Annotated in this window: 55 protein-coding genes, 1 tRNA gene and 2 pseudogenes (1 of these 58 running past the window's edge); 22 read left to right on the top strand and 36 right to left on the bottom strand. The window is 42.6% G+C overall.

Translation table 11 applies throughout. The features are described from left to right. The 11 genes from tatB to JMX83_RS10745 all read right to left on the bottom strand — a co-directional run. Positions 1 to 81 carry the 5' end (the start) of a Sec-independent protein translocase protein TatB gene (gene tatB, locus JMX83_RS10795; protein ID WP_011959993.1) on the bottom strand. 306 nt of this gene lie to the left of the window's left edge, so 81 of the gene's 387 nt are visible here — the first part of the coding sequence; the start codon lies at positions 79 to 81; the stop codon falls past the left edge of the window. 55 nt (positions 82 to 136) lie between these two features. Beyond that, positions 137 to 421 carry a Sec-independent protein translocase subunit TatA gene (tatA, locus tag JMX83_RS10790; protein WP_011959992.1) on the bottom strand — a complete coding sequence of 95 codons (285 nt, stop codon included), beginning with the start codon at positions 419 to 421 and terminating at the stop codon, positions 137 to 139. An 80-nt stretch (positions 422 to 501) separates the two neighbouring features. After that, complete coding sequence (locus JMX83_RS10785) at positions 502 to 3120, bottom strand: copper-transporting P-type ATPase (protein WP_062844968.1); 2619 nt, start codon at positions 3118 to 3120, stop codon at positions 502 to 504. 115 nt (positions 3121 to 3235) lie between these two features. Further along, the gene (locus tag JMX83_RS10780) at positions 3236 to 3391 is read right to left on the bottom strand and encodes a hypothetical protein (protein WP_201555241.1); all 156 of its coding nucleotides are present in this window, start codon (positions 3389 to 3391) and stop codon (positions 3236 to 3238) included. A 150-nt stretch (positions 3392 to 3541) separates the two neighbouring features. Continuing rightward, on the bottom strand, positions 3542 to 4018 hold the full coding sequence (locus JMX83_RS10775; protein WP_037059145.1) for a DUF305 domain-containing protein: 477 nt from the start codon (positions 4016 to 4018) through the stop codon (positions 3542 to 3544). Positions 4019 to 4113: 95 nt separating this feature from the next. Continuing rightward, entirely contained in the window at positions 4114 to 5298 is a 1185-nt protein-coding gene (locus tag JMX83_RS10770) for a copper resistance protein B (protein WP_201601579.1), read from the bottom strand. A 25-nt stretch (positions 5299 to 5323) separates the two neighbouring features. After that, the gene (locus JMX83_RS10765; protein WP_011959988.1) at positions 5324 to 7030 is read right to left on the bottom strand and encodes a copper resistance system multicopper oxidase; all 1707 of its coding nucleotides are present in this window, start codon (positions 7028 to 7030) and stop codon (positions 5324 to 5326) included. 94 nt (positions 7031 to 7124) lie between these two features. Then, complete coding sequence (locus tag JMX83_RS10760; protein ID WP_011959987.1) at positions 7125 to 7763, bottom strand: DUF411 domain-containing protein; 639 nt, start codon at positions 7761 to 7763, stop codon at positions 7125 to 7127. 165 nt (positions 7764 to 7928) lie between these two features. After that, positions 7929 to 8522: a c-type cytochrome gene (locus JMX83_RS10755; protein ID WP_201601577.1), complete on the bottom strand. Its 594-nt coding sequence runs from the start codon at positions 8520 to 8522 to the stop codon at positions 7929 to 7931. A gap of 61 nt (positions 8523 to 8583) precedes the next feature. Then, positions 8584 to 8856: a hypothetical protein gene (locus tag JMX83_RS10750; protein WP_011959985.1), complete on the bottom strand. Its 273-nt coding sequence runs from the start codon at positions 8854 to 8856 to the stop codon at positions 8584 to 8586. Positions 8857 to 8989: 133 nt separating this feature from the next. Further along, positions 8990 to 9316 (bottom strand): hypothetical protein, encoded by a 327-nt coding sequence (locus tag JMX83_RS10745; protein WP_201601575.1) that lies wholly within the window; start codon positions 9314 to 9316, stop codon positions 8990 to 8992. A 325-nt stretch (positions 9317 to 9641) separates the two neighbouring features. On the opposite strand from JMX83_RS10745, the gene JMX83_RS10740 reads away from it, so the two are divergent. From JMX83_RS10740 to JMX83_RS10720, 5 genes and pseudogenes are all read left to right on the top strand, one after another. Next, on the top strand, positions 9642 to 10388 hold the full coding sequence (locus JMX83_RS10740; RefSeq protein WP_201555269.1) for a heavy metal response regulator transcription factor: 747 nt from the start codon (positions 9642 to 9644) through the stop codon (positions 10386 to 10388). Beyond that, the gene (locus JMX83_RS10735; protein ID WP_201601573.1) at positions 10378 to 11850 is read left to right on the top strand and encodes an ATP-binding protein; all 1473 of its coding nucleotides are present in this window, start codon (positions 10378 to 10380) and stop codon (positions 11848 to 11850) included. Before JMX83_RS10740 ends, JMX83_RS10735 begins: the two co-directional genes overlap by 11 nt. Before the next feature lie 119 nt (positions 11851 to 11969). Beyond that, positions 11970 to 12149 (top strand): annotated as a pseudogene (locus JMX83_RS10730) (restriction endonuclease subunit S); the annotation flags it as partial. A 206-nt stretch (positions 12150 to 12355) separates the two neighbouring features. Continuing rightward, a pseudogene (gene thyA / locus JMX83_RS10725) lies at positions 12356 to 12643 on the top strand (thymidylate synthase); the annotation flags it as partial. A 79-nt stretch (positions 12644 to 12722) separates the two neighbouring features. Further along, a complete protein-coding gene (locus tag JMX83_RS10720; RefSeq protein WP_201601568.1) occupies positions 12723 to 13313 on the top strand; it encodes a dihydrofolate reductase in 591 nt (196 codons plus the stop codon). A gap of 95 nt (positions 13314 to 13408) precedes the next feature. Here JMX83_RS10720 and uvrC read toward each other — a convergent pair whose 3' ends face one another. Both uvrC and JMX83_RS10710 read right to left on the bottom strand, forming a co-directional pair. Then, entirely contained in the window at positions 13409 to 15253 is a 1845-nt protein-coding gene (gene uvrC / locus JMX83_RS10715; protein WP_201601566.1) for an excinuclease ABC subunit UvrC, read from the bottom strand. 152 nt (positions 15254 to 15405) lie between these two features. Then, positions 15406 to 16932 carry a DUF3360 family protein gene (locus JMX83_RS10710; RefSeq protein WP_227675822.1) on the bottom strand — a complete coding sequence of 509 codons (1527 nt, stop codon included), beginning with the start codon at positions 16930 to 16932 and terminating at the stop codon, positions 15406 to 15408. A gap of 511 nt (positions 16933 to 17443) precedes the next feature. Between JMX83_RS10710 and JMX83_RS10705 the strand changes: the two genes are divergently transcribed. After that, on the top strand, positions 17444 to 18001 hold the full coding sequence (locus tag JMX83_RS10705) for a DUF4442 domain-containing protein (RefSeq protein ID WP_201601563.1): 558 nt from the start codon (positions 17444 to 17446) through the stop codon (positions 17999 to 18001). 254 nt (positions 18002 to 18255) lie between these two features. On the opposite strand, the gene rplS is transcribed toward JMX83_RS10705, so the two are convergent. The 4 genes from rplS to rpsP all read right to left on the bottom strand — a co-directional run bounded on the left by rplS (position 18256) and on the right by rpsP (position 20690). Then, on the bottom strand, positions 18256 to 18675 hold the full coding sequence (gene rplS, locus JMX83_RS10700) for a 50S ribosomal protein L19 (protein ID WP_102093129.1): 420 nt from the start codon (positions 18673 to 18675) through the stop codon (positions 18256 to 18258). 205 nt (positions 18676 to 18880) lie between these two features. After that, positions 18881 to 19645, bottom strand: a complete 765-nt coding sequence (trmD, locus tag JMX83_RS10695; RefSeq protein WP_201601560.1) for a tRNA (guanosine(37)-N1)-methyltransferase TrmD — start codon at positions 19643 to 19645, stop codon at positions 18881 to 18883. A gap of 76 nt (positions 19646 to 19721) precedes the next feature. Further along, positions 19722 to 20255, bottom strand: coding sequence for a ribosome maturation factor RimM (gene rimM / locus JMX83_RS10690; RefSeq protein ID WP_201601557.1), 534 nt, complete (start codon positions 20253 to 20255; stop codon positions 19722 to 19724). 165 nt (positions 20256 to 20420) lie between these two features. Beyond that, positions 20421 to 20690 carry a 30S ribosomal protein S16 gene (gene rpsP / locus JMX83_RS10685; RefSeq protein ID WP_021812802.1) on the bottom strand — a complete coding sequence of 90 codons (270 nt, stop codon included), beginning with the start codon at positions 20688 to 20690 and terminating at the stop codon, positions 20421 to 20423. Between the two features lie 442 nt (positions 20691 to 21132). Between rpsP and JMX83_RS10680 the strand changes: the two genes are divergently transcribed. Beyond that, positions 21133 to 22617, top strand: coding sequence for an ATP-binding protein (locus JMX83_RS10680; protein ID WP_201601554.1), 1485 nt, complete (start codon positions 21133 to 21135; stop codon positions 22615 to 22617). Between the two features lie 33 nt (positions 22618 to 22650). Here JMX83_RS10680 and JMX83_RS10675 read toward each other — a convergent pair whose 3' ends face one another. The 13 genes from JMX83_RS10675 to JMX83_RS10615 all read right to left on the bottom strand — a co-directional run bounded on the left by JMX83_RS10675 (position 22651) and on the right by JMX83_RS10615 (position 35666). Beyond that, complete coding sequence (locus tag JMX83_RS10675; protein ID WP_201601551.1) at positions 22651 to 22830, bottom strand: hypothetical protein; 180 nt, start codon at positions 22828 to 22830, stop codon at positions 22651 to 22653. Between the two features lie 139 nt (positions 22831 to 22969). Beyond that, positions 22970 to 24658 (bottom strand): ATP-binding protein, encoded by a 1689-nt coding sequence (locus JMX83_RS10670; protein ID WP_201601548.1) that lies wholly within the window; start codon positions 24656 to 24658, stop codon positions 22970 to 22972. Between the two features lie 315 nt (positions 24659 to 24973). Then, a complete protein-coding gene (locus JMX83_RS10665) occupies positions 24974 to 25690 on the bottom strand; it encodes a response regulator (protein WP_058023509.1) in 717 nt (238 codons plus the stop codon). A gap of 621 nt (positions 25691 to 26311) precedes the next feature. Then, positions 26312 to 26728 carry a F0F1 ATP synthase subunit epsilon gene (locus JMX83_RS10660; protein ID WP_201601543.1) on the bottom strand — a complete coding sequence of 139 codons (417 nt, stop codon included), beginning with the start codon at positions 26726 to 26728 and terminating at the stop codon, positions 26312 to 26314. A gap of 114 nt (positions 26729 to 26842) precedes the next feature. Next, on the bottom strand, positions 26843 to 28276 hold the full coding sequence (gene atpD, locus JMX83_RS10655; RefSeq protein ID WP_201601540.1) for a F0F1 ATP synthase subunit beta: 1434 nt from the start codon (positions 28274 to 28276) through the stop codon (positions 26843 to 26845). 38 nt (positions 28277 to 28314) lie between these two features. After that, the gene (gene atpG / locus JMX83_RS10650) at positions 28315 to 29196 is read right to left on the bottom strand and encodes a F0F1 ATP synthase subunit gamma (RefSeq protein WP_201601537.1); all 882 of its coding nucleotides are present in this window, start codon (positions 29194 to 29196) and stop codon (positions 28315 to 28317) included. 208 nt (positions 29197 to 29404) lie between these two features. Beyond that, positions 29405 to 30949: a F0F1 ATP synthase subunit alpha gene (atpA, locus tag JMX83_RS10645; RefSeq protein ID WP_201601534.1), complete on the bottom strand. Its 1545-nt coding sequence runs from the start codon at positions 30947 to 30949 to the stop codon at positions 29405 to 29407. 93 nt (positions 30950 to 31042) lie between these two features. Further along, positions 31043 to 31666: a F0F1 ATP synthase subunit delta gene (locus JMX83_RS10640; RefSeq protein WP_201601531.1), complete on the bottom strand. Its 624-nt coding sequence runs from the start codon at positions 31664 to 31666 to the stop codon at positions 31043 to 31045. A gap of 13 nt (positions 31667 to 31679) precedes the next feature. Then, positions 31680 to 32150 (bottom strand): F0F1 ATP synthase subunit B, encoded by a 471-nt coding sequence (locus JMX83_RS10635; protein WP_058023503.1) that lies wholly within the window; start codon positions 32148 to 32150, stop codon positions 31680 to 31682. A 117-nt stretch (positions 32151 to 32267) separates the two neighbouring features. Continuing rightward, entirely contained in the window at positions 32268 to 32516 is a 249-nt protein-coding gene (gene atpE, locus JMX83_RS10630; RefSeq protein ID WP_010197960.1) for a F0F1 ATP synthase subunit C, read from the bottom strand. 33 nt (positions 32517 to 32549) lie between these two features. Beyond that, the gene (gene atpB, locus JMX83_RS10625) at positions 32550 to 33416 is read right to left on the bottom strand and encodes a F0F1 ATP synthase subunit A (RefSeq protein ID WP_075106457.1); all 867 of its coding nucleotides are present in this window, start codon (positions 33414 to 33416) and stop codon (positions 32550 to 32552) included. Between the two features lie 682 nt (positions 33417 to 34098). Then, positions 34099 to 34497, bottom strand: coding sequence for an ATP synthase subunit I (locus tag JMX83_RS10620; RefSeq protein ID WP_201601528.1), 399 nt, complete (start codon positions 34495 to 34497; stop codon positions 34099 to 34101). A 287-nt stretch (positions 34498 to 34784) separates the two neighbouring features. Then, positions 34785 to 35666, bottom strand: a complete 882-nt coding sequence (locus JMX83_RS10615) for a metal ABC transporter solute-binding protein, Zn/Mn family (RefSeq protein WP_201601525.1) — start codon at positions 35664 to 35666, stop codon at positions 34785 to 34787. 200 nt (positions 35667 to 35866) lie between these two features. Here JMX83_RS10615 and JMX83_RS10610 point away from each other — a divergent pair, with 200 nt between their 5' ends. From JMX83_RS10610 to gluQRS, 6 genes are all read left to right on the top strand, one after another. Beyond that, positions 35867 to 36445: a Fur family transcriptional regulator gene (locus JMX83_RS10610; protein ID WP_201601523.1), complete on the top strand. Its 579-nt coding sequence runs from the start codon at positions 35867 to 35869 to the stop codon at positions 36443 to 36445. 91 nt (positions 36446 to 36536) lie between these two features. Then, positions 36537 to 37334 carry a metal ABC transporter ATP-binding protein gene (locus tag JMX83_RS10605; protein WP_201601587.1) on the top strand — a complete coding sequence of 266 codons (798 nt, stop codon included), beginning with the start codon at positions 36537 to 36539 and terminating at the stop codon, positions 37332 to 37334. A 125-nt stretch (positions 37335 to 37459) separates the two neighbouring features. Next, positions 37460 to 38275, top strand: a complete 816-nt coding sequence (locus JMX83_RS10600; RefSeq protein ID WP_201601521.1) for a metal ABC transporter permease — start codon at positions 37460 to 37462, stop codon at positions 38273 to 38275. Between the two features lie 248 nt (positions 38276 to 38523). Next, on the top strand, positions 38524 to 39366 hold the full coding sequence (locus JMX83_RS10595) for a metallophosphoesterase (RefSeq protein ID WP_201601519.1): 843 nt from the start codon (positions 38524 to 38526) through the stop codon (positions 39364 to 39366). A 473-nt stretch (positions 39367 to 39839) separates the two neighbouring features. Further along, positions 39840 to 40277: an RNA polymerase-binding protein DksA gene (gene dksA, locus JMX83_RS10590; RefSeq protein WP_201601517.1), complete on the top strand. Its 438-nt coding sequence runs from the start codon at positions 39840 to 39842 to the stop codon at positions 40275 to 40277. A 248-nt stretch (positions 40278 to 40525) separates the two neighbouring features. After that, entirely contained in the window at positions 40526 to 41506 is a 981-nt protein-coding gene (gene gluQRS / locus JMX83_RS10585) for a tRNA glutamyl-Q(34) synthetase GluQRS (RefSeq protein WP_406947631.1), read from the top strand. 105 nt (positions 41507 to 41611) lie between these two features. Here the strand turns inward: gluQRS and JMX83_RS10580 are convergent, their stop codons facing one another. Both JMX83_RS10580 and murD read right to left on the bottom strand, forming a co-directional pair. After that, on the bottom strand, positions 41612 to 42808 hold the full coding sequence (locus tag JMX83_RS10580; RefSeq protein ID WP_201601515.1) for an FtsW/RodA/SpoVE family cell cycle protein: 1197 nt from the start codon (positions 42806 to 42808) through the stop codon (positions 41612 to 41614). A gap of 288 nt (positions 42809 to 43096) precedes the next feature. Next, positions 43097 to 44533, bottom strand: coding sequence for a UDP-N-acetylmuramoyl-L-alanine--D-glutamate ligase (gene murD / locus JMX83_RS10575; RefSeq protein WP_201601513.1), 1437 nt, complete (start codon positions 44531 to 44533; stop codon positions 43097 to 43099). A 671-nt stretch (positions 44534 to 45204) separates the two neighbouring features. Here murD and JMX83_RS10570 point away from each other — a divergent pair. From JMX83_RS10570 to JMX83_RS10555, 4 genes are all read left to right on the top strand, one after another. Further along, positions 45205 to 46704 carry a SulP family inorganic anion transporter gene (locus JMX83_RS10570; protein ID WP_201601511.1) on the top strand — a complete coding sequence of 500 codons (1500 nt, stop codon included), beginning with the start codon at positions 45205 to 45207 and terminating at the stop codon, positions 46702 to 46704. 157 nt (positions 46705 to 46861) lie between these two features. Next, positions 46862 to 47716, top strand: a complete 855-nt coding sequence (locus tag JMX83_RS10565; protein ID WP_201601508.1) for a universal stress protein — start codon at positions 46862 to 46864, stop codon at positions 47714 to 47716. A 464-nt stretch (positions 47717 to 48180) separates the two neighbouring features. Continuing rightward, positions 48181 to 48519: a P-II family nitrogen regulator gene (locus JMX83_RS10560; RefSeq protein WP_010197981.1), complete on the top strand. Its 339-nt coding sequence runs from the start codon at positions 48181 to 48183 to the stop codon at positions 48517 to 48519. 106 nt (positions 48520 to 48625) lie between these two features. Next, positions 48626 to 49888, top strand: a complete 1263-nt coding sequence (locus JMX83_RS10555; RefSeq protein WP_201601505.1) for an ammonium transporter — start codon at positions 48626 to 48628, stop codon at positions 49886 to 49888. 210 nt (positions 49889 to 50098) lie between these two features. Here the strand turns inward: JMX83_RS10555 and JMX83_RS10550 are convergent, their stop codons facing one another. The 3 genes from JMX83_RS10550 to JMX83_RS10540 all read right to left on the bottom strand — a co-directional run bounded on the left by JMX83_RS10550 (position 50099) and on the right by JMX83_RS10540 (position 51895). Then, positions 50099 to 50482 (bottom strand): DUF2147 domain-containing protein, encoded by a 384-nt coding sequence (locus tag JMX83_RS10550; protein ID WP_201601502.1) that lies wholly within the window; start codon positions 50480 to 50482, stop codon positions 50099 to 50101. A gap of 260 nt (positions 50483 to 50742) precedes the next feature. After that, the gene (locus JMX83_RS10545) at positions 50743 to 51006 is read right to left on the bottom strand and encodes a hypothetical protein (protein WP_201601500.1); all 264 of its coding nucleotides are present in this window, start codon (positions 51004 to 51006) and stop codon (positions 50743 to 50745) included. Positions 51007 to 51058: 52 nt separating this feature from the next. Further along, on the bottom strand, positions 51059 to 51895 hold the full coding sequence (locus JMX83_RS10540; protein WP_227675820.1) for a DNA/RNA non-specific endonuclease: 837 nt from the start codon (positions 51893 to 51895) through the stop codon (positions 51059 to 51061). A 186-nt stretch (positions 51896 to 52081) separates the two neighbouring features. Here JMX83_RS10540 and JMX83_RS10535 point away from each other — a divergent pair. Further along, positions 52082 to 52172 (top strand) — tRNA-Ser (locus tag JMX83_RS10535). A 283-nt stretch (positions 52173 to 52455) separates the two neighbouring features. Further along, positions 52456 to 53817: a tyrosine-type recombinase/integrase gene (locus JMX83_RS10530; protein ID WP_201601498.1), complete on the top strand. Its 1362-nt coding sequence runs from the start codon at positions 52456 to 52458 to the stop codon at positions 53815 to 53817. A 41-nt stretch (positions 53818 to 53858) separates the two neighbouring features. On the opposite strand, the gene JMX83_RS10525 is transcribed toward JMX83_RS10530, so the two are convergent. Beyond that, positions 53859 to 54959, bottom strand: a complete 1101-nt coding sequence (locus tag JMX83_RS10525; RefSeq protein WP_201601496.1) for a hypothetical protein — start codon at positions 54957 to 54959, stop codon at positions 53859 to 53861. A 518-nt stretch (positions 54960 to 55477) separates the two neighbouring features. Here JMX83_RS10525 and JMX83_RS10520 point away from each other — a divergent pair. From JMX83_RS10520 to JMX83_RS10510, 3 genes are all read left to right on the top strand, one after another. Then, the gene (locus JMX83_RS10520) at positions 55478 to 56443 is read left to right on the top strand and encodes a YagK/YfjJ domain-containing protein (RefSeq protein ID WP_201601494.1); all 966 of its coding nucleotides are present in this window, start codon (positions 55478 to 55480) and stop codon (positions 56441 to 56443) included. A 130-nt stretch (positions 56444 to 56573) separates the two neighbouring features. Further along, entirely contained in the window at positions 56574 to 56855 is a 282-nt protein-coding gene (locus JMX83_RS10515; protein WP_201601492.1) for a hypothetical protein, read from the top strand. A gap of 56 nt (positions 56856 to 56911) precedes the next feature. After that, the coding region (locus JMX83_RS10510; protein ID WP_201601491.1) for a DUF932 domain-containing protein at positions 56912 to 57671 on the top strand (760 nt) is incomplete at its 3' end.

The raw sequence follows: 57671 nt of genomic DNA, 5'->3' as shown, positions 1-57671 counted from the left end.
TTGCGGCAGTTTTTCTGGCCCCAATACGATTAAAGCAATGACGCCAAACAAGAGTAATTCGGAAAACCCAATATCAAACATAACAGTCACATATATTAATAGACTACTTAGTGCCGCTATTTATAAGCGGCGCGCTTCATACTTTAGGCTGGTCATCAGTGGAAATAGGGCTGATTTCCATATCATCAGCCTGATTACCTACACGCGTATTTAAATCATTACTTGCAGCTGGCGTACTATTTTCATGGCTAAGCACATGATTTTTGCGAGCATTCTCGGGTTCTTCATCTTTGACCGCTTCTTTAAAACCCTTCACCGCACCGCCTAAATCTTTACCTGCATTTTTAAGCTTGGCAGTACCAAATACGACCACCACTACGACCAATAAAATCAGCCAATGTGTAATAGAAAAGCTGCCCATAACGGTATCCTTATATTTTGTGATCTTGTTTAGACCAGTATGTGTCAGTGTGCTTTAGAACACTTTTTACCGTACCAGAATTATAGTTTCAAACGGCGCAATCGCAGCGCGTTAGCAATCACCGAGAATGACGACAAGCTCATCGCTGCCGCTGCTATCATCGGACTGAGCAGAAGCCCAAATATGGGATAGAGCACACCTGCGGCAATAGGAACACCAAGTGCATTGTAGATAAAGGCAAAAAACAGATTCTGTCTGATATTGCGCATGGTGGCGTGGCTAAGCTTATAAGCTTTGGCAATGCCCATTAAATCACCTTTTAGCAGGGTAATGCCCGCACTCTCCATCGCCACATCGGTACCGGTTCCCATAGCGATACCAACATTAGCTTGCGCTAGCGCTGGTGCGTCGTTGATACCATCACCCGCCATAGCGACCAATTTACCGCTGTCTTGCATTTCTTTGACGATACGGTTTTTATCCTCTGGTGAGACATCCGCATGAACTTCATCAATACCTAGTTTATTGGCGACTGCCTGCGCGGTTTTTTCGTTGTCACCGGTTAGCATCACAACTTTTAAACCTGCGTCATGAAGCAGTGAAATAGCCTCTTTAGTGCTTGGTTTAATAGGGTCAGCAACTGAAATAATACCAGCAGCTTTACCGTCTATAGCCACAAACATTACCGTTTCTCCGTCTTTTCTACGGACATCAGCTTTAGTGGACAGCTCATTATCAAAACTATTTAGGCTTTCCATAAGCTTAGAGTTACCAATAGCGACTTTCTTACCATCGACCACGGCTTGTACGCCTTCGCCAGTAGTCGAATTAAAGTCAGTAGCTTTAGGAATAATGAGTGATCTTTCTTGAGCTGCTCTAACGATAGCTTCTGCTAAAGGATGCTCGCTAGCGCTTTCTACTGAGGCTACCAATGCGAGGAACTCGTCTTCATCTTGACCTACCTGCGCATCAATTGCGGTAAGCTCGGGCTTACCAGCGGTCAGTGTTCCGGTCTTGTCGACGACAATGGTATCGACTTTTTCCATACTCTCTAACGCTTCAGCATTTTTGATGAGGACGCCGTTTTGCGCGCCTTTGCCGGTACCAACCATAATGGACATCGGCGTCGCTAGACCAAGGGCACAAGGACAAGCAATAATCAGTACCGCAATCGCGTTAACCAAAGCATAGGTCATAGCGGGCTCAGGGCCGAATATCGCCCAGACAATAAAGGTAATGACGGAGCAAATAAGCACGATCGGTACGAACCACCCAGCTACCTTATCTACCAATTTCTGTATAGGTGCGCGGCTACGCTGGGCTTCAGCAACCATTTGTACAATTTTAGATAATACTGAATCTGCTCCAACATTGACCGCTTCGACTAATAGCGTTCCGGTGCCATTTACCGTACCACCAGTCACTGTATCTCCTGCTACTTTTGATACAGGGATTGGCTCACCCGTCACCATTGATTCATCAACATTACTATTACCATCGATCACTGTACCATCTACGGGTAGTTTCTCACCTGGTTTAACCCGTAGCTTATCGCCAGTGACGACCTCATCAAGCGAGACTTCGACTTCTTTACCGTTTTCATCGACACGTCTTGCGGTTGGTGGTGCGAGCTCAAGCAAAGCTCTAATCGCACCTGAAGTTTGACTTCTAGCTTTGAGCTCTAATACTTGACCCAGTAGCACCAAGGTCACAATGACCGCTGCCGCTTCATAGTAGACTCCGACTTGACCAGAGGCATCTCTGAAACTGTCTGGGAAAATATCGGGAAAAAAGGTCGCGACAATACTAAAAATATAAGCAGCGCCTACGCCTATCGCAATCAAGGTAAACATATTTAGATTGCGGCTTTTTATAGACTGCCAGCCACGGACGAAAAACGGGGCGGCGCCCCAAAGCACTACAGGGGTCGCGAGCACTAACTCAGCCCATTGTAAGATCTTTGAAGAGATACCATACTGACTAAAATTAACTACGTTTAAGTCAAACATACCGCTCATCACATATATTAATAGCGGTACAGTCAACACGGTACATATCCAAAAACGACGAGTCATATCGTCAAGCTCTGAGGTGTCCTCTTCACCGATAGTAAGCGTTTCGGGCTCAAGCGCCATACCACATATCGGACAACCGCTATTTCTAACGTCTCTCACTTCAGGATGCATAGGACAGGTATATACCGTGCCATCGTAATCAGCAGGTACTTTATCGTATTTACCGCCTTTAACAGATTTTACTCCGCTACTATCAGTATCCTTTCCATGACAACTGGCGTGACTATCATCTTTAGCAACTTCGTCTTCAGGTTTAAGAAACATGCCACATATTGGGCAGTCACTTTTTTCAACATCTCTTACTTCTGGATGCATAGGACAAATATAAATCGTGCCGTTATAATTTTCTGGTATCTTGTCGTACTTATTGCCTTCGACAGACTTTAACTCAGTACTATTATTAGCATCCGCTTTATGACAATGCGCATGACTGCCCTCATTATTGTTGGATTCAGCAACCTCGTCTTCAGGTTTGAGAAACATGCCGCATATCGGACAATCGCTCTTCTCAGTATCTCTAACCTCAGGATGCATCGGGCAGATATAAACCGTACCACTATAGTTTTCTGGCACTTTATCGTACTGACCACCTTTGATAGATTTTTCATCGGCAATATGTTTCATAAAATCACTCCTTGAAGACAATAAATAAAGCTTTTAAAGCACAATCATCAACCTTTAATTGCTATTCATCTAATTACTAATCTAGATATCTCGAAAATTAAGTTTCAATTGGAACTTAATCTTTATTACGCAAATATTTGAGTAAGGCCATAATAGTCAATATCAGTACCGCAAAAACCAGTACTGTAAACAATAAGGAGACAATAGATTCTCCCCAACCCATACCGTGCATCGATCCATTCATCATGCCGTGCATAGTCCCGTTCATCATACCGTGCATCATAATAACCATTACAAGGACTCCTTATTTGTTATTTCCTTAGTATAAGTAATGATATAGTGCTAGTGTGTGAACGTACACCTCTCAATAGTCTGCTTACTTAATAACACCTAATACAAAGTGCTCAAAATTTGTGACTGCCTATTCCAACTCATCAATAAGTGCTTGCATCTCACCGATTTCACGCTTTTGTGCTTCGATAATGTCATCAGCAAGCTGACGTACACGTGGATCTTCGATATCAGCACGCGAACTGGTCAAAATAGCAATCGAGTGATGCGGTATCATCGCCTGCATCCAATCCACTTGATCGACCGTTTGTTGTGATCTAACGCCCCATAAACCAAAGGCAAATAGCACGACACTAATCCCATAAACCATTAGATTGACCTTAGTCTTTTTATACATATTGGTCATAAAGGCGAGCATAATAATAGCCATCATAGCGCCCATATATAACGCCATATAAGCTCTGGTTTCGCTAAAATAAACGTGATCCCATTGATAAGTATTAAAATACATCATGATAAACATCACGACTGTCGATGTTAAAATCATGATTGTGAACTTTACATAAGGGTTCATTTGCTTCTGTTTATTATCCATATGGTTATTCATATTCTTGTCCTTAATTTAGTAAAAAGGCACCTAAATAAAGAGGTGCCTTTTTTTAGAGCTAGTGTTATAAACTGTTGTTACTTACATGGTTAACACTAGAACCAAAATTTCACACCAGCTGTAACGCTACTAGAATCAACAGCTTCGTCTTCTTGACGTCGCAAATCTCTTGCGTTGCCTAAAGCGGTCTCATAGCTGATACCCACATAAGGCGCGAGCTGACGACTTAACATCTCGTAAGTAAGCCTAACGTCAGCCCCAAACTCATTAAAGCCTTTAGTAATATGGTTATCTGTATCATCTTTGCTAAATGCCGTCAGCTCTACTTCTGGAATCACTACCCAATGTTGATCTAAGCGCCACTCATACTCCGCACCTAGATCTAGACGAACTTGCCCATCAGTATATAAATAAGCTCTAGCATCGGTTTCGATGAAGTAAGGTGCAGTGCCTGCAATACCAGCCATCACGGCAGATTTATCATTTTCGGTATCATAAGCAACACCGGCTTCCCCATTCCAAAAAATACTAAGTGGCTTCCAGTAAGATAGTGAGGTTAAGCTATCAATTTCTTTATCATCTTTAGTTTGGATACTACCTTCGCTACGTAGCGTTACGCGGTTGCTGTCTGTACCGTACCACGTATCAAACTCATAATTGATTTGATCATCGTCAAATTGATAGCCCAAATCGTCTACTGATACGCCCCATAACGGTAAGCTACCCATCATCACAGGCTTACCAAAGCGACCATAGGGAACACCGTTCGAGTAGTCAGGGCTTCGAGCATCGGCTGGTGCTTCGCCACCTTGCATTCCTGACATGTCCATACTGCCATGATCCATGCCCGACATATCCATGCCCGACATATCCATGCCACTATGATCCATACCTGACATATCGCCCGACATATCCATGCCACTATGATCCATATCTGACATGTCACCTGACATATCCATACCACTGTGATCCATATCCGACATATCGCCTGACATATCCATACCACTATGATCCATATCCGACATATCGCCTGACATATCCATGCCACTATGGTCCATATCCGACATATCGCCTGACATATCCATGCCACTATGGTCCATATCTGACATATTGCCCGACATATCCATGCTGCTGTGATCCATATCTGACATATCCATACCAGACATGTCCATACTGCCATGATCCATGTTCGACATCTCAGCAGCGTTTGCTAAAGGTGACATTAGTAGCATCAAAGATGACATGCCAATAAACGGTAGACCTACTTTATATATTTTCATAATAAGGCTCATATTCGAAGGTTTATTAAACAACGGCAACTTCTCTAAACATCCCTGCTTCCATGTGATAGAGCAAGTGGCAATGCCATGCCCATCTGCCAGCTTCTCCGGTGACATCAAAGCTTATCTTTTGTGCAGGCTGTACCATTATCGTATGCTTACGTACTTGAAACTCACCTGAAGGCATCCGCAGATCGCTCCACATACCATGCAAATGCATGGGATGATTCATCATGGTGTCATTGACTAAGGTAATACGTACGCGCTCGTTGGGCTTAATATTGACCGGTGCGGCATCTTTGAACATAACCCCGTCTAGAGCCCAAATATAGCGCTCCATGTTTCCCGTCAGATGTATTTCAATCTCTCTGGTGGGTTTGCGCTGCTCTGCCATTATCTCATCGCCGACAGAGCGCAACTGACTATAATTCAAAACCTTTCTATCAATGTTACGTAGATTAATACCAGGGTCATCAAGGTTCATACGCGGACTATCAACGCGCATATCGGACTTAAAGTCATATTCTGTTTTGGCATGTTTAGCGTTATAGCCATTCGATCCCATGGCGCCCATCATGTCGGCCATCGTCAGCCATTCGATTTTGTCCATAGCAGGTATCGCAGGACGAGCACCTTTTTTGGTAGCAAGCGTTGTCGCAACATAGCCTGACCGATCTATGTTTTGAGCAAATATGGTATGCGCGTCTTTAGTGGGCGTCACGATGACATCATAAGTCTCGGCCACCCCAATACGGAAATCATCGATATCGACGGGACTGACATCAATCCCATCCGTCGCGACGACTTTCATTTTTAGGCCGGGGATGCGTACATCAAATATCGTCTGCGCTGAACCATTAATAAAACGTAGTTTGACAGGCTGTCCAGCCTTGACAAGTTGCGTCCAGTTAGCCGCTGTGGTTTTACCATTCATCAGATAGGTAAAGGTTTTTTCACCAGACAGATCAGTAAAGTCTGTCGGCATCATGCGCATCTGATTCCACATTTTGCGCTTATCAAAAGCAGCTTTTAGATCTGTTGCGGCAATATCGGACAGTAGCTTTTTAAAATCTGGTAAATGATAATTATCAAAGTCTGCGCGTTGCTTTAATAGTTTAACCAAGTTGTGCGGGTCACGGTGCGTCCAATCACTGAGCAAAATGACATGGTCTTCCTCGATAGGATGACGTTCGCGCCCTTTCGGCTCAATGACGATGGCCCCGCGCATACCGGTTTGTTCTTGGAATCCAGTGTGCGAGTGATACCAATAAGTGCCAGATTGTTTCAGCGTAAATTTATACGTAAAGGTGCTATTTGCTGGTATACCATCAAAACTAATGCCGGGCACGCCATCCATCTCAAACGGTACTAGTAGACCATGCCAATGAATAGAGGTCGACTCATTCATTTGGTTATGGACGCGTATCACTACCGTATCGCCCTCGCGCATTTTTAGCGTTGGCGCTGGTAATGAGTCATTAATGAGCGTCGCCGTGCTTGACTTGCCATCAACAATGATGGGTTTTTTGCTGACATAAAGATCAAACTCTTTGCCTGTCAGTATGGGTACTTTATGATCGGGTTTATCACTGTTAATAGTAGCGCCCTGACTGCCTGAGCGACTCGATTGTCCCAATGCGCTACTAGCAATAGTCGGCATCAAGGAGGCACCAAGGACAGCAGAGGATCCGGTTAAAAAACGTCGGCGGTTCAGTATGTTCTTTTTATTCATAATGATAACCTGATTTAATTTGAGAGATGGTGGTTAAGCTTATAGTTATAACATTTTCGATATTTAACAGAATCTATTCACATCTAAGCCAACACTACAGCTGCTGCTGAGGAGACTCAATAGCAGCATAGACTTCTGTGGTGCCGTCTTTATTAAGCTGCATTACCTTATAAGGCATGAATTTACCTTCATACTCCATACCGGGGCTACCAACCGGCATACTCGGTACGGCAAGTCCAATAGCTTGTGCAGGAGGATTTGCTAAGAATTCAGCCATGTGTTTAGCAGGGACATGCCCTTCAAAGACAAAACCGTCGGTGGTAACGGTGGTATGACAAGAGCGCATTTGCTGTGGTACGCCATAACGCTCCTTAAATAAGGATAGATCTTCCACATCGTGCGTGGTTGCACTTAATCCATTGTTTTTTGCATAGCCTACCCATTCTTTACAGCAGCCGCAGTTGGCATCTTTATAAACCGTGGCTGAGACGTTTTTGAGTAATGATGACGAGCTGTTAACGGGAGCATTTGTAGGAGCAGAACTTTCATTTTGTACTTGTGCATTCTGGGTAGCAGACTGTTCAACCTTTACTGGTTGAGAATCAGAGCCACTGGTATTAGATTGGCTGCAAGCGGCTAGCGTTAACGAGAGTGACGATGTCACCACCAATAAAAGGACACGACCGGATAACCAGCTATGTCCATTAGAAAGCACATGTGTGTAATGTCTCATTAAATTACTCCTAAACGTCTATTGTTATGCTCGATATTCTAAAAACTTACACCCTATACTTGAATTCTTATGTACTTAACTAAAAACATTAAATGCAGCACTGTTCAGTACTGTATTATTAATAGCGACAACCGTGAGTTAGGAGGCTTTCATATCTAGAAAGTATTAATGCTGCATTCCAGATCCATCATCCGACATATTCATATCACCATCAAATGACATGTCCATCATATCGCCATCTATCCTAGTGGTTAGCATCGTGTACTGAGCTTCATCTAATTCAGGTAACGATCTGATAAAAGCAACCATTGCCCACATTCTAGCGTCATCATGGGACGCGCCCCACGCAGGCATTCCAGATGCCATAATACCGTGCTTGATTGCCCAAAAGCCTTGCTTTGCACCGTCTTCTGTTTGATAACGTTTGACAATATCAGCCTTGGTAAAGTTGGGCGGCTTTGGATATAAGCCCTCACTAAAGTCAGTTTGTGCCACTCCCGGAGACAAGTGACAGCCTGCACACATATCCTTATAGTCCGCGCCACCAGAACTGATTAGCTCAGCCTTCTCTAAATCTGGTACCACAATATCTTTACTGGCATTTTCTATGGAACGATTGCGAGCAGTTTCTAAAAAGCTAAACATCATTGGGCTATGCTCTTGGTCAGCTCCCACATTGACAACGCCACTAGTAACAACCGCAAACACGCTAACGATTGCCACAAATACGGTAAAGAGCGCACCCAATAAAAATTTCATATGTTTTCCTAACAATTTATTTCCGTTAAGTGTTGACTGCTATTTAACAGAGCTAAAATTTTTAAGATTTACTGTCGTTAGTAACGCAGTGTTTTTGGTACATTTGCTTCATTTTACCCATGTTAGCCATCATTGCTTTCATAGCAGGATCGCTCATGTCCATCTTGCTATGATCCATTTTTCCCATCATATCCATATGCTTTTGCATTTTTTCACAGTTCATTTGATCTTTTTCAGCATGCATTTTAGGGTCATGCGCCATAGCTGAGGTCGATACGACAAGAGCGATGGCCGTCATTGCGATTGATTTAGACAGTAATTTAAATTGTGACATGATTAATTCCTATTGTTTGGATTAAAGGTTATTGAGTTCAATAGCTGTTAAACCAGCCTAAATGATACATTAATCATTCTGACTGGTAGATGACGTTAAGATTACAATTCTGTCATTCTCACCGCTTTAGATTTTAATGCGCGATATATTCATTTAATATGGCTTCAGCATTTCTATCACGATCGCTACCATATTTTTTTACAAAATACTTTTCAGACTGCAAATGTTGATCTTGATGTTGAACCTGACAAGCCACTCTGGCGTCGACATAACTTTTCTTTTGCTCTTTGGACATTTGTGCATCATTATGATCTGCGTTTCTTGCAAAACTAATGAGCGCATCACAATTACCGAGAACAGAAGCATCTAAGTTTGTGGTATGCGCATTGGCCGCTGACATGCCCACTAACATCGATACTGAAAGCAAAGCTGCTTTTTTTAATGAACTATAATTTTTCATATAAGACCCTTTAAAGATAAATAACAAACTGTTTAAGTAGGATAATTGCTTTACTCGTAGAGGCAGTCTGTATCAGAGACAAGCCAATATGCGGCGTTGATTTAGAATACTAAATGGTGGCTGACAGCTAGATGACACGGATATTACATGTTCGTTAGGAACAGCATAATATTGTCATCTTCTTGTCATTAAAACCAAATACCAGCATCTGTCTCTATCCAAAGAACACTGTTATAACAAGGGTTCCTGATAAATATATGGCTGATAAGCTAACAATGTTAGTGATACGCTGTTGACAACTATAATGATATAAAGGTAAGCAACGATGAAAGTACTGTTAGTAGAAGATGAGAAAAACCTTGGAGAATATATTAAGAAAGGCTTAACTGAGGCCGGTTTCATCGTGGATCATCACATGACAGGTTTAGATGGCTATCATGCGTTAATGACTGAAGATTTTAGTGTGGTTTTGATGGATGTCATGCTACCTGACGTCAGTGGCTTTGAGTTGGTACAGCGCTACCGAGCTGCTGGAAAACATACGCCAGTTTTATTTTTAACGGCTAAAGATGATTTAAGCGATCGGATCAAAGGTATTGAAATTGGTGGCGATGATTATCTGACCAAGCCTTTTGCTTTTGCTGAACTGATTGTTAGAATAAAAAGCCTATTGCGCCGTGCCAATCAATCTGATTATAAAAGCTCGGTCATACACATAGCTGATCTGAAAATGGATATTGCCAAACGCACCGTTCATAGAGGCAACACTAATATAAAATTGACTGCTAAAGAGTTTGCTTTATTACAACTTTTCTTAGAACGTCAAGGTGAGGTACTGCCGCGCACTGTGATCGCCTCGCAAGTATGGGATATAAACTTTGAGAGTGATACGAATGTCATTGACGTGGCTATAAGGCGCTTGCGGATAAAAATTGATGATGGATTTGATATAAAGCTGATTCATACGGTACGCGGAATGGGCTACAAGTTAGAGCCACTGGCTGTCGACGTGGATAGTGGCATGGGCGACGATAGTATTAATAAAGACAGTCTGGCATCAAATGAGACATAAATCTAAGAATCGGCGTTGGTCACTGTTATGGCGAACTATTTTTTTACTGACATTGTTCGTTATTATCTCTCAGGTTATTATCTACGCATGGGTTCAGCGCTCTGTGAGTGGACACTTTGAGCAAATGGACTCAGAAATCCTTACTCATGCAGCTTTTAACCTGCGCAAACGTATGGTTAGTTTGGAAGATCACATAGAACCATTCACAGTATCAAAGTCGCAAGCGCTAATTGATGCCAATCATCTACATTCTTCTTGGCTGGATTATGATTTAAAAACCTTAGTATCAGATAAAAATGGCAAATTATTATCCAGCGATCCCAGTAATTTCATCAATGATCTACCGGCAGATTTTAGCTTGTTACAACTATTGCAGGACTATCGAGATCAGCAGTTTATGATCAAGATAAATAATAGGCATTACCGAGCCATTATCATTACACATCAAGAGGTTTTGGCATTTATTGCTCTACCTATCGATGTGCATCATCAATATCTTATCCAGTTTAATCGCCAGCTGAGCTTGATACTTATCGCCATCACCTTATTATTGGTTTCAGTAGCTGCACTAAGTGTACACTGGGGTTTTGCTCCCCTAGCTACTATCGTACAAAAGATGAAAGGCATTAATCTTCAAAGGTTAGATGAAAGAATTGTGGTTGGCGATATGCCGTTAGAATTACGTCCACTAACGGAGTCCTATAATTCTATGATGGTCAAGCTTGAAAGTAACTTTGAATCATTATCACGGTTTTCAGACAATATCGCCCATGAGCTACGTACGCCAATAGCGACGCTGAGTACGCAAACGCAAGTCATGTTAACTAAGCCAAGAGAAAGCGACGAATACATTGAGCAATTGCATCATCAGCATGATACGTTAAAGCAGTTATCCGCCATGATTAACGATATGTTATTACTGGCAAAAACTCAAAAAGAGCTGAGTGATTCGCAAATCAGTCATGTCGATATAGAGAGCTTGATCACAAAGCTTATAGATTATTATGAGATGATTGCTGAGGATCGTGAGATAATCTTTGAAAAATCGGGTGATTTTAAAACAGTACTAGGTGATAAAGGCTTATTGCAACGGCTGTTTGCCAACCTGATGTCAAATGCGATTTATTATGCGGCTAGTAATAGCACTATTATGATATCCGCTACTGTCCTCGCTTCAAGCACCTCGCTTAATGCGCCAAAAGACGATATTCAATCCCCAGAGCAGCTCTGGTTAAGAATAACTATGACCAACCGTCTAGACAAACCATTAAATCAGATTGAAGCCGATAAACTGTTTGAGCGATTCTATCGTCATGATAAAACGAATACGATGCATTCAGGAACAGGCTTAGGCTTATCTATTGTGCAAGCTATCGCCAATGCTCATAATGGCAAAGTTAGTATTACTATCAAAGATGAGTGTCTTTTTGAGGTTGCTGTAAAGTTGTTGATTGCCAGGTAGTAAATACCTTCATACTGTCTATGAACGAGCCTTTCCTAAATTTCGTGTAAGTACTTCTACAATCTAAATGATAGTTACACACTTTTTAGGAAAGGCTCGACAATGCAAGAGCTAATCTTAGCATGGGAAATATATCAAAATTTTTAATTCCTATACCTCCTCTAGCTGAACAACACCGTATCGTTGCTAAAGTCGATGAACTAATGGCTATTTGCGATCAGTTAAAAGTTAAGCTACAGCAGTCTCAAGAGACACAGGTTCAGCTTACCGATGCGTTGATTGATAGGGCTTTAGGGTGAGTTTTAATGTTGGAGCAATCACGTTTTATATGCCTTAGTACAACTAAAAGAAATAAACAAGACCTTCTATTAGCAGTGATATTTTAAAATCAGGTATAATAACCTTGTATGTATAACCCATATTGTGCAGAATTAAAAGTGCACAATGCTATTATAGCTATTAAGGCTATGTTATTAGGCGTCTTGTGCATAAATTAGGGGTTATAATTTTCCTAGGTGTGCCCTTTAACATTGCCAGTTATGCGTTATTAACGCATATGGTTGCGCAAGTGTGTGGTCTGGAGGTTGGTGAATTTGTTTGGACAGGTGGTGATTGCCATATCTACCAAAACCATCGTGAGCAAGCCGAGCTACAACTGACACGTTCGCTATATACGCTACCAACATTGACACTGAACCCAGAGGTGAAAGATATTTTTGCCTTTGAATACGACGATATTAGCGTCAATAACTATGAGTCTCATCCGACCATCAAAGCCAAAGTTGCCGTTTAAAGTACGTCTCATGCACGACAATAAATAAGACTGTGAGTTAAAATACATACGTTTAAAAATATAATAGAAAGGACACATTATGAGCTATGCCCACACTGAAGTTGCCCAAATCGCTGCCATAAGTAGCAATCGCTGTATCGGTAAGAACAATGAGCTGCCGTGGCATATCTCAGCAGACCTGCAGCACTTTAAACAGTTGACCACACGTGACCCGCAGAATACGGCCTCGAGTAGCGATATGCAGGGCATCGTCATCATGGGTCGTAAGACGTTTGAATCAATGGGTAGCAAACCATTACCAAAACGCGTGAACTTCATTGTCTCCACTCAAATGAACTACGCAGAGCAAAAAGGATTGGTAGGACACGCCCATGCGCATGTGGTTCACAACTTGGACGATGCCCTGACGCATGCAGCAAGTTTGGCACATGGACTGCATTTAGATACCATTTGGGTGATCGGCGGTGAGCGTATATTCAATGATGCCATGATGTACACGGATCGTATTGAGCTGACGCACGTAGATACCGAAATTACCGATGGCAATGCTTTTTATCCTAAGCTACCTGCGCGCTATAAAGTAGCTGATGAGTCTGAGCAAATGCATGACGAAAAAAGTGATTTAAGCTTTAAATTTACGACTTATAAAGTAGAGAAGACTGACCAATAGTGTTTGATTAACTCAAAAAAAAAGGGTCAGCTTCAGATATGTATATTTATCAAAGCTGACCCTTTTTTATTTACTATCGTTTTAGCGTTACAAATCTACTCATGCAACACTTTATAAACCGTCTTCGCCAGTACTGGTCCAATCCCTTGCACACCTGCCAACTCTTGCTGTGATGCGCCAAGCAATTGCTGCATACCGCCGAAGTGATTGAGCAAATCGCGGCGGCGCTTTTCACCCAGACCCGGGATGACCTCAAGCACCGATGATGAGCGACGCTTATCGCGTTTTTTACGATGCGCGGTAATCGCAAAACGATGCGCCTCATCACGAATATGCATCAGTAAATGCAATGCTTTGCTATCCATGGGCAAATCTAGCGGCTCGTGATCCAAAAAGTGTAATACTTCGAGTCCCGCCTTACGCCCTTCCCCTTTGGCGACACCAATGAGCAAGGTATCACCAAGAATACCCAATTCAACCAGTACTTCTTTCGCCATACTCAGCTGACCTTTACCACCATCAATCAGCAGTAAATCAGGCAACGGCTGCTTTTTATACCGCCTTGTCAGCACTTGTTTCATGGCTGCATAGTCATCGCCGCCTTGGATATCATGAATCGCATATTGACGGTAGTCACGCCTGCGCGCGCCGCCTTGATCAAAGACGACGCAGCTACCAATGGTCGCCTCGCCCATGGTATGGGAGATATCAAAACATTCAATCCGATCAATGGTGCGATCAGTCACCTCAGCCAGTACGTCTTTTAGCGCGCCAAAGCGTGCATGCAGCTCCAAATAATCGCCAAGTTTGGTTTTTAGCGCATTACTGGTATTAAGCGTTGCCAAGTCAAGCCACTCTGAGCGATGCTCACGCACATTGGTCTTGATGACCACTTTATTGCCAAAATGGGTTGCGAGAGCCTCGCTTACCGCTACCTGATCAGGAATCTCATGGCTTAATATAATCTCGGCTGGCAAATCATCAGTCACCTGAAAATAAAACGAGGTAATAAAAGCCGATAGGTTATCTGCTAGCGGCTCGCTACTGTCTACATCAGGGAAATAATTTTTGCCGCCTAACACGCGACCACCACGTACGGTCAGCACGTTGACACACGTCATACCCGCCTGACTGGCAATGGCAATCACATCTGCCTCACCTTGCACCGTATAGACGGCCTGCTTTGCTTGCACTTCGCGTAGCATCGACAGCTGATCACGATAAAGAACAGCTTTTTCAAAATCCAGTGCTTCAGCCGCCCCTTCCATCTTCTCAATCAGCGTGCTGTGAATATCGCTAGAATCACCCTTCAAAAAGCGAATGGTATTATGAACATCTTCCGCATACTCTTCTGGCGATACCAAGCCGACACAGGGTGCACGGCAACGCTTAATCTGATACTCAAGACAAGGACGCTGACGCTGCTTGAAAAAGGTGTTGGTACACTGGCGCATTTGAAACATTTTTTGCATCAAGACCAGTGTTTCTTTTGCTGCATGGGCAGAGGGGAATGGACCAAAGAAACGGCCTTTTTGATGATTGCCTTTGCCGCGTCCATACGCCAAACGTGGATAAGGCTTATCAGCTGAGATAAACACGTATAGATACGACTTATCATCACGCAGCAAGACGTTATAAGGCGGACGATACTCTTTAATTAAGTTCTGCTCGAGCAACAGCGCTTCAGTCTCACTACGCGTGATAATGGTCTCAATATTATGAATACGTGCCACCAGCGCCCGCGTCTTTGGATGATCAATCGTCTTGGCAAAGTAACTATTCACGCGGCTTTTTAGCGACTTGGCTTTACCAACGTATAAAATATCGCCGTTTTTGCCCAGCATTTTATATACCCCTGGCAAATTAGGCAGGTTCTTGATCAGATGCTTAAGACGGGCTTTTTTATCATCGACAGGACTCGATTCTGAGACAGTAACCATAGAATTTATTGCTCTTAAAAATCTTAGTAATACTGCTAGTTATGGGGCAGTAATCGTGGTTTTGCAAGCTGATTATTGCCCCAATAGCACGCATAAAAAAGCCAGCTTTATGCTGACTTCGTTTGTTCGGTCATATGCAAATCATGAATGGTCTAATGACGGAAGTTTGCCATCAATGCTGGAATACCCGGCAACATACCAACGATAGCCATCACCCCGGTCAGTACCACAAACATAATACCCGGTATAATCCAGCGGCTCATTTTAGTCAAATTGGCACTGCGCTCTTTTGAGCCAATCAAACCCAAATTATCAAGCAATAGCGTGAGTGACCAACCAAAGGCTGGGTTCACCAAGGCAGAAGCAAACACCACAATAGCGGCAGACTGCGTGGTTTTACCTTCGCGCGTCATCTCCATACCAGCCTCTAAGAGTGGAATGAAAACCCCAACGATCAACGCCACGCACATCACTGGTTGCCAAATGGCTAAATCCATTGGATAGCCCCAGACACCTGCGATAATACAGAACAAAGCCGTCAATAAAGCACCAGCAGGAATTGGACGTTTCGCAATCGCCGCAGGGACAATATAAGTACCCCAAGATGACGCAAAGTTGGCACCGCCCAATACGGAGCCAACTACCTGACGAAACGACGCACTGGTCATCGTATCATCGATATCCATGAGCACTTTTTCAGTACGCTTAGGGTAGCTAATTTTTTGGAATACCTGATGCCCTAAGAAATCTGGTGACCACATTGCCACGGCCAAAATAGCAAAGGGCAATACCACAATGAAGCTTTCAATCGTCGGTAGCCCTAACATCCAACCTGTGTTCTCACCCCACCAGTACATCGGGTTCATATGCGGTAGACCTGGTGCTGTTTTGAACGCAAAAGGTGCGCCCAATGCAAAAGCAAGACCGCCACCTAACACGCAGCTGAGCGGAACCGCAAGCCAACGTTTTTGCCAATGTTCAAGTAATGCATATAGTAGGATAGTCGCTAAAATAATAAAGAAAGCAATGTGCGACATACCAATTCCTTCTGCCCAAGCAAAAAGGTTCTTAACCTGTGAGGTGGTTCCGATAAACCCTAAGTAAATCAACAGACCACCGCACACGCCCTTACTGGTTAGATTGGCTAGCAAACTCCCACCTTTACTAATAGCGAGCAGCAGACCAAAAGCACCAATCAGTAGTCCAAAAGCCATTGGATGACCACCTGCAGCCACAACAATAGGAATCAATGGAATAAGTGGCCCATGAGTACCGGCAAGGTTGGCCGTCGGTAGCAGAAATCCAGAAAACAAGACAATAAAGAACGAGACAATCAACAACTCATAACGAACGTTTTCTAAAACAAAGGCATCACCTAGGCCGAGTGGGCCTGCAAAGGTTGCCGCAATCGCGCCCACCATGACCACTTTACCGATGGTCGCTGCCATCGCTGGGATAGTATCTTCATACTCAAAACGATAATCACGAAATGGTAAATTGGGACGCCAGCGTTTTGGCTGCATGATTTGCAATTCATGATTTAGATAAGCGTCACGACTGTCAAAACTTGAGCTTGGCTTATGCAAATCTATATAACTGCCTTGCAATTCGCTATCTTGATTTTCTGGATTTGATTCCGGCGTGTTAGACCTTAAAGATGAGGTCTGAATGTTACTCATCACATTTCCTTGTGTTGATTGCATTTTTAATTGGCTAACGATTTTAATTTGATATTCGCTAAATGACCGGTCGGTCACAATAAGCGGAAAACCATTGTATGTTAAGGGATAAGAAAATGCGAATTTAAGGTGAATTAAAGAGACTATGTGTATCGTTATAATATATAAATTAAAGTTTTCATTGGATACAGGAATGAACTTAATAGAAAACTAACAGGAAAAAACAGCGCCAATTTGGACGTAAAATTAAATCAAAGGCCAGTTTTCTTAAGAATGACTTACATCTGAATATTTTTTATCATATAACTAAATACTAAAGATAGTTATAATAAATACTAAATATTGCTTTGCGATAGCTATAAAGACTATGCTCAGTTACGCTTTAAAACTAGCGAGCGCAGTCATTTTTAACTATGATAAATGTCTTTGTCGTTTATCATCTAATAGCAAACACTAAAAAACAGCGCTACCCATATCACTGAAAAATCAATAAAAGCAACAGGATAGATTTATGAGTGTACTACCCAGCAATTTTGAGACTTTGAAGCGTCGAGCCAAGCAAAGTATCATGCCGCTACTGACCCCGCACCTACTAAAGCTGCGACTCAATACTTACGCACCCTATATCGGCGCAGGCATCAAAATCGACCACATCAGCCTCGATCAGGGATTGTGTGTGGTCAGCATGGGACTGACCACTCTCAACAAAAATATCGTCGGTACTCAATTCGGTGGTAGCTTGTATTCTATGGTTGATCCCTTCTATATGCTCATGCTGATGCATCAATTGGGTAGCAACTATGTGGTCTGGGACAAAAGCTCAAATATTGATTTTATCGCACCGGGAAATAGCAGAGTCACAGCACGAATGAAAATACCTAGCACTGAGGTGATTACCATTCAAGAGTTGGCAAAAGACGGTGAACCTGTGTTTCGTGAATATAAAGTCGATATCGTAGACGACCAGCAAAAACTCATTGCTACCGTCACCAAAACCTTGTATATCAGACTACGCAAATACAGCAAATCTAAAGAGCAAGCTAGCCGAATTGAAACGCCCCATACCTGAATAGTTTTCGACTATTCGCAAAAAGTAGCACCTATCATCTGTTAATATCCAGCTAATCACCCCGCAAGCCTAAATTGATAAGCGTTCACATACAAAAACCCCAATCCAGCATTCGCATAGATTGGGGTTTTGTCTTTTTTGGTATGGCCCGCTTATTTATAAATAAACCTATGAATAAGGGCTTGTATCTACTATTACCTTGTTTTGAGTCAATTCTAAAACCATACAATCAACTCAAAACGGCAAACTTGTACTTAGATACCAGGTGCAGTATCAACTGCATCAGGTACGCCAGCGTCAGTCTTTTTCTGAGCTGGACGTGGCGCAAGTTTTTCGCGGATACGTGCTGATTTACCAGAACGCTCACGTAAGTAGTACAGTTTCGCACGGCGAACAGCACCACGACGTTTCACTTCAATGCTATCGATGATTGGTGAGTGCAATTGGAATGCACGCTCAACGCCAACGCCGCTTGAGATTTTACGTACGGTAAACGCTGAGTTTAAACCGCGGTTACGCTTAGCAATTACAACGCCTTCAAAAGCCTGTAAACGCTCACGCTCACCCTCACGTACTTTTACTTGTACCACAACGGTATCGCCGGGTGCAAAGTTTGGGCGCTCGATCAATTGAGCGTTTTCGATGACCTGAACCAATGGATGCTTGTTGCTCATGAGAGTTATCTCCTCACATTAGATAATAGAGGCTTTACGCATATCACCTGTTTGTAATAATTAATCGTATCTCTTTATAGTGAGATACAACATAAATGGGTTATAACCAACGGCCACTATGCGATGACTCGTTTTATTATTGCTCAAAATTCTGTTTCTTAACTGTTTATCAAGCTTAATGACGATAAAATCAGGTATCAACAACCTACTTTTTATCTGCTTTTGCTAGTGCTTTAAGCCACTTCGCTTGCTCTACCGTCGGAGTAAACGCTTGCCACAAATCCGGACGACGCGCTTGCGTACGACTGACTTGCTGACTAAAGCGCCACTTAGCGATATTGGCATGGTGACCCGAAAGTAACACTTCAGGAACCGCCATACCCGCAAACTCATGCGGCTTGGTATAGTGTGGACAATCAAGCAAGCCATCGACAAACGAGTCTTGCTCTGCTGACTTATCATCACCCATGATATCGGGTAGACGACGTATCACACTATCCATCAGCACCATTGCTGGTAGCTCACCACCAGTCAACACGTAATCACCTAGTGATACTTCCATATCGACATATTGTGACAGCAGGCGCTCGTCGATGCCTTCATAACGACCGCATAATAAAATCATGCCATCATAATCAGTCATACCGACTACGCTACTCTCACTAAGCGTTTGCCCTTGCGGTGACATATAAATCACCGGACAATGCTCACTATCGACACGGCAACCATATTGCTTGGCACGCAAGCGTGCATCCTCAATGGCTTTCGACAATGGCTCAGCCATCATCACCATCCCAGGACCGCCACCATACGGGCGCTCGTCGATACGGCGATAGTTATCAGTGGTATAATCACGTGGATTAATGCATTCAATCGTAACTTGCTCCTGAGTCACTGCCCGTCCCGTGATTCCAAACTCACGAATCGTGGCAAACATCTCAGGAAAAATACTAATTACGGCAAAATACATCTGATGTCTACTTGCATTGAGGCTAAAACAATCGGTGTGACTATCAATGAACACTAACTAAAAGCTAGAATCGATATTAATAATCACTCGGCCATGCCACAAGTACTGTTTTTTCAGTCATATTGACCTCTATCACAGTTTGCTTATGCCATGGAATTAGGCGCTCTTCATTATCCAAACTGTCTGAATTGGCTGCCACGCGCATAATGTCGTGGGCACCAGTTTCAAACATTTCAGTGATATTGCCTAGATACTCGTTCTGCTCGTTCATCACGCGCAGACTGACCAAATCCGACCAATAATATTCGTCTTCAGCTGTTTCAGGCAAGACGTTTTGTTCGACCCAAACGGTCACGCCGTTCATGGTCTCAGCAACATTACGATCAGGAATCTGCTCAAATTGAGCCACAATTCCTGTTCCTTGCTCACGCCAAGCTTTGACAGTCAAAGGTTTCATGCCAGTGGCGGTTTTCATCCACCACGGCTTCATGTCGAATATCGCTGTACGATCATCCGTATCACTAAACACCCAAAGCCAGCCTTTGATGCCATAAGGCTTCTTAAGTTGACCGATTTTCATAAGGGCACTAGCGTTTGGAGTGGATGACATAGCAGCTAACCTAACAATGATTAAAACAGCAATTGCAAAAACAATTGTGTCAAAAGCGATAAACAGTTAATGGCGCACCCTGGTCAGACCAGTTACGCTATGTATTCTAAAGTCTACTGAGTCTTCTTGTAGTCATACTATAAGTGGCTCAGTAACAACAAAAACTTAAGCAGTTGCTTCAGTTTGTGCTGCAGACTTGTTGTAAGCTTTTGCTAATGAAGCAACGCGATCTGAAGGTTGTGCACCTTTTGCGATCCACGCATTGTACGCTTCCATGTTTAGGCGTACTGCTTCTTCAGACTCTTTAGCGAGTGGGTTAAAAAAGCCGATGTTTTCAATATAGCGACCGTCACGCGCGCGGCGTTGATCAGCAACAACTACTTGATAAAATGGGCGTTTCTTGGCACCGCCCCGTGCTAAACGAATAACAACCATGTGAATTCTCTCTTTCGCAGGTATACCAAAAAGGGCATAATTATATCACAGTCTTTATTTGTTGAAAACATAAACTATGCATATTTAATTATTTATTAACAATAGCTTAAATACCAGTCTATGTAAAACATAATCGAGCATAACCGTGCGTTTTATACAATTATTAAGGACAGTCTGTCTATCTTAATCGGTTACTAAAATATACCGTGCTTTAGATTTGGTATTATTAAAATATTGGAGAGGCACATAACAAACTGCTTAAATAAATAGCCTCACAGTACGATTCATTGATTATGCTATTCTATGGTGTGTTGAAGTAGACTGACGCACCCTAATCTCAGCCACCATGTTTAGAAATAACCCGCTCTTTCTCCAAAATACAATCGCGGCTTAACTCAAAACCAAATTTAATCAGACACCTTTCTTAATCTGCTGGATTTATATGATTACTCCAAACTCGAAGCCCCGTCGCAAAGGTTGGCTACCACGTTCTTACTCCAATACTTGGCTGACAACATTGATGGTCGCTTTTATTGTCCTCATTAGTGTGAGTTTGTCGATTTTATTCTTTTGGCGTAGTCTGTACCTACCAGAACTCAAAAACCATGCGCGTTATTTGACAAGTGAGCTGCGATTAATTAATAGTGTGAATAAAGACTGGCAATATCGTCCTGATATCCGCCAATGGGTTTATCAACATTCTCATGTCGTGGTGGTGAACAACCCCAGTGACTTTCCGGAGGTGGCTGACAAAGCATTTGTGAGCTTCTTTACTGATGTACTTCAGTATGAGATTGGTGCACAGCTAGGGCGACCTGTTGAAGTTTACTTCAAGTTCAAACCAACACCGCAGCTTTGGGTACAAGACAGTCGCGATGACAGTTTCTGGATCCGTGAGCCAGTGGTTTACTACTCGCAGTACAGCCCAACATTGCTCATATTGTTTCTAATTGGATTGCCTATCTTATCGCTGCTGACCATTATTTTGTTAGCTAGGCAATTGAACCGTCCACTACGTTATCTACAACGTGCAGCGACTAACTATATTCGTCTGGGTCATGCAACCACGTTACCAACGCAAAAAGGCCCTACCGAGATACGTCAAGTAAACATGGCTTTCAACCGTCTATTTACTACGTTAAATCAAGCCCAAAAAGAACGAACCATCATGCTCGCTGGTATCTCACATGATCTTCGGACACCTTTAACTCGTATGCGTCTGACTGCTGAGATGCTACCAGATGACTTTTTTCGTGAAGGGCTAATTTACGACATCGAAGACATGGATGCGATTTTGGAGCAGTTCATCTCATTTATGAAAGATGGTTCCGATGAGCCAGTTAGCTTGACCAACTTAGACACGATATTTAATGAGATCATGGTGCAGTTCGCACCGATGAAGTTCGTTTATCAATCAGAGTGTCACAAGGTGGTTCCCGTACGCCCCTTATCTATCAAGCGTCTCATTATCAACCTGATCAATAACGCCAATCGTTATGGCAAACCGCCGATTTATCTATCAGCCACGGTGATACCAACATTTATAGAAACGGTTGAAGAAGAAGATAGCGATGTCGTCAGTGAAAACGTTGTCAATAAGGAAGCACAGGAGCAATTGATGATTTGTGTGCGTGACTGCGGTGATGGTGTGGCAGAGGATCAATTGGAGCGCATCATGCAGCCATTTGAGCGTGGAGAGACCGCACGTACTACCCAAGGTAGCGGTCTAGGGCTGGCCATTGTAGATCGCATTGCGCGGTTACATCATGGTACGGTCGAGGCCATTAATCATCCTGATGGTGGGTTACAAGTATGTGTGCGCATACCCCTACTCTCTAAAGTTGCTGGAGACAGTACTTTGGCTGCTGAGGCAGTCGATGGCACATCTACAGACGATAATATTACATCGAATGCAGAAAATCCTTAACACTATCGCTTAGACAAGCCCTGCGTGGATAAATTAATCTTTGCTGCCAATGATAGGCGGAATATATTCAGCACTGTTAGCAAATGCTAATGGCTGAGTAATCTCTTCTTTGGCTGTCTTTAGCGTTTGGGTGGTTGATGGCTGCTTTAGAAACAAGTAGTAACCCAGCGTAATCGCATTTAATAGCACCAAGCCACCAAATAAATATGGCATCCTTTGCCTCCTATATTGTCAAACTACTCTAGAATAAGCTGCTGCAAACAGGACATCTGATTATCAAAATATTAATAATCAGGTTCGTTTAATGATGACAAATTTTTTACTTTTCATCATTATTCACTTGTCAGCATTGTTATTTAGTGTCGAAATCGCGTTCGCTTTTTTCTTGCGTCAATTCGTCAGCAGCCAAAATTTGTGTGAGCGGCTTGATAGGCCATGTCATTACGAATCTTGCGCCGCCAAGATCTCGGCTCTCATCTACTTTCATACTACCATTAAACCAAAAGGCAATGCGCGATACAATAGACAAGCCTAGACCGTAGCCGCCTGATGCTCGTGTACGGCTATCATCCAAGCGCGAAAACGGTATAAATACTTTTTCACGATCAGCCTCAGGAATCCCATGACCGTCATCTTCGACGCTGACAAATGCATTACCCTTTTTGACACCAGCACTAATAATGATCGTGGTCTCGGCATAACGTAAAGCATTACCTGCAAGATTCTGAATCACACGGTGCAGATATCGTCGATCGGCAATCGCGGTTACTTTCGCATTTGGCAAGTTGGTCACTATTTTAATCGGCTTACCTAGTGCATTGGTCTCACGCTCAATCTGCTGTAGCAGTTCTCTGAGATTTACTGGTTCTAAATCTAATTTTGGCGAGCCCTCTTCGAGCTTGGCATAAGTCAAAATCTCATCAATCAAACCATTAAGTGATTCGATATCTTCATCAATATAGTCACGCTGCATAAAGCGTGAATCTTCGTCGTCAGTATCAGCCAGCATATCTACCGCAAATCGAATACGCGCAACTGGCGTACGAAGCTCATGTGATACGGCTCGCGTGAGCTCTCGTTGCGACTCAATCAAACGCTTAATATGTGACGTCATTGCGTTAAAGGTGGCTGATAAACGTGCGATCTCATCTTGACCAATTACCTGTACTTGAATATCAAGATTACCTTTACTCACCTCATTAACACCCACTTGAATAAGCTGCAGCTTGCGCTCAAGTGGGAAAATAAGCGCATAAACACCCAAACTGATTAAAAACATACTAATCAGAATCATACTAATAATTAAATTGAGTGGAAACCAGTTAAATAAGGGTACAGGGCCTATCAAGACTGCCATATCATTAATTTCAGACGGAACCACTATCTTGATGGCCGAACTACTGGTACTACTATTAGGGTCTTGCAATGAGATGACCACTTCATCACGGCGTAGGCGCGACATTTGATCTGAATCTAAATCGAGCGTGTTAACAGGCACAAATGCCAGAGGGAAAGAAAACTTCTCCTCAAGTTCAGCCAAGCGTGCACGTTTATCAGACAAGGTGACTTCATAAGACAAGTCGTCCAATAAAAAGACAGCAATTGCTCTGACTTGCTGCTCCGTGACTTCCGATATTCGTGCTGTTAGGACATTCTCATTATCCGGCAAGCGATAATAGACATCTGCATACACAGGCTGTTCGACGTAACGAACGACAGTATTATCATTTTTAAAGCGTCGTAGCTCGCTGGCAGTAAAATCTACTTCATCAATAGGTATGATTTTGAAATTTGCACCAAACAAACTACTGGCATCAGACAGCCAGTATTCACGCTCTTCTGCAGTATTTTGGTGAGAGATACCTTCGCTCACCAAATGAAAAGCCCCCATTGCCATGTTTTCACGGTAGGACTGTACACGCTCCTTATTGATAGTACCCATCAATAACTGCGCAAACAATGCTACGCACAAACAGACTATGAGTAGTCCAGCATAGATACGGACAAAAATACTGTGTTTTAAAGAAGAGACTAATGACATACGTGCCGTGACCAACTTAATAAATAAAAACTGCTGATATCATCTAGCATATAAGCACTGCTATGTGATTGATATCGAACACTGTTGAATAGGATTATCAGACGCTAAATAGTATATTTTAATGGATATGCAATGATCATCCAAAAAGAATAGACATTTTATACATTTAGTTCGCGTCTATAATAAGTGCTTAATTAAACCACATAACACCGCATTTAAGTTCAAAAATTAGAATTTAGCCACAAAAAAACCAGCAACTAGGCTGGTTTTTTCAAACGACGATCAATATTTAGTCATTAAATGAGCAAAAATGACTTAGTTGCCTTCTTTCACAAACAGATAGCCCTTACTACGTACCGTCTTAATACGTTTTGGATTTTCTGGATCATCACCGATTTTTGGACGGATACGTGAGATACGTACATCGATTGAGCGATCTTGTCCATCATACTCAATACCGCGTAGACGCTCAAAAATATCTTCACGAGATAAGATACGGCCTGCGTTAGACGCAAGTAACCATAGTAGATCGTATTCTGCACTGGTAAAATCAACCAATTCATCACCTAGATTGACTGAACGACCACCGTTATCGATGACTAGCTCGCCAAACTCTAGACGCTGTGGCACGTCTTCTGACGGTGCATTTTCTGAACGACGTAGCAAGGCACGAATACGGGCAAGCAATACACGCGGCTGGGCAGGCTTGGCAACATAATCGTCAGCACCCATCTCAAGACCCAATACTTGATCCATATCTTCAGTACGCGCAGTCAACATCAAAATCGGATTTTGATAATGCGGACGCACTTCACGACAAACCGTCAATCCGTCGCTACCAGGAAGCATAACATCAAGTACGACCATGTCTGGTTGCTCATTGACGATACGGCGAATAGCGCGGTTACCATCAGTTTCAATTGCTACTTCTAAACCATTTTTGACCAAGTAATCTTGAGTCAACATGGCCAGACGCTCATCATCTTCAACAATCAAGATTCGGGGGGTGTTGTCTTCTTCAGTCGTTGTCATTGTTATATCCTCTAATACATCTAATTTAAAAGCAGTAAAAGTAAGAGCGGTAAAAATTAATAGCACCATAAAGTGGCACAATCGATGTTCGTATAGCTGTTACAAACTTAGCAGCACAGTATACTATTAAACGTATCGCTTCCTATACTATAGCTGATAGTCGTTAACAAAACCTATAAACTACATCGACTAAAACTTTAGTTTACGTCCAAAAATAATGTCATATATTTCCGCATTGGCTAATGGTTTTACTTTTGCAGACTACTTAATATCTAAGTGCATATAAATTATCAAATGAATGATTAAGGTTGCTCAAATACACTCAATCATCGCTGTTTATTTACGATGTTCCATTATCTAATATAACGACATATTACGATTGTCGCCAGTAACTTTTCGGAATATTCTAATATTGTTTCTCTCAATCATAGATGAACGATTTTACTTTAAAGAATAGAGAATTCATTTATTCATACCTCAGAGCTTATCGAGGTCAATCATGATAAAGTGAATCAATCATTAACGAACAGACATAAAAAAACAGCCCATATAATGGACTGTTTTTTTATCATTACTTCTAGCGATAACTCTAAATGATTAGCTAGAACTATCAGTAATGAATTATGCGCGGTTTTTATACTTACGAATAGTCTGTAGTTGTCCTACTGACTCTGCAAGTGAGGCCAAAGCCGCATTGGTTTGTAGTGTATCAGATTGATTGACCAGCATTTGCTCCGCTTTTCTACGTGCTTCAACGATTTTGCTTTCGTCAAGATTGTGCGCACGCATGGCCGTATCAGCCAATACGGTAACCATTTTTGGTTGTACTTCTAATACGCCACCTGAAACATAGATCACTTCTTCTTCGCCGTTTGCTTTTTGCACTCGCATTGCACCCGGTTTTAGCAAAGTAATAAGCGGTGTGTGACCTGGCAATACACCAATCTCGCCTTCGGTACCAGTAGCTATTAACATGCTAATTTCGCCTGAATATAACTCTTCACGAGCACTTACGACGCGACATTGTAACGTTGCCATACTTAACTCCTTACCATAAAAGCGCGATCAAAAAACAGTAAAACTGCGATGCGTTACTGAAGAGTAGATATAAGGTTTATATTATATCTACTCGTTAGCTTATGCGCATACAACTTACGCTGACTTAGACTTCATTTTTTCAGCTTTAGCAACAACTTCATCGATGCTACCAGCCATGTAGAACGCTTGCTCTGGTAGGTCGTCGTATTCACCGGCAATAATTGCTTTAAAGCTAGCAATGGTATCGCGTAGTGGTACGTATTTACCAGGTGCACCAGTGAAGACTTCGGCTACGTGGAATGGCTGAGACAAGAAGCGCTGAATCTTACGAGCACGATAAACAACCAGTTTATCTTCTTCTGATAGCTCATCCATACCCAAGATAGCGATGATGTCTTTAAGCTCTTTATAACGCTGTAGAACTTCCTGAACACCACGAGCAACATTGTAATGCTCTTCGCCGATTACTTGTGGATCTAGCTGACGTGAGGTTGAATCGAGTGGATCAACCGCAGGATAGATACCTTGTGATGCGATATCACGGCTTAGTACAACTGTTGCATCCAAGTGAGCAAACGTTGTAGCAGGTGATGGATCGGTCAAATCATCCGCAGGTACGTATACCGCCTGAACTGACGTAATAGAACCTGACTGAGTTGACGTAATACGCTCTTGTAGTAAGCCCATCTCTTCAGCTAGTGTTGGCTGATAACCAACCGCTGATGGCATACGACCAAGTAGTGCTGATACTTCTGTACCCGCTAGCGTATAACGGTAGATGTTATCAACAAACAATAGCACGTCACGACCTTTGCCAGTAACAGGATCTTTGGTATCACGGAAGTACTCAGCCATGGTCAAACCAGACAGTGCAACACGTAAACGGTTACCCGGTGGCTCATTCATCTGGCCATATACCATTGCAACTTTAGACTTACTGAAGTCTTCAGTGTTTACAACGCCAGCTTCCTGCATTTCGTGATAGAAATCGTTACCTTCACGAGTACGCTCACCGACGCCCGCAAATACTGACAAACCTTCATGTTTTAGAGCGATGTTGTTGATCAGCTCCATCATGTTGACGGTTTTACCAACACCAGCACCGCCGAACAGACCAACTTTACCACCTTTAGCAAATGGGCAAAGTAGATCGATAACTTTAATACCAGTCTCTAGTAGCTCAGTGCTGTTTGACTGATCCGCGTAGCTTGGTGCTTCACGGTGGATAGACCATTTATCGTCAGCAACAACAGGACCTTCTTCATCGATAGGACGACCAAGAACATCCATGATGCGACCTAGCGTACCAGTACCAACAGGCACAGAAATAGGTGCGCCAGTATTAGTAACAGGTAGGTTACGCTTTAAACCTTCGGTTGAACCCATTGCAATAGTACGTACGATACCATCACCTAGCTGTTGCTGTACTTCTAGGGTAGTTTCGGTACCGTCTACTTGCAAGGCATCAAAAATTTGAGGAACTTCATTACGGTTGAACTCAACGTCAAGAACCGCGCCAATAATCTGTACAATACGACCGCTACTCATTGCGTTCTCCTTGAACTTCTATATATAGGTGTAGTCAATTATGAAACAGCAGCAGCACCGCCAACGATTTCCGAGATTTCTCGGGTAATCGCCGCTTGACGCAGCTTGTTATAAACCAACTGTAAATCGTTAATAAGGTCACCAGCATTATCTGTTGCCGCTTTCATCGCAACCATACGTGAAGACTGCTCAGAGGCAATGTTTTCCATTACCGCTTGATAAACAATCGACTCGATGTAGCGACCAAGCAATTCATCAATCAACGTCTTGATATCAGGCTCGTAGATATAATCCCAGCTAAGTTCTGTCTGTAGACCACTGTCTTCATCACCAAATGACTGCTCTGGTAAAGGAACCAACTGATTGACTGTTGGTTTCTGAGTCATCGCATTGACGAATCGGTTATAGACCACATAGATACGGTCAATATTGCCGTTACTATAGTCTTCAAGCATCGCTTGAACCGGTGCATTTAATTGCTCAAACGTTGGTTTATCGCCATAGTCGGTCACAGCCGATGTGACTTTACCACCAAAGTTTTTGAAGAAACTCACACCTTTGGCACCGATGACTGCAAACTCAGCTTGTACTGACTGATCTTGATAATCTTGGATACTTTTAGTTAAAGCTTTGAATAGGTTAATATTCAAACCACCCGCTAGGCCACGGTCAGAGGTAATGACAATATAGCCAACCTTATTGACTGGACGCGATACCATATACGGATGTTTATAGTCTGATGAGGCATGCACCAAATGTGAAATAACCCGGCGCATACTATCAGCATACGGGCGACCCACTTCCATGCGCTCTTGAGCACGGCGCATTTTACTTGCCGCTACCATTTGCATCGCACGAGTAATTTTCTGGGTGCTTTTAATACTGGTGACTTTGGCACGTATCTCTTTTAAGCTTGCCATAATGATTCCAATATAAGAGGGTTAAAAAGCATTGGCGCATGCGACAATCGTTTGATATACAACATCACTTTTATAGAATAACATTTTATATCTTGTGGCATTACGCGATCTAATACCGATCATGGTTAAAACAGTGGCGCAAATATCTGATTAGACAACGCGCCACTTTTAAATAACAGTTATAACCAATTCGGCTTAACCCGTTAAATTAATAACTGTGATTTTGTTTAAAGGTCTCTAGAGATGACTTTAAACGACCTGCGATATCATCATTGTAGTTCGCAGTGTCATCAATCTCACGCATCAATTCACTTTGCTCATCATGCATATAACGCAAGTACGCTTCTTCGAAAGAACCAATCTTTTCGACAGGTACGTCAGCTAAGAAGCCTTCGTTTGAAGCATAGATAACGGCTGCTTGCTCAGAGATTGACATCGGCTGATACTGCTTTTGCTTCATCAATTCAGTCACACGCTCACCATGATCAAGCTGTTCGCGAGTGGCGTCATCAAGATCTGAGGCAAATTGAGCGAATGCCGCTAGTTCACGATACTGAGCTAGAGCGGTACGAATACCACCAGATAGCTTTTTGATGATCTTAGTCTGAGCGGCACCACCAACACGAGATACCGAGATACCAGCGTTGACTGCTGGACGGATACCTGAGGCGAATAAGCTAGACTCTAAGAAGATCTGACCATCAGTGATTGAGATCACGTTGGTTGGTACGAATGCAGATACGTCACCAGCTTGTGTTTCAATGATTGGTAGTGCGGTTAAAGAACCTGTTTTACCTTTCACTTCACCGTTAGTGAACTTTTCTACATAATCAGCATTTACGCGTGATGCACGCTCAAGTAGGCGTGAGTGTAAATAAAATACGTCACCAGGATACGCTTCACGACCTGGCGGACGACGTAATAGTAGTGAAATCTGACGATAAGCAACGGCTTGTTTTGATAAATCATCAAATACAATCAGTGCATCTTCGCCGCGGTCACGGAAGTATTCGCCCATCGTACAACCTGAGTACGGTGCGATATACTGAAGTGCTGCAGGCTCTGACGCTGAAGCAACCACAACGGTGGTGTATTCTAGTGCGCCAGTTTGCTCAAGCTTACGTACGACGTTAGCGATAGTCGAACGTTTTTGTCCGATAGCCACGTATACACATTTAATGCCAGAAGCTTTCTGTGCAATGATCGCATCGATAGCCATCGCTGTTTTACCAGTCTGACGGTCACCAATGATAAGCTCACGCTGACCACGACCGATTGGAATCATGGTATCAACGGCTTTATAACCAGTCATTACTGGTTGATCTACTGATTGACGGTCGATAACGCCTGGAGCGATCTTTTCGACTTTATCAGTCATCTTGGCATTGATTGGACCTTTGCCATCAATAGGATTACCCAAAGCATCAACAACACGGCCTAACAGCTCAGGACCTACTGGTACTTCAAGAATACGACCAGTACAATAGGCTTTTTGACCTTCTTGCAGCTTTAGGTAATCGCCAAGTACTACCGCGCCAACAGAATCACGCTCTAAGTTTAGAGCCATTCCGTAGATTTCGCCTTCAAACTCAATCATTTCGCCGTACATGGCATCTTCAAGACCATGAATCTGCACGATACCGTCAGATACTTTGACAATCGTGCCTTCATTCTTTGCAGTTGCACCCGCATCAAGGTCTTGAATACGCTGCTTAATCAGGTTACTGATTTCCGCTGGATTCAATTGTTGCATTGCCTTGTTTCCTTTAATTTATGATAACCCGCCCACTGACTCAAATGCTCTTGCTATGACGCAGATAATATATGACTGCATCGATAAATGGCATTAGGCAGTTAGCTGTGTTTTTAACTGTTGTAACTTGCCGCGCATCGAATCATCAATGACTTTATCACCGACTTTGATTGTAGCGCCTGCCAATAAACTTGGATCAACTGATTCGTGAATCACTACACTGGCATTTAGCGAGGTAGCAAGACGCGTTTGTAGCATTTGACGCTGGTCATCAGTCAATGGGTAGGCAGAAGTCACATATGCGTCAAGCTGCTTTAAGCTTATTGCCTTGTGACGGCGATAATGCTCATAAACTTCAGGAAGCAGCGCTAGACGCTCTTGTTGCGCCAACTGCTTAACAAAATTATTGAGCTGGGGTGATACTTTAGGGTAGCTAATACTGTTACCGTAACGAGAACCTTTGCTCTCGCCTAGTAGCTGTTTAAAAGCAGAGTCGCTATCACCGGCTACTTGTGAGTCATAAAGATCGACCAAAGCAGCTGACTTATGCTCAGCAGAAACAGCTGGATTGTCTAGCCAAGTACTGAACGACTTGTCATTGACAACAGTGCTAGCGACAAGTAAGAAATCTTCCCACTCGTGTACAGCGCCGTTTTCATTGGCATAGTCAAACGCGGCTTTAGCGTACGGTCGTGCTAAGGTTGATAAGTCAGCCATTATATCCTCACAATTACAGCTTCGCCGCCAGTTGGTCTAACATACTGGCATGTTTTTGCACATCGACTTTGTCTTGCAAAATCTTCTCTGCACCAAGTACAGCCAGTTCAGCAACTTGGGCACGTAATGATTCACGCGCTTGATTGATTTCTTGGTCGATAGACGCTTGCGCTTGTTGACGAATGCGCTCGCCTTCCGCTTGGGCTTGCGATTTTGCATCTTCGATGAGCTGATTGGCACTCTTGTTTGCTTGCTCGATTAGAGCGGCAGCCTTGGTCTTTGCAAGATCAAGTTCCTGCTGGACATTTTGCTCCGCGGTCGCCAAATCTGCTTTTGCTTTTTCTGCGGCATTCAGACCTTCAGCAATTTTACGCTGACGCTCATTGATGGCACCGATAAGTGGTGGCCACACGAATTTCATGCAAAAAATCACAAATATTGCAAAAGCAATGGCTTGACCGACGAGGGTAAAATTGATATTCACGTGATCACCTCTTTGTTAATGAAAAATCAGTTTCATTGATCATGTTTGGTAGTCAAATCTTGACTATATTTAATAGAAAACCCTTGAGCACCAAACATGTACAACTGAGCTTTCGGATTAACCTGCTAGAGGGTTAGCGAACAACAATAGCATAGCAATACCAACACCGATCATCGGAATAGCATCCAAAAGACCTGCTACGATGAACATACGAGTTTGCAACTGTGAGCCAAGCTCTGGTTGACGAGCAACGCCTTCTAAGAATTTACCACCTAGAATAGCAAAACCAATACCTGTGCCAAGTGCGCCAAGACCGATAAGTAGTGCTACTGCGATAACTGTGTAACCACCTAATACTGGATCCATTGATGTATCCTCATTTACCTATTGAATGTCTAATTAATGTTCAGTTGATGATGCAAGCGACATATAAACTATCGTCAGCATCATGAATACGAACGCTTGAAGTGTAATAACTAAGATGTGGAAGATAGCCCACGGTACCGATAACGCCCATTGAATCCAAAACGGCATTAGAGCAATCAGTATGAAAATCAATTCCCCAGCATACATGTTACCGAATAGACGCAAACCAAGTGATACAGGTTTTGCTATTAAAGTAACTGCTTCTAGGATGAAGTTGATCGGGATCAAAATCGCTTGTACGATTGGGTTTTTGGCGCTAAATGGATGCAATGTTAACTCACCGATAAAGCCGCCCAACCCTTTTTCTTTAATGCTATAAAAGATAATCAGTGCAAAGACAGAGAACGACATGCCAAGCGTGATGTTAGGATCAGTCGTTGGAACAATCTTAAAGAAAACATGATGTGGATCGTGACCCATAGCGGCGCCAACTTGTCCTGCAATACCTGGAATAAAATCAACAGGTATCAAATCCATCAAGTTCATCAAGAAGATCCAAACAAAAATAGTCAACGCCAATGGCGCGATCAATTTTGATGTACCACTGTACGAATCACGAACGTTGTTATCAACAAACTCAACGATCATCTCAACCGCTGCCTGAGTTTTGCTTGGTACGCCTGAGGTGACTTTTTTGGCAACCATCCAAAAGATGGTACAAAATAAAATACCTAGACCAACTGACCATAGCATAGAATCAAGATGGATAGCGTTAAAGCCCATTTGCCCTGCTTCTTCAGCATCATAGGCAACTTTCCAACCTTCGCCCGGCAGATAGCCGTACGTCCAATTCGTTAAGTGGTGAGAGATATATTCTGATGATGTTTGCTCGGATGCCATAATGTAAGCTTCTTATTAATCAACGATTTAATCAACTACCAAAAATATGGTTGTCATCTGATGGGATTTAGTGTTTTTATTTGCCTTGCAACTAAGCAAACAAATAAATCATACTAAAAGCACCCATGTAACCAACAACATCCAACCCATAGTTCTATTACTAATGCTATATTTGATAACTTGACATAAATTTTAGCTATCAAAAAAGGGCTTATGATAACTCAGTAATAGCCCTTGCATGTATACGCAAAATTATTATATATGTGCTTGTCTACTGGCCGTTTTTTACGACCGGCGCTTAGTGTAGCGCTCATAAACAAAATATTTAGCTGCCTATATTAATGCAGCGTTGTATTCGTGTAAAGTCAATTATGATTTTATTATCCACTGTATGAATAAGTTAGCTGACAATAACGGCTACTAATATAGTTAGTCGTCCATAACTAAACTGTAAAAATTTAATCATCAGTGAGGTTAATAGCTTGGTCAGCTCTACCCCGTCACTGTGTCGTTGCATACTGCGCCTGACATAGAGGCTCATACTTCGATTTTTATAATCATTGGTGCTGTCGTGGGACAGTTTTGTACTTTGACTTTCTGAACTAGTCATAGAGAAGTTGGACGGCAGGGTGACTTGCCAGTACTATGAATAAATTATCTATGTAGTGATCATTTATTAGCGCTAGCGTATATGCCACAACATCCAACTGTGACTAATTTGCATTACCATAAAACCGATAAACAGCGCAGGCGCAGATAGGGGTTGTACGGTAATAAAAATTAGTGCGAAACCAAACACAGTCAACAGCCATTTAGCCATCTGACCTCGATATAGCTGGCTAACGATATGTTGGCGCGCGCGATATCCAGTGTACCAAAAGATAAAAAAAGCAAAAACGGCTTGAGTCGTGAAACTGAGCAGTGCACCAATGGCGGCGCTCTTTGCTACAGTAAGCTCACTACGTAACCAAATCGTATCTATAATCCAAGCAATAATAATCAGGATAAACAATATCCATGCTTGCCGTTTGATATAGATGCCTATTTTATCTTTTTGCGTGCGTTTGGCAGGCTTGGTCATCGATATTCCTATAGCCTTTCAGCATTGGGATAATATAGCATACTTGCGACACTTTTATCCGTAAATGACTTACTCTACAGGCATTACCTTTAAACCAAAATAAAACGCCACTTATTATAAGGAGACAGCCACTATTAAGCAAGTAAAATATGACTTTTATCAGTCACCTAACGCAATCCACTGGTATTACTATGTTACGTAGCCGTACCAGATACTTAAAAAACAGCCATCTCACTCTTTTTAAAAACTCTAGCTTCTAGAATAGCCCTAACGAATGGCTCGCTATCCTATGATATGCATTGGTGGATTTGCTGAGCCATTGCTGTCCATCCTTCCAAAAAGTCTTCACTGTCGCTCATATCTTCGATTTGGACAGTGGTATTGATAGGTTGCAATTTGGCAAGCAATCCTTTGCTAGCGGTGCTTTGATTGACCAAGCACATTTGTTTGGCTGGACGATTGTCATTAAGCCAGCGCAATTGACTTGCTTTTGGGGCAAGGTGATGGTCTGGACTTAAGCTACCTGCCAGCTTTATTTTTGTGGCATCTTCAATATATTGATATGCATCGTGATAGGCCCAGTAAGGGTGCTGTTTTTGTGTGGATTGCTGTATCTTCGCTACGGCATTGTCCATACGCTGTGCAAACTTTTTGGCGTTGGCTTGGTAGGTGCTTTTATACTCTGGATTGGCATGGCCATGAATAACAGCTAAGGCACGAGTAATGGCCTTTGCATTTTCAGGATCAAGCCAGATATGTGGGTCGAATGTGCCCGCTATAGGCTTTCCTTGGATATCACGAAGAGGATGTCGAGTAAAAGCATCAAAAGCAAATAGGTCAATGGCATTGGGTGCCATCTCTAAACTGCCAGTCAGGCTGTTCTCTAATGAGGGACCAAACCAAACCACAAATTTACTGTCTTGAATAGCTTTTTTATCACTTGGACTAATACTACCATGGTGCCCCACATCGCCAGCTTGTAAAATTTGGTTAGCAGAAGGGGTGCCTTCCGTCACAGCTTGGCTGAGTAAAAACATGGGATGATTGCTGACACTGACCGTTGCTGCGTGCGCGCTTAATGTAAAAGAACCTAAGGCTACCAATCCTGTAATCAGTAAGCGCTGTAACGTAATGATTGAGCGTCGAAAATAAGTAAAAACAGAGTTCATGGTAAGCTCTTTAATCAATAAGTAACAAAATTATGAGTCACAGTGTCGTGCCGCATCATCGGATAAAAGATGATCAATATATATAAGAGAGGTAAGACAACTGATTCGATTCTACGTTTATTATGTTATACTATAACAATAAAAAACGCTATCATAAAAAACGTCATGCGATTACCATGCTATTTTTGGGAGCCTGTACTATGTCTACTACCTCATCGAATTGCGAACATTTACATGATGTGCAAGATTTGACTCCGCATGACGTTATTGAACGCTTAGCAGCAGCAAAAGAGCACTGTCGTCTGAGTGGGGCACGTTTTACCCCTTTGCGTCAGCAGATATATCAGCTGGTTTTAGAGTCTGATCAACCTGTTGGTGCTTATGACTTAATCACGCAATTGCAGCAAATGCGTCTCTTTGAGATGGATGATAGTGATACGCTAAAAGAATCAGGCTTATCAAAGCAATCTATAGAAAAACCATCAACCAAAAAGCGAGCGCCAAAAAATGTTGCGCCGCCAACGGTTTACCGCAGCTTAGAGTTTTTACTAAGTGAAGGTTTGATTCATCAATTAACGTCTATCAATGCTTATGTTCCTTGTTGCCATCCCAGAGCACAACACACGGCTGCCTTTTTAATCTGCGATCAGTGCCAGCGGGTTCAAGAATGTAGCAGCTTACCAGTACAAGAAATGATGAGTTTCGCTGAGCAAGATGTCGGTTTTACTGTTGAGCGTAGTGTTATTGAGCTTAGTGGTCGTTGCCAAGTTTGCCAATAAGATTTATTCAGGCTCTTTGGTTGCCCGAAAAGTACGTCACTGTCATTGTTTGTTTATTTGTATTATCCATTTACCTATTCGTTGTCATCCTATGAGCCTGTCTACCTCACCCTCTAAACAGTCGACTACTGCTATTGTGAATAGTAGTACCACGAATGAAGCTGGCAAACTGCTGAGCTTGAACAACGTTAGTTATCATATCGGGCATCAACGTTTGCTCTCACATATTGATATCGATATTGCAATCAATGAGACCGTCAGTATTATCGGACCTAATGGTGCTGGTAAGTCAACGTTGGTCAAGCTTATTTTGGGTCTGATCGAATCCACAAAAGGCAGTATTACAGCCCATCAGCAGCTACAGCTTGGCTATGTGCCGCAGCGATTCTCTGTGCCGCCCATATTGCCGCTGCGCGTCTGCGATTTGTTGGGACAAGCAGATAAGAGACGCCTTACCGCTGAGCAGCGACAGTTTATCTTTGATAATTTATCACTAACGCATTTATTGTCACGACAAATGCTGCACTTATCAGGTGGTGAGACGCAGCGAGTATTACTGGCGAGGGCGCTATTAGATAAGCCCAATCTACTTATCTTAGATGAACCGATGCAGGGTCTCGATCCAGATACCGAGGTTTGGTTATATCAATTTATCGATGAGCTGCCGGAGTTTTTGCGCTGTGCGATGCTGGTAGTATCACATGATCTGCACTGGGTAATGAAAGGCAGTCGCCGTGTCATTTGTCTCAACAAGCACATTTGCTGTGAAGGACAACCAAGCGAGCTTGCTATCAGCTCTGAGTTTCAAAAGCTATTTGGTCATCATTATGAGCAGCCATATGTGCATCAGCCACATGCTTGCGAGCATCATGCACCAAGCGAGCTATAACGATAATGACCAAAAACAATGATGAACTAAATCGAAAATAGCTAACACCAAATTCGTTAAAGCTAGCGTTACCAGACCGATAGATAGCACTAGCTTTTCTTATAAAAATTTTATGGACACTTCTTATGACCGCTTGGTTAGCCATTATTGCACCTGCTTGGATCGCTGGCAGTATTTTAGCCCTACTATCAGCGCCTTTAGGATGCTTAGTCTTGTGGCGACGCATGGCATTCTTTGCCGATGCTTTAGCACATGGTACCTTGCTTGGAGTTGCACTTGCTGCTTGGTGGCAATTACCTATGGGTATAGGTGTGGCGTTGGTTAGTGCAGCGGTGGTGCTGTGTCTGGTACTGATGGATGATGACCGTCTACCAGCTGATGCCGTGCTCGCAGTGGTTGCCGTAACGCTGTTGTGTCTGGGGCTATTGACTTTAACGCAGCTGACCAATCAACAAGCCAATGTCTTGGGGTTTTTATTTGGCAACTTACTTGAGCTGGATTGGACAGATTTACCACTACTCGCTGGCAGCGTACTGGCTGGATTGGGGCTACTGTTGTATATTTGGCCCGCTCAAATAAAACTTGCGACTCATGAAGCACTAGCTCGTATTCAAGGCATCAACCCGACCCGCCAGCGACTATTTTTTATGGGCGTTCTCGCAGGGTTTTGTGCGATTGCGCTACAAGCTGTTGGAAGCTTATTGATCAGTGGTTTATTGGTGTTACCTGCACTGACGGCACGCTTATGGTCTTCATCGCCAAAGCAAATGGTGATCACAGCATTTATCATTGCGCAGCTCGGAGTGACGCTTGGCGTGTGGGGAAGTATCTGGCTAGATATCCAGACTGGACTCTCTATCGTATTGATACTAGCGATATTGTTTTTTATCGCGTTAATTGTTTCCAAGCTAGCCAAAATAAAATTTCGGTCAGCGCGCTAGCGTGCTGATATATAGGTTATAGCAGCATTATACATTTCCTTTAGTCAACTTTATTTCATTAATATTACTAGAGCTTTCATTCGCTTTATGTTATAAACTTGCTTTACCATTGTTTGTACCGATTCACTATATGACTCGTCATTAATTAGTGTTAATAACAGATTAATATAATTTTGAAAATAGTAGATCATTTCTCCATACTCGTTCTCACAATGACCATTGTTTTGATTCGATAAGGGACCGACCCAATGCCGAACTATCCCGTCAATAACATCAGCACGTCCGATGAACAGATAAATATTTTACAAATCACTGATTTGCATTTATCCACGCCTGTCGCTGCTGATACTGACAGTAGTCATGTCAATGAGGTGGGTGATTGTCAGCGTAATTTTGAAGCTGTACTGCAGCAAGCGTTAAATGAAGATATTCGCTGTGATTTGATTATCGTGACTGGCGATCTGGTCAGTAAAGTAAAGCCCGCCACCTATGACCATATTTTTGCCGTACTACAGGCAACCCAGATTCCTTTTGTATGTATCGCTGGCAACCATGATGTGACTGATGAGAATGGTGAAGATTTGCCGTTTTTTCAGCGGACACTCATTGCCCAGCCTGCTGACTCACGCTTACTCAGTCGGCACATCATTGAGAGTGATCACTGGCAGCTACTGTTATTAGATTCGTCTATCACAGGGAAAGTGGCAGGTGAGATAACCACTACAGATATTGATTGGTTATGCAAACGGCTTGAGGCATGTGATAAGCCTGCGCTTATCGCCCTACACCATCACCTCATCCCAGTAGATTCTGACTGGATTGACACCCATATGGCGCAAAACGCTGAAACTTTTTGGGAGTATATGGCGCCTTTTGAGCATTTACAGGTAATCATTAGCGGTCATACTCACCAAGAGCAGATTCGTTATCGCCAAGGTGTGACTGTTTATAGCACGCCGTCTACCTGCTATCAATTTAAACCTTATTCGCATGATTTTGCTTACGACGAAGCGTGTTCGCCTGGTTATCGCTGGTTGCAATTAGCCAACAATGGAAAGGTTGCAAGCTGGATTGAAAGACTGGATACTTAATGCCCATATTTATTGGTGCATAAAAACAGCTATAGCGCTTACACCTCAAGGATTTAGCACCTATTAATTAAAGTAGCGCTAGAGAGTAGATTAAGAAAAAATGAGATCAGTATAAAAAATAACTTCATTATTATTAAAAACAATGATACAACTTGTAAAATGAAGCGAAATGACCTGATATCTCACATTAGTCAGCAATATGATAGCTAAGATCGTTTTTTACAGTCAGTCATTTACCACATGTTTGCAGCCATGCTATTGAACCAAAATTTTGCATCACAGTATACCTAAGCAATGGTGTGTCGATACCGATAGGCCAGCATAACGATATTATTTGATCAGCTGTGTTACTTGTGTTACCAAGTGGTAAAACGTTTGATAAAGGGACAAATTATAGCGTTTGTAAAACTGATAACGTCTTGTCTTTTGATACGTCGTTTTATTGAATTAATTTGAAAAAGTAGGATACCCATATGAGCACCGTGACCACAAATCCAAGTGAAGTCAAGTTTACTCCTTATGTGCCAGCCCCAGACGAAGAGTATATGTCTGATGCACAGTTAGAGCATTTTAAGGCGATTTTGTTGGAATGGAAAAACCAACTGATTGGCGAAGCGGATCGTACCAAAAACTACATCCAAGACGAATCAAGCGCTATGCCTGATATCAATGACCGTGCAACTCAAGAAGAAGAGTTTGCGCTAGCCTTGCGCACACGCGACCGTGAACGCAAACTTATCCGCAAAATCGACAAGTCTATGCTAGAAATCGAAAATGATGACTATGGATTTTGTGAAACTTGTGGCGTAGAGATTGGTTTGCGCCGTCTTGAAGCACGTCCAACAGCGACCCAATGTATCGACTGCAAGACTTTGTCTGAGATTAAAGAACGCCAAAACCAAGGCGCTTAAATCAGATAGAACTAAAACGACTGTAAAACAAAGCGGCCCTGTGAGTGGTCGCTTTTTGCATTTTAGACGACCGTTTAGATGACCGCCTCTTCACGCAAACGCTCCCCCTACTCTGTTTTTGATTATACGACTGATGTCGCGTTGGTGAAATGTTGCCTTTGCTCACGAAACAATCTCATTTAATAAATATCTTTTGAACCTGATTTTTATTATTCTATCTGTATTATTTTTATCGATAGCCATTTATTGTGAAAACTATTCCTACTGACACGCCATCTCACACCAAATCATCCCAGCCTATTGGCCGCTTTGCCCCTTCACCAACGGGCGAGTTGCACCTTGGTTCTTTGACCACGGCACTTGCAAGCTTTTGCCATATCAAATCGCTCGGTGGGCAGTGGCTGCTGCGTATCGAAGATACCGACACCGCGCGCTGTGATAGACAGTTCACTGAACAGATTTTGATGGACTTAGAGGTGCTTGGGTTGCACTGGGACGGTGATGTCATTTATCAATCTGAACGTATTGATATTTATAACGAATACTTGTCTTCATCGTTACGCCCATTGACCTATGGTTGCCAGTGCTCACGCAAAGACTTAGAGCAATATTGGGCGCAAGAGGAAATTAATAGACATCACAATAATGCAAACTTAACACAACCATGCAACCAAACGCAGCCAAACAGACAGCGTTACCCACGACGCTGTGTCGCATCTGGCCTTGATAGACAACAGCATAAATTACGTATACAGCTACCAGACTATAAAATTGGCTTTCACGATGGTATCCAAGGACTGCAATGGGACAATCCGCAGCAGACACTAGGAGACATGGTGGCTCGTCGTCAAGATGGCATGATCAATTATATACTGGCAGCCAGCATTGATGACGGTCTACAACAGGTGACTCATATCATGCGTGGTTTGGATATCTTACCCATGACCACAGCGCAGATCAGTATCATGCAGGCGGCACAACTGCCAACCATCGACCAATGGTATCACCTACCATTAATCAACAATGCGGATGGTCAAAAGCTCTCTAAGCAGAATCTTGCGCAGCCAATTGATACCTCAGATCCAAGCCAGCTTATCGCTGATGCCTTAAAACTCCTGCAGCAACCAAAGGTCGATATCGATACACCAGAGAATATGCTCAAGCAAGCAATTGCACAGTGGGACAATACGCCGCTGCAAGGGAAGCAGCAGTTGAATTCGCCTTATTGAAGATAACTAAAAAGTAATTCACAAAAGACAGATAGCAAAAAGCGCCACTGTTTGCGGCGCTTTTTTAGTGCTTGATCATAGAATGTATAGACTAACGTAAACTTTTTAATAGTAGCGGCATTGGCTTTTTTCAATCTCAGGACTTTCTTTATATATTTTCAATAATAAAGCCACCATCACTAAGCTAATCAACATTGAAGAACCGCCATAACTAAAGAATGGCATGGTGAGGCCTTTGGTAGGAATAGCACCCATGTTCATCGCCGCATTAATAATCGTCTGCGCAATAAACACCACACCGATACCGAACGCGGTATAGCTCATGCGCATTTGGCGACGTTTTAGTGCGTTATAACTGATACGCATCGCACTACCGATAATCAGTGCTTCGAGTATCAATACCATACTGACACCAACAAAGCCCAACTCTTCACCCGTAATCGCCAACAAAAAGTCAGTATGCGCCTCAGGCAAATGCGATAGTTTTTGTACGCTTTCGCCATAGCCAACCCCAGTGAACTGTCCACGGCCAAAAGCAATCAGACTACGTGCCAGCTGATAATCGGTATCCTGCACATCATCAAACGGATCCATGAACGACATCACACGCACCAATCGGTACTCTGCCGTGGTCACCATCAACACTGCGCCACCAACGGCAGCCGCACCTAATGCTAAGAAGTGCTTATAAGGTGCTCCAGCGATATAAAAAATCGCGAACAGCGTCCCCAAAATAACGACAAAAGAACCAAAATCTGGCTGCGACAATAGCAGTATCGTTATCAGTGCCACCACTAGCATAATGCGTAAAAAGCCATCTAGGCCATTACGAACCTCAAAAGAGCGACGCACCACAAAATCAGAGACAAACACAATCATGACCAGCTTGGCCAATTCTGCTACCTGAAAGTTAAAGCCTCCCAGCGTTAGCCAGCGTTTAGAGCCGTTAATAGGTGTACTAAACAGCGTTGCCACTAGCAAAATACCGGTGATACCCAATAGCAGAAACTGAGTTTCAGTCTTATATAGCGTCCGTAACGATACACCATAATAAGGGATAATGGCGACGATTAACCCAATCGTCATATACAGTAGCTGATTATTAAAAAAATACAGCTCCGTCATACCGCGACTGAGCGCAAAAGGAATAGAAGCAGAAGCCACCATCAGCAGACTAAGTACCATGATACAGCCGACGCTCGATAATAAAATTGCGCGCGCTGATGGCATAGAAAGAACACCGTCTGAGCCAGAGGCTTGCTTGGTTTTGGGCGAAGAACGAAAAAAAGAAGAGAGCGCCATAATTTTATATACACTAACAAACGAAAAAACACGGCGTCTATGAAACGCCACCGTTTAAAAAATCATAAAGTAAATCTTACTAGATAGACGATGATAAAAACCCTCAATCATCAAAAAATGCTTGAGCAATCATTTATCTAGCAATCAGAGTCGTTACGGTTGACAGTAGCAGCAATCTATAAGCAAAACAATCATTTATAAGAGAAATACTGTTTTGGTTAATAAGTAATTCACGTGCGACTACACCATCTATGCTGGCCTATTCGAGCCTATAGCCATTTAAAAATTTTAACTGATAATCGTGCTATCTGATTGTGCCGTATCTAACTGAGCAACCAATCGACTGAAATGCTCACCGCGAGCCGCATAACCACTGTATTGATCAAAACTGGCACAGGCAGGTGACAACAATACCGCTTGCACTTGCGATAGGCTGCTAGCAGTGACTTGCTGAATAGTGACAAAGGCATTTTCTAATGTTTGGCATTGATGCAATGCGACATCATCGCTTAATTTCGTTGCGCGTAAATGCTGCTCAATTTGCTTGCCATCCTCCCCAATAAACAGCACTTGGCTGACGTACTGATTGATAAAGGGCGTCAACTCGCCAAACTGCTGACCTTTACCTTGCCCGCCCAAAATCAATAATAGCTTACCATCTTTTGGTGCATAGACCGCGCCTAGCCCTTCGATAGCAGCCATGGTCGAGCCAATATTGGTGCCTTTAGAATCATCAAAATAGTCGATATTAGCAAAGCTTCCTACATACTGGCAGCGATGCTCAAGACCTGTGAATTGCTGTAACGTCTCGAGCATACTCTCAAGGGGCAAACCTGCAAGCTCACCAAGTGCTAAAGCGGCTTGCGCGTTTAGCAGATTATGACGCCCTTTAATCAACAGTTTGTCTGCGGACAGTAATCTTTCTGTACCGCGTGCAAGATAAGTTTGGCCTTCTGTGTCTGTAATGAGACCATACTGACCTTTATCAGGCGAATGGATACCCGTACTGATTCTGGGTAAATTGTCTGCGACCAATGGACGGGTGAGTGCATCTTCGCGGTTAATGACCACTGACTTGGCACCTTGAAAGATACGATGCTTGGCTTGATGATAGCCAAGCATATCACCGTGACGGTCTAAATGATCAGGTGACATATTGAGGACAGTCGCTACTTTTGCCCCCAAGTTAGTGACAGTTTCTAACTGAAAGCTAGACAACTCCAGCACTGCCAACTCCATATCTGTATTATCAAGCAAAGTCAGTGCTGGCACACCAATATTGCCACCAACACCAACATTGACACCAGCATCTGCCGCCATTTGTCCAACTAAGGTCGTTACGGTACTTTTAGCATTAGAGCCTGTGATCGCCACTATCGGTGCAGTACAGGCTTCGCAAAATAGCTGAATATCGCTAACTACTGGAATATTTGCTTGGCGCGCGGCGGCAATTGCATCATTTTCGAGCGAAATGCCTGGGCTGATAATAATGCGTGCCGCTTGCTGTAATAGCTCTGCGTCAATCGCACCAAACTGACGAACCTCGATCTCAGCGGGCAGTTGCTCCGCCAATTTAGGCGCGGCTTGTGCATCTGTTACCGCTACTCGATAGCCTTGCTTGGCAAGATAATGCGCGACCGATAACCCAGACTGTCCCAAACCGACCACGACCTGTAGACCGTTGCCTTTATGGATTAAGGTTTCTGTTGCGGTATTAGCGGTCATATCTATTCCTTCTATTGAACGAGCAAAATGGCGTCAAGCAAACTGAGCGTACAGCGACTCTAAATGACACCGCCAAGATGACAAGCATCATAACGGTATCGTTCATATTTCGGTACTGATTTTTTATGACTTTGTGCTATTATTCGCCTGTTTTTATATTCAGTGGCTAATGCTATAATAGTTAGCTTGATTGATATGTGACATTGTTATGTGACAAGGCGTTTCGCCTAACTATTTTAGTTTAGCATGTTGTCACATTTATCGCGCTATTGTCACGTCTCTTTAGCAACGATTCGTGTGTGATAGTGATATGTCAGATAGTAGTCATGATTTGGCAGATTATTTATCACCCTCTACTACAGCAAGCGATTGCTGATTCTATGTCTTAGGATAGGTATTTTTTTATAGCCTATTTCAAGCAACCTGATTCAAACCATATTTTTAGGTAATTTTACTGTCCTTATCATCGTATTGATTATTGATGAGCGTATTCGTGATACCAAAAAAAATCAGTAGACATACTTATTATTGACCTTTCACACTCCAACACAGCAACATGATCCAGTACATGTTGACGTAAAAGAAAAATGAATAGCTATTATTAGCGACGCGATCATTTTATAAATGAGTAATGATTACTTTTTTTGCCTCTAACCCTATGTAGTTTACTTATGACATCTTTTATTGATAACTTGCGTGACGAGTGGTTTTCCAATGTTCGCGGTGACGTTTTATCGGGCTTGGTTGTCGCCTTGGCGCTTATTCCAGAAGCCATTGCCTTTTCTATTATCGCAGGTGTTGATCCAAAAGTCGGCCTATATGCCTCATTCTGTATCGCGGTCGTGATCAGTTTTGTTGGTGGTCGTCCAGGTATGATTTCGGCAGCGACAGGTGCTATGGCCTTAGTCATGGTCGATTTGGTTGCCGATCATGGTTTGCGGTATTTACTGGCTGCGACCTTATTGTGCGGCGTTATTCAGGTCGTCATGGGCATCCTAAAGCTTGGTAATTTGATGCGCTTTGTCTCGCGCTCAGTCGTCATTGGCTTTGTTAACGCACTGGCAATATTGATATTCGCCGCCCAGTTACCAGAACTGAATCCTATGACCGAGCGTGTCGGTATGACTGTTTATATCATGACCGCTGTAGGCTTGGGGATTATCTACCTGTTTCCACTTATCCCTAAAATCGGTCGCATCATTCCGTCACCATTGATCTGTATCGTTGGGTTGACGGCTGTTGCGATGTATATGAATCTTGATATTCGTAACGTCGGTAGCATGGGTGATTTGCCAGATTCGTTGCCTGTGTTTTTGTTGCCTGATATTCCATTAAACCTAAATACATTGCTGATTATTGCGCCTTATTCTATTGCGCTTGCCATTGTGGGTTTACTAGAGTCTATGATGACTGCGACGATTGTCGATGAGCTGACCGATACGCCAAGTGATAAGAACAAAGAGTGCCGTGGTCAAGGCATAGCTAACGTGGTGTCAGGTTTCTTCGGTGGTATGGCAGGTTGCGCCATGATTGGTCAGTCAATGATTAATGTAAAATCCGGTGGACGCACGCGCCTTTCTACCTTGATCGCAGGTGTGGTACTGCTCATCATGGTGGTATTCTTAAGTGAATGGGTCAGCCAAATCCCAATGGCAGCCCTCGTTGCCGTCATGATTATGGTATCGATTGGCACGTTTAACTGGCAATCTATTCGCGAATTCAAAACGCACCCTATGTCATTCAATATTGTGATGCTAGCGACGGTATTGACCACTGTTTTTACGCACAACTTAGCTTATGGCGTTGGTGTTGGCGTGTTGCTATCTGCCTTAGCATTTGCCAATAAGATTGGTCAGTTCTTAACCATATTCAGTGAGTACGATGATAGTAGCAATACTCGTTATTATTATGTTCAAGGACAGGTGTTCTTTGCCTCGACGACACAGTTTTTGAATAGCTTTGATACTAAAGAAGCGGTAGATAGCATTCAAATTGACGTCAGCCATGCGCATTTTTGGGACATCAGTGCTGTTGATACCTTGGACAAGCTGGTCATGCGCTTGCAACGTGAAGGTATTGATGTCAAAGTGGTAGGACTCAACAATGCGAGTCGAACACTGATTGACCGCTTCTCTGTTCACGATCGCCGAGATATTGGCTTATTAGATTAAGCAAATCTACGTCTGCCTTGTCATTGATGTATGGCAAGGTTTTGTGAATCGATGGATAAATAGACAGCTACGTTGGTAAAAGAGTTGGGTATGTACGTGATGCCTTAGCCCTACGCTGAGTGGCTGATTTTTATGATTAGAATGATGTGGCCGTTTTATGAGTAACTTAAAACCAGATAGTGTCATTGCCTGCTTGGACTGTCCTGATCATGTTCAAGCTGTATTAGAGGCCAGCATGTGGGCTTCTATTCGCTTGCGCGCGCCTGTAGGACTACTACACTCAGTCCCAAGCTTACAGCAAAAAGCTGCAGTCAATTATTCTGGTTGTCTCAATATCGATGATGAAAATGCCTTGCTTGAGCAGTTCACAACCAAAGAGCATTTGAGCAACTGTGAGCTAAAAGCACAGGGCAGATTGCTACTGTCTCAAGCAACCACGTATTGTGAGCAAAAGCCTCATAAGCTCAAAACTTATACCTTGCATCGTCATGAAAACCTGAACCAGAGTATCGATTACGTCGATGACAAGGCACAATTGATCGTTATCGGTCATCATGTCACGTGTAAATCGACATTAGGACAACTGATTAGGGTCAGCCACTGCCCCATTTTGGTGACACATGCACCATTTTTGCCCCCTACTACCGCTTTGTTTGCTTTTGACAACAGTCCAACATGCCATAAGTTACTTAATTGGTTGTGTAAGACCCCGCTCGTACGTGCCTTGACCATTCATATTGTCATGATCGGTAAAGAAACCTCTGATAACTGTGACGCCCTGCGTGAAGCATATGCGAAGCTCAAGCAAGCAGGTATCAAATCTAAAAAAACATTATTAGACTGCCGTGATGTTGCGGCGGCTTTAAATTACTACCAAAACCAGAACGATATCGGCCTACTCATAACAGGCGCGTTTGGCCAGTCGCGTTTACGTGGGTTGCTACAAGGCAGCGATACTAAGAAGTTACTGGGCAGCACTAAAACACCATATCTCCTTTTTCCTAAGGCTTAAGCGTCGGTTTATCTACACTAACATAGCCTATCTATTTAAACGCAGAGCACTAACGACTCTTTTGGTCTCTGCCGCTTACCGCGACCTCTCCTCTACTTAGCTTTAATCAGCTGTCATCAAACGTTCATTTTATTACTAAACTCAAGTTAGCAAATCGTCACATGAAATAGAGGGATAGCCTCCCCAAGCACCTAAAAAGTTGGTTATAATAAAGTTTTCATTAACCAAACGCTAAAGGTTGATTCACTTTCACTATGTTTATAATGATGGCTCTCATCATTACATCGTCACTCATATGCTCTGTTGCAACCGCGGTTATTTTTGAATAAATAAACCCAATTCTACCTCCCCCTTGAGTAGGTTGGCACAGTTCTTGAATAACTTACCGTAAGCAAAGCAGAGATACGACGATGCACCATAATGCCTCTATCAATCTGCGGCATCACACAAATAAGGAATTTTTTATGAAGCTAATCACTGCGATCTTAAAACCGTTTAAGCTCGACGATGTGCGTGAAGCGCTTTCTGACATCGGTGTTAAAGGTGTTACTGTCACTGAAGTCAAAGGTTTCGGTCGTCAAAAAGGTCACACAGAGCTCTATCGCGGCGCAGAATACGTGGTGGACTTTTTACCCAAGGTAAAAGTCGAAGTCGCTGTGATCGATGAGATGGTCGAACCTGCTATTGAAGCGATCACTCGTATCGCTAGCACTGGCAAGATTGGTGACGGCAAAATCTTCGTCACTGCGCTTGAGCAAGTCATTCGTATCCGTACGGGCGAAACCGGACCTGATGCTATCTAGATTTGAGGCCCTATCTATAAACATCGATTTATAGGAAAAGGCTCTTACTGCATTTTTATCTATCGGTCACACCGATATCTATATCGTAAATTCAAGGGGAATTTAAATGGAAAGTCAAATCTTTGAGCTCCAGTATGCGCTCGATACGTTTTACTTTTTGATCTGTGGGGCGTTGGTCATGTGGATGGCAGCCGGCTTCACTATGTTAGAGGCCGGACTGGTCCGATCAAAAAATACGGTCGAAATCTTAACTAAGAATGTCGCGCTATTTGCAACCGCCAGTATCATGTACATGATATGCGGCTACGCTATTATGTATGGTGGCGATCTGTTCTTGAGCGGAATTGCAGGCGGCGACACCTTGGTAGAAGACGCGTTAGCAGCCTCTGCCGAAAATGGCTTTGGTGGTGACTCTGTCTACTCTGCAGCCTCAGATTTTTTCTTCCAAGTAGTCTTTGTAGCGACTTGTATGTCAATCGTTTCAGGTGCTGTTGCTGAGCGTATGAAGCTATGGGCTTTCTTATTATTTGCTGTTGTCATGACTGGTGTTATCTATCCATTAGAAGGCAGTTGGACTTGGGGCGGCAACGATGTCTTTGGGTTATTTAACCTAGGTGACATGGGCTTCTCTGACTTTGCAGGCTCTGGTATCGTCCATATGGCGGGTGCTGCTGCTGCTCTAGCAGGTGTATTGCTCTTAGGGTCACGTAAAGGTAAATACGGTCCTAACGGTGAGATACGTGCGATTCCTGGTGCTAACCTACCACTGGCGGCGCTTGGTACGCTAATCCTATGGATGGGTTGGTTCGGCTTCAACGGTGGTTCAGTACTAAAACTTGGCGATATCGCCAGTGCCAACTCTGTCGCCATGGTATTTTTGAACACTAATGCTGCTGCCGCTGGTGGTGCTGTAGGCGCTCTGATAATCGCTCGTATCATTTTTGGTAAAGCGGATCTAACCATGCTCCTAAACGGTGCATTAGCAGGCCTAGTCGCCATTACTGCAGAGCCATCAACCCCTTCTGCGCTACAAGCCACTCTTTTCGGTGTTATCGCTGGTGTCATCGTCGTGTTATCAATCTTAGCGTTAGATAAAATCAAAATTGATGATCCAGTGGGTGCAATCTCAGTTCATGGCGTGGTTGGTCTGTTTGGCCTACTAATCGTACCAATTACCAACCCAGCCTCTACCTTTATCGGTCAGATTGTGGGTGCTGCGACCATCTTTGCTTGGGTATTCATCGCTAGCTTGATCGTTTGGGGAATCCTCAAAGCAGTCATCGGTATCCGTATCTCTGAAGAAGATGAGTACGAAGGTGCTGATATTGCAGAGTGTGGTATGGAAGCTTATCCAGAATTTATCAGATAAGATCTCTCAATAGTCTAAACCCTATCATTCGATACGCTGATACTACACCTACCGTAGTGTCAGCGTTTATTATTCTAGTTATCAAGCAATCCCCCTTTCTTAAAACGATAAAAGATAAAATAAGAAGTATAAAAAATCCCGCAAAACCTTTCGGTAATGCGGGATTTTTATCTATCAAGTTAAGACTTAATAGTTAGGTTCTTTATGGATTTATTTCTTTTTCCATGCTTGACTACGTGAGAATGGACCGATATAACCTTTTATGTTCAGCGTGTTACCGTTTAGGCTGGCAGTCATACGATAATCTTTACCTTTTGCTGGATCAGTAATCGTACCACCACTGTATTTACCGTTGCCATCAGATTTCAGGCCTTTAATGACTGTCGTACCAACATATTGTTTGCCTTTAGCCGTATTGGCAGCAATAAGTGTACCGGTTAACACACCATTTGACTCAGTGATTTTTACCGTGCCTTTTGGCGCACCATCGTCATATGTCTGCCAAGTAGTATTGGCTAATGGATCAGCGGCAAATGCCATACTAGCAACACTAATACCAGCAACTGCCAAAGTGGTTTTTGTAAATAATTTCATAGATTGACTCCCTTCATACAATGATTGCTCGAAACATTATGTTTCTGATGTCCTATGCTTATCCTTTGCTAGAATCTTTTATTACAAGTTTTACGAATCTCTACTTATAAAGCGTAGGTTATCGATATTGCTCATAACTCTTTGTCAAAGATTTTGAGCGACATAAGCGATGTCTTGACTCATTATAAGCAATTTTCTGACTTTGCCTAGTAATTTTTTTATACTTTATTATTTCTATAAAATAAAACCATATCAAAGACTTACAAGAAGGGATTGTCGATATCTTTGCCCGATTGGTCATCATTTTCTTTTGACTTATCATCATTATTACTATAAAGGTTTTTGCTTTCAAATGCGTTTATAACCCGACTCATTAGCTCATGCAATTGCTGGGCGTGTTCATATCCAGATGCATCCAAAGTCAGGTCAATATCACCATAGATGATGACTTTGTCCTTTTGGTTTTCGATAACAAGATCACCAACCTGCATGCTTTGGTGATCATTGGCGAATGGGTCAATCATGTGTTCATCCTTATGGTGTATTTAAAACCCAAAAAGTATTCTATATTTTGCTCTATGCCTTTAGCTGTGCAAGTAACCACTCCAAAATAGCCCAGACAAATAACATCCAATCCGGCTCCTGAGCTGGCGCATCAGTTGTGTCTGAACTCTCACCTGCCTTCAATGGTAAGTCAAACGCTTCTCGCTTGGTTTGAATGTCCAACATCGGCAAGACATCGATGCCGGTTTCAGCGGTCAGCTCATCGATACTAATAACATCGATGCGCTCCGACTCGTCATTTGGTGCGTAATATACCCCTGCTTGATTGGTCGCGGGTATATACACTGCTTTGAAAAAATGGCTGGGTACAAGCACACGATTGGCGAGCTGCTTGGTTTTTTTATTGGTAAATGCGACACCTGTGATGGTATAAACCTCACCGTATTGCTGCGTCAAATACCGAGTGGCAGACTCGATATTACGCCAAATATAACGATTGTTACGGGGTGACTGCGGCGCGATATTGGCCAGACTGAAGCTATCATACTGTTGGCTGCGCGTTGCCATATCGGCATTTGGTGCTAGGTGTCCGCGATCATAACCAGAGCCTGAATAGTCAGATAATGACGCGCGTGCTGATTCTGGAAGCTTGCTTTCTTCATGGAAGCTATCTTCACGGTCGATCTGTTTGGCTTGCTGCAGACGTGTGCGATCTAAATGCTCTGCTGACCACAGCGGTGTGCGTGATACACCAGAGTACATAACGGCAAAGCCATCCATGCATAATGCTTGTGTCTTATTACTTAGCTTGGTGTTGGTAAATTCAGGATAGATACCGCCATAGAAGGATTGGCTACACTGCGTGAAATCATCAGCATGCGCCTGAGTGATACCTATTGCAACTGTCATGACAGTCATTAGCATGCTGTGTTTAAGCCCATATGTGCGCTCACGGAAACTTATCATTCAACTTTCAACCATTTATACTCATCATTGCGTATCTGCTATCCTAGCAGGCAGTTAGCAATAAAGAAAGATAGCGCGCAAGTCGTGACATTTTAAATGGTATCCGCTATACTTAGGCGTTCAAAAAACGGTGAAGTGGGTGAGTGGCTGAAACCGCACGCCTGGAAAGTGTGTATACGTTAATCGCGTATCGAGGGTTCGAATCCCTCCTTCACCGCCAATCTTATCAAATGCTAGTTTTCCTATCTTGTCCTAAACACCCCTATATACCTCTTTAACCCTTTATAAATAAAGCGTCTAGCGTTTTTTTTATGTCTATTGTTTTCCCAGTCTATCCGAACATAACCTACCTATCCCGTGGCTTGTGTTGGTCTATCTGTTGGTCTATTATTTCATTAGACCTCAAAAAGACCAACATTTAGGCTTTACGATTCAGCTTTAGACCAACGTATTTGTTGTATAGCCTGAATTATATAGCTTACCACTATAGGGAATAGACCAACATGTTAAGCGATAGTAAGATCCGTAAACTTAAACCAAGTGAAAAATGTACCCCTTCGCGTCCTGACAAATACAGTGATCAGCAAGGGCTACAGCTTTTGGTACGCAGCACAGGTACAAAGACATGGATAAGCGCCTATCGCTTTGATGGTAAGCAGACACGCCTAACGCTTGGTACTTACCCAATCATGTCATTAGCTGAGGCCAGACAAGCCAATACTGAAATTAAAGCGCTACTAGCAGATGGTATCGATCCAAAAAATAAAAAGCGTCAAGACAAGCTTGCCAATATCTACGCACAAAAATTCAATGACTACGCGTTAGACTGGCTCGCTGAGCGTAAGCGTAACGTCAAGCCTCGTACTTATCAGCAAGACTATAACCGTATGCATAAAGACGTGTTACCGCACTTTGAAGGCATTGCACTAAAGGAAGTCAGCTTTGAGGATTGCCGATCAATGGCAGATGAGATCGAAAAGCGAATAAATAACAAAGGTGAGCCGCCACGCGAGGTAACCAGACGCACTATCGATCTGGTGGCTAATGTCTTAAGACGTGCCAAACGTGAACGCATCATTGAGCAAAACCCAATCGATGATCTAAAGGAACTCTACCCCAAAGCAAAAAGCCAACACATGAAGCACGTGGATATCCATGAGCTACCTGCCCTACTCCAAGCTATCGAGGGCTATCATGGTCACGATCAGACGAGACTAGGTATGAAATTCTTAGCTTATTCATTTTGCCGCACCATTGAGCTACGTATGATGAAATGGGCGCATATCGACTTTGCCAACCGTCTATGGCGTGTTGATATTGATAATCTCAAAATTGCGCGTAAGCACGTCGTACCGCTATCAGATCAAATGCTGGCAGTATTAGAAGAAATGAAAACCATTACAGGGCAATATGAATACGTGTTCTATCACACGGGTATGCATCAGCCGTATAGTGAAGAGTTTATCAATAACGCGCTTGATATCTTGGGTTACGCTGGCAAGCAGACTGGTCATGGCTTTCGCCATATAGCATCCACTAACCTAAACGAACTTGGCTATATGGGAGACGCCATCGAGAAGCAAATGGCACATGACAAGAAAAGTAGCATCCGCGCAGTGTATAACCACGCACAGCACTTAGAAGAGCGCCGTAAGATTATGCAAGTCTGGGCAGACTTTTTAGACTTATTGAGAGACAAAGGTGAGGTCGTTGATTTTCAAACTGCTCGTCAACAGATTGAGATGTCTATGAATCAGCATAAACAAGCCTCGCTATCGGATATGGATAGTGAGGCTTTGATACAGGCTCTAAAAGATAAAGGTCTAAACACTGAAGAATTAAAATTCTTACTGTCCAATAATTAAGCTAACAATAAGCCTTATTAAATTTAAACTAGACTTGACAACTACTTGTCCATCTTTTCTACAATGAGCTGATCGTACATTTGCTCTATCGACTTATTAATCATCTTGTTTGCAGTTAAACCGCTAAATTTCATGAGTCCTTTTAGTTTAGGTAAGTTCTTACTATATATTTTCACACTATCATTATCGCTCGAAAGGTTTTGACTGGAGTAATTTTTTCGACCACGCCATGCTTTTTCCATAATATAAAGTGTGTACCCTCTTGGAGAAAAACCTTTCTTATTCTTGGTGCCTATATTAGGATCTTCAACATTGGATAGCACATCCAAACTTGCAAGAATAAGCTCATATTTTTCCTTCGTATTTTGAGGGAAAAATATTCCCTTCAAAATAATATGTTGTCTGTCTTTGTCATTAAGGTATTTATAAATAGAATTAACCTGTTGGTCGTTAGTAGGGTCTATCCAGTTAATATCTTCTTCACAATCTAAACGATTTTTCAAATAAATAGACTTCACATAGAGTATATCGACTATCTTACGCTCTCCTGTTCTATCATGCTGGACTTCATAATCAGGAAGATTCTGAAAGTACTGATTGATAAACATATGAATCTCATAGCGTAGATAATCGGTTACTGCATTAATAAGTTCATCTCTTCCTTTATAAGCTTCATTCTCTATTGAATCTTTAACTAAATATGCTAGAAATAGCGAGCAGCGTAAGTCGTTTTTGAACCAACCCAGATACTCTTCAGGTAATACACTATGTATTTTTTCATAGATTAATTCATTAAAGGTTGAAAGAGGATTTCGTCTACTTTCTAGGTATTCAATCAATAGATTTTTATAATCATCACTATCAAAACTTATATTTTCCCAACTTTTATTCTCTAAATAATTACTCACATAGAGAAGTGACTTAGCATCATGACTGTCTAATTTACGTAAAGCTGTGTAAAAGCTCTCTATTGACTTCCTACGGAATCTAACATCATTAATATATTCATCAGCTACATATCTCAATAATTTGGAATGGGCATAGCTTACTGATGCTTCATCAAAAATGATATTTTCACTACTATCAAAGCTCGTTAGTCGTTGGCTTACATTATCTACTTGAATCGAAAGCTCTCTATTCATGACTATTCTTCACTTGGAAATGATTAGTAGTTATTATAGTAAATATTCAAAAAATTGCTAATAAAATTATAAATATTTTCTAGTATTTTTCTAGCAAATATTCCCATTAACTCAGTAATATCAATACATTCAAAGCCAATGTACTTAGTCACTGTAATTTTTAGAATATTTTCCTCAAAGTCTTCATTAGTCGTTAGGTATCATAGAAGTATCTTTTATTGAGTTGGGTTAAATAACTCCTTACTGGTGAGGTGTCAGACTTATAAATACAAGTTAGTATTTTAAAAACAATAACTGCATTTATTACGTAACTCCCCAACTATCATAATAGCGGTATGACAGTACTATATAAGTAGACAACACCAAGAACATCGGTGTATCTCTGACACTGTCAATCCGGTTATTAATATTATTAGTAAATACATATTTGACTAATGTTTATTAAAATTATAGTCAATCGTAGTAATAAAATACCTATCAGCCTGAGACTATGAACATATAACCTTAGGTAAAATGAAATGATCATACGTCCTTTAGCACATGACTACGTCGTCGCCAAAGTTGATAAACTCGTGACTGATATTCTTAGTCCTAACACACGAATTACTATTCAACAAATAAGCGAGCAGTTGAACATTTATTGTCAAGCAATGATGTCCTTATATAATGACGAATTAGAGTACACTGCTTCGATAGAATGGTTTATAAGTAGTTGCTATCTTGTTTGTGGTAATTACTATGCCAGTGAAGTTATCTGGGAAGAGGGAATGACAGAAAAATTCATAGATACGCTCAGTTGTTATAAGCATGAGTTTGCTATGGAAATTTCTAACTTTGCCCTTCGAGAGCAACGTAATAGCTACTCACTTCGTCAGTACATGAATTACTATTTAGAGTATGCACGCGTACTTATCGTGAGAGTTGATTTAAAGATAAGATTAGAGTTCGCGCATCTTGTCGGTATCGAGAATTTTAGTGATTTTCTAGTTCAGCTCATGGATAAAATACAAAGGGATAGAGCAAGAGCGAATAGAAAAAAGAATACAAATAGAACTGTCAAAGACAAGGGTTGTTTCGAAGACTTAAGAGGTTATATTTGGGCGATAGAACAAGGAGTTGATACTGGTGGTTTGCATTGTCACATGTTATTGATATATAACGGTGATAAGCGTCAGCTTGACTGGTTCTTAGGTTATGCTATCGGAAAGAAATGGATTGAAATAACAGATGGATTGGGCTGTTATTTCAATTGTAATACCACCCATCATAAACGAGACTATAAGCGCCAAGATAAGCTTGGCATAGGTATGATTCGTAAGAGTAACCAGCGAGAGGTGGATAACGCTATAAATGCTGCGCTTTACCTAACTCGCCCTGAGAAGTATGAGCAGCGATTAAAAGCCAAGTTACATGGCATGCGTACCTTTGGTCAGGGTACTTACCGCAATACAAATCGTCGGGGACTACCACCCATAGCAAAATAATCTCAGATATATACTATTTTAATGAGATAGCGCATTAGTAGTTAGTAAAGCGCCTAATCCAATCAACATTCAATCAATAAAGGTCTGCCTCGTGCAGGCCTTTTTTATGCCCAAAATAAAAGGAGTGCTTATGAAAACCATCTGTCCATGTTGTCAGTCAACTGCGGTCTATGAGATGACTAATGGCATCAGTATCAATCTAATCGACCAGCTGTTGTCCCCTGCGGTTCTCGTCAGCCTTGGCGTTAGTCTGTGCAAGACGCTTAAAGTTCATCCTGCTATAGGCGTGGTTGCAGGCACAACAATCGCAGCACTTATTGAGATGACTCAGTCTCATCAAGCGCTACCGATGCTAGTCAATCAGCAATATCGCTGTGATGACTGCTCTCATGTCTTCACCACCTTTCATTAATCCAGTTAATCCACTTCACTTACTTCATTTAATTATCAATAAAAAGGAAAATCATCATGGCACATTTAGTCGAAAGTATGGCGTACGTAGGCGAAACCCCTTGGCATGGTTTAGGGAACGAGCTGTCACCCAAGCAGCCGTTAGAGGTTTGGGCACGCGAGGCAGGGCTTGATTGGCGTATTGAGTCATCCGATGTCAGCTACATGTCAAGCAATGACAAAGGTCATAACCTCATCATGCCCTTTGCTGAGAACAAGGTGTTGTACCGCAGCGACAACCTAGAGCCGTTATCAGTCGTCAGTCAACGCTATCAAGAAGTACAACCGCGTGAGATTTTAGAGTTCTATCGTGATCTTACAGAGCAGTCTGATTTCGAGCTAGAGACCGCTGGGGTGCTCAAGGGCGGTCGAAAGCTATGGGCATTGGCTCGTACAGGTCAGTCAGCTAGCCTTCGCGGTGGTGACGTTAGTAATGGCTATTTATTACTGGCTACGGCTTGTGATGGCACTCTGGCAACCACCGCACAATTTACTAATATTCGTGTGGTCTGTAATAACACCCTTGCTGTTAGCCTAGCTAACGGAAGTGGTGGTGTGGTCAAAGTTCCGCATAGCACATCTTTCAATGCCGAAATGGTCAAGCAGCAATTAGGCGTATCGGTGAAGCAGTGGGAGGAGCACAGCTATGAAATGAAGCAGTTATCAGAGCGACGAGTCACCCAAGCAGAAGCGGCCAATTATCTTAGCCGTGTGTTTAACGATCAGGACAATGATCTTATTCTGTTTAACCGCGCTAAGAAAGAAAAAGAGGCCGTGC

Origin of the sequence: Psychrobacter piscatorii (assembly GCF_904846415.1) — a bacterium.
In the GTDB taxonomy this organism is placed as follows: Bacteria; Pseudomonadota; Gammaproteobacteria; order Pseudomonadales; family Moraxellaceae; genus Psychrobacter; species Psychrobacter piscatorii.
Note: the sequence above shows the minus strand (reverse complement) of the source record. Positions and strands in the feature narration are given on the sequence as shown.

Excerpts from the sequence above, each read along its gene's own strand:
- atpG (WP_201601537.1), bottom strand. The coding sequence starts at position 29,196 with ATGGCAAGCTTAAAAGAGATACGTGCCAAAGTCACCAGTATTAAAAGC.
- tatA (WP_011959992.1), bottom strand. The coding sequence starts at position 421 with ATGGGCAGCTTTTCTATTACACATTGGCTGATTTTATTGGTCGTAGTG.
- uvrC (WP_201601566.1), bottom strand. The coding sequence starts at position 15,253 with ATGGTTACTGTCTCAGAATCGAGTCCTGTCGATGATAAAAAAGCCCGT.
- JMX83_RS10555 (WP_201601505.1), top strand. The coding sequence starts at position 48,626 with ATGGAAAGTCAAATCTTTGAGCTCCAGTATGCGCTCGATACGTTTTAC.
- dksA (WP_201601517.1), top strand. The coding sequence starts at position 39,840 with ATGAGCACCGTGACCACAAATCCAAGTGAAGTCAAGTTTACTCCTTAT.
- JMX83_RS10600 (WP_201601521.1), top strand. The coding sequence starts at position 37,460 with ATGACCGCTTGGTTAGCCATTATTGCACCTGCTTGGATCGCTGGCAGT.
- atpA (WP_201601534.1), bottom strand. The coding sequence starts at position 30,949 with ATGCAACAATTGAATCCAGCGGAAATCAGTAACCTGATTAAGCAGCGT.
- JMX83_RS10550 (WP_201601502.1), bottom strand. The coding sequence starts at position 50,482 with ATGAAATTATTTACAAAAACCACTTTGGCAGTTGCTGGTATTAGTGTT.
- JMX83_RS10620 (WP_201601528.1), bottom strand. The coding sequence starts at position 34,497 with ATGACCAAGCCTGCCAAACGCACGCAAAAAGATAAAATAGGCATCTAT.
- JMX83_RS10760 (WP_011959987.1), bottom strand. The coding sequence starts at position 7,763 with ATGAGACATTACACACATGTGCTTTCTAATGGACATAGCTGGTTATCC.
- JMX83_RS10545 (WP_201601500.1), bottom strand. The coding sequence starts at position 51,006 with ATGATTGACCCATTCGCCAATGATCACCAAAGCATGCAGGTTGGTGAT.
- atpE (WP_010197960.1), bottom strand. The coding sequence starts at position 32,516 with ATGGATCCAGTATTAGGTGGTTACACAGTTATCGCAGTAGCACTACTT.
- murD (WP_201601513.1), bottom strand. The coding sequence starts at position 44,533 with ATGACCGCTAATACCGCAACAGAAACCTTAATCCATAAAGGCAACGGT.
- JMX83_RS10560 (WP_010197981.1), top strand. The coding sequence starts at position 48,181 with ATGAAGCTAATCACTGCGATCTTAAAACCGTTTAAGCTCGACGATGTG.
- JMX83_RS10515 (WP_201601492.1), top strand. The coding sequence starts at position 56,574 with ATGAAAACCATCTGTCCATGTTGTCAGTCAACTGCGGTCTATGAGATG.
- JMX83_RS10605 (WP_201601587.1), top strand. The coding sequence starts at position 36,537 with ATGAGCCTGTCTACCTCACCCTCTAAACAGTCGACTACTGCTATTGTG.
- JMX83_RS10565 (WP_201601508.1), top strand. The coding sequence starts at position 46,862 with ATGAGTAACTTAAAACCAGATAGTGTCATTGCCTGCTTGGACTGTCCT.
- JMX83_RS10520 (WP_201601494.1), top strand. The coding sequence starts at position 55,478 with ATGATCATACGTCCTTTAGCACATGACTACGTCGTCGCCAAAGTTGAT.
- JMX83_RS10610 (WP_201601523.1), top strand. The coding sequence starts at position 35,867 with ATGTCTACTACCTCATCGAATTGCGAACATTTACATGATGTGCAAGAT.
- JMX83_RS10740 (WP_201555269.1), top strand. The coding sequence starts at position 9,642 with ATGAAAGTACTGTTAGTAGAAGATGAGAAAAACCTTGGAGAATATATT.
- JMX83_RS10640 (WP_201601531.1), bottom strand. The coding sequence starts at position 31,666 with ATGGCTGACTTATCAACCTTAGCACGACCGTACGCTAAAGCCGCGTTT.
- JMX83_RS10720 (WP_201601568.1), top strand. The coding sequence starts at position 12,723 with ATGAGCTATGCCCACACTGAAGTTGCCCAAATCGCTGCCATAAGTAGC.
- JMX83_RS10670 (WP_201601548.1), bottom strand. The coding sequence starts at position 24,658 with ATGTCATTAGTCTCTTCTTTAAAACACAGTATTTTTGTCCGTATCTAT.
- JMX83_RS10665 (WP_058023509.1), bottom strand. The coding sequence starts at position 25,690 with ATGACAACGACTGAAGAAGACAACACCCCCCGAATCTTGATTGTTGAA.
- JMX83_RS10680 (WP_201601554.1), top strand. The coding sequence starts at position 21,133 with ATGATTACTCCAAACTCGAAGCCCCGTCGCAAAGGTTGGCTACCACGT.
- JMX83_RS10785 (WP_062844968.1), bottom strand. The coding sequence starts at position 3,120 with ATGAAACATATTGCCGATGAAAAATCTATCAAAGGTGGTCAGTACGAT.
- JMX83_RS10570 (WP_201601511.1), top strand. The coding sequence starts at position 45,205 with ATGACATCTTTTATTGATAACTTGCGTGACGAGTGGTTTTCCAATGTT.
- rplS (WP_102093129.1), bottom strand. The coding sequence starts at position 18,675 with ATGAGCAACAAGCATCCATTGGTTCAGGTCATCGAAAACGCTCAATTG.
- JMX83_RS10770 (WP_201601579.1), bottom strand. The coding sequence starts at position 5,298 with ATGAAAATATATAAAGTAGGTCTACCGTTTATTGGCATGTCATCTTTG.
- JMX83_RS10705 (WP_201601563.1), top strand. The coding sequence starts at position 17,444 with ATGAGTGTACTACCCAGCAATTTTGAGACTTTGAAGCGTCGAGCCAAG.
- trmD (WP_201601560.1), bottom strand. The coding sequence starts at position 19,645 with ATGTATTTTGCCGTAATTAGTATTTTTCCTGAGATGTTTGCCACGATT.
- JMX83_RS10675 (WP_201601551.1), bottom strand. The coding sequence starts at position 22,830 with ATGCCATATTTATTTGGTGGCTTGGTGCTATTAAATGCGATTACGCTG.
- rpsP (WP_021812802.1), bottom strand. The coding sequence starts at position 20,690 with ATGGTTGTTATTCGTTTAGCACGGGGCGGTGCCAAGAAACGCCCATTT.
- JMX83_RS10755 (WP_201601577.1), bottom strand. The coding sequence starts at position 8,522 with ATGAAATTTTTATTGGGTGCGCTCTTTACCGTATTTGTGGCAATCGTT.
- JMX83_RS10530 (WP_201601498.1), top strand. The coding sequence starts at position 52,456 with ATGTTAAGCGATAGTAAGATCCGTAAACTTAAACCAAGTGAAAAATGT.
- JMX83_RS10615 (WP_201601525.1), bottom strand. The coding sequence starts at position 35,666 with ATGAACTCTGTTTTTACTTATTTTCGACGCTCAATCATTACGTTACAG.
- JMX83_RS10735 (WP_201601573.1), top strand. The coding sequence starts at position 10,378 with ATGAGACATAAATCTAAGAATCGGCGTTGGTCACTGTTATGGCGAACT.
- atpB (WP_075106457.1), bottom strand. The coding sequence starts at position 33,416 with ATGGCATCCGAGCAAACATCATCAGAATATATCTCTCACCACTTAACG.
- JMX83_RS10750 (WP_011959985.1), bottom strand. The coding sequence starts at position 8,856 with ATGTCACAATTTAAATTACTGTCTAAATCAATCGCAATGACGGCCATC.
- JMX83_RS10525 (WP_201601496.1), bottom strand. The coding sequence starts at position 54,959 with ATGAATAGAGAGCTTTCGATTCAAGTAGATAATGTAAGCCAACGACTA.
- JMX83_RS10580 (WP_201601515.1), bottom strand. The coding sequence starts at position 42,808 with ATGGCGCTCTCTTCTTTTTTTCGTTCTTCGCCCAAAACCAAGCAAGCC.
- rimM (WP_201601557.1), bottom strand. The coding sequence starts at position 20,255 with ATGTCATCCACTCCAAACGCTAGTGCCCTTATGAAAATCGGTCAACTT.
- JMX83_RS10775 (WP_037059145.1), bottom strand. The coding sequence starts at position 4,018 with ATGAATAACCATATGGATAATAAACAGAAGCAAATGAACCCTTATGTA.
- JMX83_RS10660 (WP_201601543.1), bottom strand. The coding sequence starts at position 26,728 with ATGGCAACGTTACAATGTCGCGTCGTAAGTGCTCGTGAAGAGTTATAT.
- JMX83_RS10765 (WP_011959988.1), bottom strand. The coding sequence starts at position 7,030 with ATGAATAAAAAGAACATACTGAACCGCCGACGTTTTTTAACCGGATCC.
- atpD (WP_201601540.1), bottom strand. The coding sequence starts at position 28,276 with ATGAGTAGCGGTCGTATTGTACAGATTATTGGCGCGGTTCTTGACGTT.
- JMX83_RS10745 (WP_201601575.1), bottom strand. The coding sequence starts at position 9,316 with ATGAAAAATTATAGTTCATTAAAAAAAGCAGCTTTGCTTTCAGTATCG.
- JMX83_RS10540 (WP_227675820.1), bottom strand. The coding sequence starts at position 51,895 with ATGACAGTTGCAATAGGTATCACTCAGGCGCATGCTGATGATTTCACG.
- JMX83_RS10780 (WP_201555241.1), bottom strand. The coding sequence starts at position 3,391 with ATGATGAACGGGACTATGCACGGCATGATGAATGGATCGATGCACGGT.
- JMX83_RS10595 (WP_201601519.1), top strand. The coding sequence starts at position 38,524 with ATGCCGAACTATCCCGTCAATAACATCAGCACGTCCGATGAACAGATA.
- JMX83_RS10710 (WP_227675822.1), bottom strand. The coding sequence starts at position 16,932 with ATGAGTAACATTCAGACCTCATCTTTAAGGTCTAACACGCCGGAATCA.